This window comes from Pseudomonas sp. EL_65y_Pfl2_R95, from assembly GCF_963971045.1.
Taxonomy (GTDB): Bacteria; Pseudomonadota; Gammaproteobacteria; order Pseudomonadales; family Pseudomonadaceae; genus Aquipseudomonas.
This window is the reverse complement of record NZ_CAXAOV010000002.1, coordinates 451576-508428: the sequence shown is the minus strand read 5'-3', so window position 1 is coordinate 508428 and position 56853 is coordinate 451576. Positions and strand designations below refer to the sequence as shown.

The 56853-nt window shown below is 55.6% G+C and carries 53 protein-coding genes (2 of these 53 cut by a window edge); 32 read left to right on the top strand and 21 right to left on the bottom strand.

Features of this window, described 5'->3' with window-relative positions; translation table 11 throughout:
• The 6 genes from AACY09_RS10205 to AACY09_RS10180 all read right to left on the bottom strand — a co-directional run.
• Nucleotides 1-415, bottom strand: the 5' portion of a protein-coding gene (locus AACY09_RS10205; RefSeq protein WP_339487659.1) for a DUF6279 family lipoprotein. The gene continues 458 nt to the left of window position 1, outside the view; only the first 415 of its 873 coding nucleotides appear in the window; its start codon is at nucleotides 413-415; the stop codon falls past the left edge of the window.
• 151 nt (nucleotides 416-566) lie between these two features.
• Nucleotides 567-1598: an AbrB family transcriptional regulator gene (locus tag AACY09_RS10200; RefSeq protein WP_339487656.1), complete on the bottom strand. Its 1032-nt coding sequence runs from the start codon at nucleotides 1596-1598 to the stop codon at nucleotides 567-569.
• On the bottom strand, nucleotides 1591-3096 hold the full coding sequence (locus AACY09_RS10195; protein ID WP_339487654.1) for a tripartite tricarboxylate transporter permease: 1506 nt from the start codon (nucleotides 3094-3096) through the stop codon (nucleotides 1591-1593). The genes AACY09_RS10200 and AACY09_RS10195 overlap by 8 nt, the downstream gene beginning before the upstream one ends.
• A 1-nt stretch (nucleotide 3097) precedes the next feature.
• On the bottom strand, nucleotides 3098-3541 hold the full coding sequence (locus AACY09_RS10190) for a tripartite tricarboxylate transporter TctB family protein (protein WP_339487652.1): 444 nt from the start codon (nucleotides 3539-3541) through the stop codon (nucleotides 3098-3100).
• Between the two features lie 83 nt (nucleotides 3542-3624).
• Entirely contained in the window at nucleotides 3625-4608 is a 984-nt protein-coding gene (locus AACY09_RS10185) for a Bug family tripartite tricarboxylate transporter substrate binding protein (protein WP_339487651.1), read from the bottom strand.
• 29 nt (nucleotides 4609-4637) lie between these two features.
• Nucleotides 4638-5903, bottom strand: a complete 1266-nt coding sequence (locus AACY09_RS10180; RefSeq protein WP_339487649.1) for an OprD family porin — start codon at nucleotides 5901-5903, stop codon at nucleotides 4638-4640.
• 228 nt (nucleotides 5904-6131) lie between these two features.
• Between AACY09_RS10180 and AACY09_RS10175 the strand changes: the two genes are divergently transcribed.
• Together AACY09_RS10175 and AACY09_RS10170 are read left to right on the top strand one after the other, a co-directional pair.
• Entirely contained in the window at nucleotides 6132-6803 is a 672-nt protein-coding gene (locus AACY09_RS10175; RefSeq protein WP_339487648.1) for a response regulator, read from the top strand.
• Entirely contained in the window at nucleotides 6796-8187 is a 1392-nt protein-coding gene (locus AACY09_RS10170; RefSeq protein ID WP_339487647.1) for a sensor histidine kinase, read from the top strand. The genes AACY09_RS10175 and AACY09_RS10170 overlap by 8 nt, the downstream gene beginning before the upstream one ends.
• 60 nt (nucleotides 8188-8247) lie before the next feature.
• On the opposite strand, the gene AACY09_RS10165 is transcribed toward AACY09_RS10170, so the two are convergent.
• Both AACY09_RS10165 and ygfZ read right to left on the bottom strand, forming a co-directional pair.
• Nucleotides 8248-9084 (bottom strand): HDOD domain-containing protein, encoded by an 837-nt coding sequence (locus tag AACY09_RS10165; RefSeq protein WP_339487646.1) that lies wholly within the window; start codon nucleotides 9082-9084, stop codon nucleotides 8248-8250.
• 99 nt (nucleotides 9085-9183) lie between these two features.
• Nucleotides 9184-10125: a CAF17-like 4Fe-4S cluster assembly/insertion protein YgfZ gene (gene ygfZ / locus AACY09_RS10160; RefSeq protein ID WP_339487645.1), complete on the bottom strand. Its 942-nt coding sequence runs from the start codon at nucleotides 10123-10125 to the stop codon at nucleotides 9184-9186.
• Between the two features lie 170 nt (nucleotides 10126-10295).
• Here ygfZ and AACY09_RS10155 point away from each other — a divergent pair, with 170 nt between their 5' ends.
• Both AACY09_RS10155 and AACY09_RS10150 read left to right on the top strand, forming a co-directional pair.
• Nucleotides 10296-10550: an FAD assembly factor SdhE gene (locus tag AACY09_RS10155; protein WP_339487643.1), complete on the top strand. Its 255-nt coding sequence runs from the start codon at nucleotides 10296-10298 to the stop codon at nucleotides 10548-10550.
• Nucleotides 10534-11037, top strand: coding sequence for a hypothetical protein (locus tag AACY09_RS10150; RefSeq protein ID WP_339487641.1), 504 nt, complete (start codon nucleotides 10534-10536; stop codon nucleotides 11035-11037). The genes AACY09_RS10155 and AACY09_RS10150 overlap by 17 nt, the downstream gene beginning before the upstream one ends.
• Here AACY09_RS10150 and nadB read toward each other — a convergent pair.
• Nucleotides 11006-12622, bottom strand: coding sequence for an L-aspartate oxidase (gene nadB / locus AACY09_RS10145; protein WP_339487638.1), 1617 nt, complete (start codon nucleotides 12620-12622; stop codon nucleotides 11006-11008). The two genes, AACY09_RS10150 and nadB, sit on opposite strands and share 32 nt — an antisense overlap.
• A 378-nt stretch (nucleotides 12623-13000) precedes the next feature.
• On the opposite strand from nadB, the gene rpoE reads away from it, so the two are divergent.
• The 13 genes from rpoE (at nucleotide 13001) to AACY09_RS10080 (ending at nucleotide 24388) form a co-directional block, all read left to right on the top strand.
• A complete protein-coding gene (gene rpoE / locus AACY09_RS10140) occupies nucleotides 13001-13582 on the top strand; it encodes an RNA polymerase sigma factor RpoE (RefSeq protein ID WP_339487636.1) in 582 nt (193 codons plus the stop codon).
• A gap of 31 nt (nucleotides 13583-13613) precedes the next feature.
• Nucleotides 13614-14210: a sigma-E factor negative regulatory protein gene (locus tag AACY09_RS10135; protein ID WP_339487634.1), complete on the top strand. Its 597-nt coding sequence runs from the start codon at nucleotides 13614-13616 to the stop codon at nucleotides 14208-14210.
• Between the two features lie 8 nt (nucleotides 14211-14218).
• A complete protein-coding gene (locus AACY09_RS10130; RefSeq protein ID WP_339487631.1) occupies nucleotides 14219-15172 on the top strand; it encodes a MucB/RseB C-terminal domain-containing protein in 954 nt (317 codons plus the stop codon).
• Nucleotides 15169-15624 carry a SoxR reducing system RseC family protein gene (locus AACY09_RS10125; RefSeq protein ID WP_339487630.1) on the top strand — a complete coding sequence of 152 codons (456 nt, stop codon included), beginning with the start codon at nucleotides 15169-15171 and terminating at the stop codon, nucleotides 15622-15624. The genes AACY09_RS10130 and AACY09_RS10125 overlap by 4 nt, the downstream gene beginning before the upstream one ends.
• A gap of 36 nt (nucleotides 15625-15660) precedes the next feature.
• Nucleotides 15661-17088, top strand: coding sequence for a DegQ family serine endoprotease (locus AACY09_RS10120; protein ID WP_339487629.1), 1428 nt, complete (start codon nucleotides 15661-15663; stop codon nucleotides 17086-17088).
• Nucleotides 17089-17294: 206 nt separating this feature from the next.
• Nucleotides 17295-19094, top strand: a complete 1800-nt coding sequence (gene lepA / locus AACY09_RS10115) for a translation elongation factor 4 (RefSeq protein ID WP_339487628.1) — start codon at nucleotides 17295-17297, stop codon at nucleotides 19092-19094.
• A 5-nt stretch (nucleotides 19095-19099) separates the two neighbouring features.
• Entirely contained in the window at nucleotides 19100-19957 is an 858-nt protein-coding gene (gene lepB, locus AACY09_RS10110) for a signal peptidase I (RefSeq protein WP_339487627.1), read from the top strand.
• Nucleotides 19958-20063: 106 nt separating this feature from the next.
• A complete protein-coding gene (locus AACY09_RS10105; RefSeq protein WP_339487626.1) occupies nucleotides 20064-20441 on the top strand; it encodes a DUF4845 domain-containing protein in 378 nt (125 codons plus the stop codon).
• Nucleotides 20438-21127: a ribonuclease III gene (gene rnc, locus AACY09_RS10100; RefSeq protein WP_089358563.1), complete on the top strand. Its 690-nt coding sequence runs from the start codon at nucleotides 20438-20440 to the stop codon at nucleotides 21125-21127. The genes AACY09_RS10105 and rnc overlap by 4 nt, the downstream gene beginning before the upstream one ends.
• Nucleotides 21120-22022 (top strand): GTPase Era, encoded by a 903-nt coding sequence (era, locus tag AACY09_RS10095; RefSeq protein WP_339487623.1) that lies wholly within the window; start codon nucleotides 21120-21122, stop codon nucleotides 22020-22022. Before rnc ends, era begins: the two co-directional genes overlap by 8 nt.
• A 205-nt stretch (nucleotides 22023-22227) precedes the next feature.
• Nucleotides 22228-22926 (top strand): DNA repair protein RecO, encoded by a 699-nt coding sequence (gene recO / locus AACY09_RS10090; protein ID WP_339487621.1) that lies wholly within the window; start codon nucleotides 22228-22230, stop codon nucleotides 22924-22926.
• Nucleotides 22919-23665, top strand: coding sequence for a pyridoxine 5'-phosphate synthase (pdxJ, locus tag AACY09_RS10085; protein ID WP_339487620.1), 747 nt, complete (start codon nucleotides 22919-22921; stop codon nucleotides 23663-23665). The genes recO and pdxJ overlap by 8 nt, the downstream gene beginning before the upstream one ends.
• Nucleotides 23666-23707: 42 nt before the next feature.
• Nucleotides 23708-24388, top strand: coding sequence for a tetratricopeptide repeat protein (locus tag AACY09_RS10080; protein WP_339487619.1), 681 nt, complete (start codon nucleotides 23708-23710; stop codon nucleotides 24386-24388).
• A 100-nt stretch (nucleotides 24389-24488) separates the two neighbouring features.
• On the opposite strand, the gene cmoB is transcribed toward AACY09_RS10080, so the two are convergent.
• From cmoB to lon, 5 genes are all read right to left on the bottom strand, one after another.
• Nucleotides 24489-25457 (bottom strand): tRNA 5-methoxyuridine(34)/uridine 5-oxyacetic acid(34) synthase CmoB, encoded by a 969-nt coding sequence (gene cmoB, locus AACY09_RS10075; RefSeq protein WP_339487618.1) that lies wholly within the window; start codon nucleotides 25455-25457, stop codon nucleotides 24489-24491.
• On the bottom strand, nucleotides 25454-26197 hold the full coding sequence (cmoA, locus tag AACY09_RS10070; protein ID WP_339487616.1) for a carboxy-S-adenosyl-L-methionine synthase CmoA: 744 nt from the start codon (nucleotides 26195-26197) through the stop codon (nucleotides 25454-25456). The genes cmoB and cmoA overlap by 4 nt, the downstream gene beginning before the upstream one ends.
• Nucleotides 26198-26319: 122 nt before the next feature.
• On the bottom strand, nucleotides 26320-26955 hold the full coding sequence (locus tag AACY09_RS10065) for a lysoplasmalogenase (protein ID WP_339487614.1): 636 nt from the start codon (nucleotides 26953-26955) through the stop codon (nucleotides 26320-26322).
• Between the two features lie 119 nt (nucleotides 26956-27074).
• Nucleotides 27075-27467, bottom strand: a complete 393-nt coding sequence (locus tag AACY09_RS10060; RefSeq protein ID WP_339487613.1) for a protease inhibitor I42 family protein — start codon at nucleotides 27465-27467, stop codon at nucleotides 27075-27077.
• Nucleotides 27468-27600: 133 nt separating this feature from the next.
• Nucleotides 27601-29985, bottom strand: a complete 2385-nt coding sequence (lon, locus tag AACY09_RS10055) for an endopeptidase La (RefSeq protein WP_339487612.1) — start codon at nucleotides 29983-29985, stop codon at nucleotides 27601-27603.
• A gap of 169 nt (nucleotides 29986-30154) precedes the next feature.
• Here lon and AACY09_RS10050 point away from each other — a divergent pair, with 169 nt between their 5' ends.
• The 5 genes from AACY09_RS10050 (at nucleotide 30155) to AACY09_RS10030 (ending at nucleotide 37295) form a co-directional block, all read left to right on the top strand.
• The gene (locus AACY09_RS10050) at nucleotides 30155-30907 is read left to right on the top strand and encodes an AraC family transcriptional regulator (RefSeq protein WP_339487887.1); all 753 of its coding nucleotides are present in this window, start codon (nucleotides 30155-30157) and stop codon (nucleotides 30905-30907) included.
• 208 nt (nucleotides 30908-31115) lie between these two features.
• Nucleotides 31116-31583: a GNAT family N-acetyltransferase gene (locus AACY09_RS10045; RefSeq protein WP_339487610.1), complete on the top strand. Its 468-nt coding sequence runs from the start codon at nucleotides 31116-31118 to the stop codon at nucleotides 31581-31583.
• 385 nt (nucleotides 31584-31968) lie between these two features.
• The gene (gene putA / locus AACY09_RS10040) at nucleotides 31969-35148 is read left to right on the top strand and encodes a bifunctional proline dehydrogenase/L-glutamate gamma-semialdehyde dehydrogenase PutA (RefSeq protein ID WP_339487609.1); all 3180 of its coding nucleotides are present in this window, start codon (nucleotides 31969-31971) and stop codon (nucleotides 35146-35148) included.
• A gap of 276 nt (nucleotides 35149-35424) precedes the next feature.
• Complete coding sequence (gene putP, locus AACY09_RS10035) at nucleotides 35425-36909, top strand: sodium/proline symporter PutP (protein ID WP_339487606.1); 1485 nt, start codon at nucleotides 35425-35427, stop codon at nucleotides 36907-36909.
• A 164-nt stretch (nucleotides 36910-37073) separates the two neighbouring features.
• Nucleotides 37074-37295 (top strand): VF530 family protein, encoded by a 222-nt coding sequence (locus AACY09_RS10030; protein WP_339487605.1) that lies wholly within the window; start codon nucleotides 37074-37076, stop codon nucleotides 37293-37295.
• Between the two features lie 84 nt (nucleotides 37296-37379).
• Here the strand turns inward: AACY09_RS10030 and AACY09_RS10025 are convergent, their stop codons facing one another.
• A complete protein-coding gene (locus tag AACY09_RS10025) occupies nucleotides 37380-37805 on the bottom strand; it encodes a hypothetical protein (protein WP_445323807.1) in 426 nt (141 codons plus the stop codon).
• 368 nt (nucleotides 37806-38173) lie between these two features.
• Between AACY09_RS10025 and AACY09_RS10020 the strand changes: the two genes are divergently transcribed.
• Complete coding sequence (locus AACY09_RS10020; protein ID WP_339487603.1) at nucleotides 38174-38890, top strand: class I SAM-dependent methyltransferase; 717 nt, start codon at nucleotides 38174-38176, stop codon at nucleotides 38888-38890.
• Here AACY09_RS10020 and metR read toward each other — a convergent pair.
• Nucleotides 38852-39769: a transcriptional regulator MetR gene (gene metR, locus AACY09_RS10015; RefSeq protein WP_339487602.1), complete on the bottom strand. Its 918-nt coding sequence runs from the start codon at nucleotides 39767-39769 to the stop codon at nucleotides 38852-38854. The genes AACY09_RS10020 and metR overlap by 39 nt on opposite strands.
• 171 nt (nucleotides 39770-39940) lie before the next feature.
• Between metR and metE the strand changes: the two genes are divergently transcribed.
• Complete coding sequence (gene metE, locus AACY09_RS10010; protein WP_339487600.1) at nucleotides 39941-42229, top strand: 5-methyltetrahydropteroyltriglutamate--homocysteine S-methyltransferase; 2289 nt, start codon at nucleotides 39941-39943, stop codon at nucleotides 42227-42229.
• 196 nt (nucleotides 42230-42425) lie between these two features.
• Nucleotides 42426-43415 (top strand): alpha/beta fold hydrolase, encoded by a 990-nt coding sequence (locus AACY09_RS10005; protein ID WP_339487598.1) that lies wholly within the window; start codon nucleotides 42426-42428, stop codon nucleotides 43413-43415.
• 107 nt (nucleotides 43416-43522) lie between these two features.
• On the opposite strand, the gene glpD is transcribed toward AACY09_RS10005, so the two are convergent.
• Nucleotides 43523-45091, bottom strand: coding sequence for a glycerol-3-phosphate dehydrogenase (gene glpD, locus AACY09_RS10000; protein WP_339487596.1), 1569 nt, complete (start codon nucleotides 45089-45091; stop codon nucleotides 43523-43525).
• Between the two features lie 158 nt (nucleotides 45092-45249).
• Nucleotides 45250-46008 carry a DeoR/GlpR family DNA-binding transcription regulator gene (locus tag AACY09_RS09995; RefSeq protein WP_339487594.1) on the bottom strand — a complete coding sequence of 253 codons (759 nt, stop codon included), beginning with the start codon at nucleotides 46006-46008 and terminating at the stop codon, nucleotides 45250-45252.
• A 93-nt stretch (nucleotides 46009-46101) separates the two neighbouring features.
• Between AACY09_RS09995 and ybaK the strand changes: the two genes are divergently transcribed.
• The 4 genes from ybaK to AACY09_RS09975 all read left to right on the top strand — a co-directional run bounded on the left by ybaK (nucleotide 46102) and on the right by AACY09_RS09975 (nucleotide 49837).
• Nucleotides 46102-46572, top strand: coding sequence for a Cys-tRNA(Pro) deacylase (gene ybaK, locus AACY09_RS09990; RefSeq protein ID WP_339487593.1), 471 nt, complete (start codon nucleotides 46102-46104; stop codon nucleotides 46570-46572).
• Between the two features lie 96 nt (nucleotides 46573-46668).
• Complete coding sequence (gene glpK, locus AACY09_RS09985) at nucleotides 46669-48156, top strand: glycerol kinase GlpK (protein WP_339487592.1); 1488 nt, start codon at nucleotides 46669-46671, stop codon at nucleotides 48154-48156.
• Between the two features lie 88 nt (nucleotides 48157-48244).
• Nucleotides 48245-48997 (top strand): substrate-binding periplasmic protein, encoded by a 753-nt coding sequence (locus AACY09_RS09980; protein WP_339487885.1) that lies wholly within the window; start codon nucleotides 48245-48247, stop codon nucleotides 48995-48997.
• Nucleotides 48998-49045: 48 nt separating this feature from the next.
• Entirely contained in the window at nucleotides 49046-49837 is a 792-nt protein-coding gene (locus AACY09_RS09975) for a PhzF family phenazine biosynthesis protein (RefSeq protein ID WP_339487591.1), read from the top strand.
• A gap of 39 nt (nucleotides 49838-49876) precedes the next feature.
• Here the strand turns inward: AACY09_RS09975 and AACY09_RS09970 are convergent, their stop codons facing one another.
• On the bottom strand, nucleotides 49877-50986 hold the full coding sequence (locus AACY09_RS09970; protein ID WP_339487590.1) for an ABC transporter ATP-binding protein: 1110 nt from the start codon (nucleotides 50984-50986) through the stop codon (nucleotides 49877-49879).
• Nucleotides 50983-51903 (bottom strand): ornithine carbamoyltransferase, encoded by a 921-nt coding sequence (gene argF / locus AACY09_RS09965; protein WP_339487589.1) that lies wholly within the window; start codon nucleotides 51901-51903, stop codon nucleotides 50983-50985. The genes AACY09_RS09970 and argF overlap by 4 nt, the downstream gene beginning before the upstream one ends.
• 342 nt (nucleotides 51904-52245) lie before the next feature.
• Between argF and AACY09_RS09960 the strand changes: the two genes are divergently transcribed.
• From AACY09_RS09960 to AACY09_RS09950, 3 genes are all read left to right on the top strand, one after another.
• The gene (locus AACY09_RS09960; RefSeq protein WP_339487587.1) at nucleotides 52246-54354 is read left to right on the top strand and encodes a molybdopterin oxidoreductase family protein; all 2109 of its coding nucleotides are present in this window, start codon (nucleotides 52246-52248) and stop codon (nucleotides 54352-54354) included.
• A 144-nt stretch (nucleotides 54355-54498) separates the two neighbouring features.
• Nucleotides 54499-54825: a Grx4 family monothiol glutaredoxin gene (gene grxD, locus AACY09_RS09955; RefSeq protein ID WP_087515975.1), complete on the top strand. Its 327-nt coding sequence runs from the start codon at nucleotides 54499-54501 to the stop codon at nucleotides 54823-54825.
• Nucleotides 54826-55013: 188 nt separating this feature from the next.
• Nucleotides 55014-56435 carry an MATE family efflux transporter gene (locus AACY09_RS09950; RefSeq protein WP_339487585.1) on the top strand — a complete coding sequence of 474 codons (1422 nt, stop codon included), beginning with the start codon at nucleotides 55014-55016 and terminating at the stop codon, nucleotides 56433-56435.
• A gap of 75 nt (nucleotides 56436-56510) precedes the next feature.
• Here AACY09_RS09950 and bfr read toward each other — a convergent pair whose 3' ends face one another.
• A protein-coding gene (bfr, locus tag AACY09_RS09945; protein ID WP_339487584.1) for a bacterioferritin crosses the window boundary here: on the bottom strand, nucleotides 56511-56853 show its 3' portion. Its footprint extends 128 nt past the window's final position; only the last 343 of its 471 coding nucleotides appear in the window; its start codon lies off the right edge, out of view; its stop codon occupies nucleotides 56511-56513.

The following is a 56853-nucleotide window of genomic DNA, read 5'->3' as shown; positions in this document are numbered from 1 at the left end:
CTTCCAGCGACTCATACAAATCTGCCACTTGCCGGTCCGACAGGCTACTCAGCAACTCGGTGGCTGTTGGTGTGATTTTTCTGGCGATGCGTTTGAAGGCACTGTCGACCTGATTGAGTTGCAGGCTGATGGCTTCGCTGCTTGGCGCCGGTTGTTCAAGTAATTGCTGGGTCTGCTCCAGCCAACTGATGGTATTGGGCAGCTCTGCGCTGCAGTGCCAGTTCAAGAGCGTTTGCAACTGAGGCTTGAGCAGGTCTTTTTGCTCGGAGGTCAGATTGAGCGCGTCATCAATCTTCCACATCAACCACCAGTCAATGTGCTTGTATGAGAAGCCGACCATGCTGCAGGCACTCAGCGTGAGGCAGAGCAGGCTTATACCCATCAGACCTTTGAGTTTCTTGCTCGACCCGATCATTAAACGTGCCTCAGTCCCTAACTGTTGCAGAATCTATATACGCCTAGCTTATGACAGCTTGCGCAGGACAACTGCGTTTTGAAATATCCACTAAAAAAGAACCCGCACAGGTGGCGGGTTAAACGTGGTTCTTATGGGCGCATGTGTTGGCTTACGTCTTCTGCCACACCTTAAATAAAGGTTCGGCCAGGAACATCACCATAAACAAGCGCAGCACTTGCAGCGCGGTCACCAACGCCACCGACAGTTGTAAGGCCTCAGCGGTGAGGCAGAGTTCAGTAATGCCGCCCGGCATCATGCCCAGCATCAACGAAGTTGAGTCTTGTTCGGCAATCAGGCCTAAGCCTTTGGCGAGTAGAACGGCGGTCAGCATAGCCAAAAGGGTGAACAACAAGATGCGCAGTAGAAAACCCGGTGCGCTGCGGAAAAATGCACGGTCGAAGTGACAACCCAGTGCGCAGCCAATCAGCCATTGGCCAACCTGACCCATGCCCGGCGGCAACCCGATGTGCAGGTCAAAGGTGCAAGCGGCAATTGCGCAGGCTGTGAGTGGGCCGAGCATCCAGGGGTTGGGCTGCTTGAGCGCGCCCCAGATAAGCGCCAATACCGCACCGGCAGGCATCAGTATGGCCAGCCACATCCAGTCAACCGGTGCCGGAGCAGGACGCTCCATGGGTGGCAGGCTCCAAGTGAATAATGCCGGTACGATCAATACCACAAGCAACAAACGCATGCTGTGGGCGGCCGCAACACGGGCCGTTTGAGCATTGTGACGTTGGGCGAAATTGACCATCTCGCTGGCGCCACCCGGCATGCTTGAGAAAAACGCCGTGGCGCGATCAACACCCGACCTGCGCAACAGCGCAATGCCGATCACACTCAGGAGCAGGGTGCAGAATGCACCGGCAAGAATCACCCCGAAGTGGCTTTGCAGTTGAACCATGACTTCACTGGTGAAGTGCAGGCCGATAGCGCTGGAGACAATCCATTGGCCAGCTTTGCGACCGGAAGGAACCTCGCTCACCAGCCAGCCACTGCAGCGGGCAATAATGACCGCGAGCAGTGAGCCGATAATCCAGGGCAAAGGCCAGCCAACAAGGCTGGCCAGGTAACCACCGACCGCACCGATCAGCGGCGTTGCCCACCACTCGGGCAGGCGAGCCAGGAAGGGCAGGTTAGGCATGTGCAATGCGTGCTTTGCGCGCGCGCCACCAACGGAAACCCGGCAGGGACAGCATCACTACCACCAGCGCCCAGAGAATAAGCGTGATCGGGCTGGACCAGAGAATATTCAGGTCACCAGCAGAGATCGACAGGGCGCGGCGCAGATTGTCTTCCATGAGCTCACCCAAAACGAAGCCGAGAATCACCGCCGAAAGCGGGAAGTCGAGCTTGCGTAATATGTAGCCGAATACCCCTAGCAGAATCATCAGCACCAGGTCGAATGTGGTGCTGTGCACGGCATACACACCGACCATACTGATTACCGTGATAGCCGGAACCAGTACCCAGTTCGGCACGCTCAGCATGCGTGAGAACAAGCCAACCAGCGGGATGTTCATTACCAGCAGAATCACGTTGCCGATAAACAGCGAAGCGATCAGGCCCCAGACGACATCAGGCTGCTGTTCGAAGAGCAGTGGGCCAGGCGTGATGTTGTAAAGCGTCAGTGCGCCGATCATCACCGCCGTGGTGCCGGAACCCGGAACACCCAGCGTCAGCATTGGAATCAGTGAGCCGCAGGCCGAGGCATTGTTGGCCGCTTCAGGTGCTGCAAGACCGCGCAAGTCACCTTCGCCGAATTTGCCGTTGTCGCCTGCCATGCGCTTTTCAGTCATGTAGGTCATGGCGCTGGCAATGGTTGCACCGGCGCCTGGCAAGGTGCCAATCACAAAGCCTGCAACCGCGCTGCGCACCATGGTCCAGAAGGTGAAGCAGAACTCTTTGAAGTTGAACAACAGACGGCCACTGGCCTTAACCGCTTTTTGCCCGTTGTGGGTTTTTTCCAGCATCAACAAGACTTCGCTGACGCTGAAGAAACCGATCACCACGATGACGAACTGTATACCGTCCGAGAGGCTGACGCTGCCGAAGGTAAAGCGGTAGACCCCGGTGGTTGAGTCAACCCCGACAGTGGCCAATGCCAAGCCAATCAGCGCAGCCATCAGGGTTTTTACCGGTTTGTCGCCGACCATACCGCCGAGGCAGGCGATTGCGAAAATCATCAGCACAAAGTACTCGGCAGGGCCAAATGCCACGGCCCACTTGGCCAGCAATGGTGCAAATAACACCACACCGCAGGTGGCGATAATGCTGCCGATAAACGAGCTGACAGCTGACAACGAGAGGGCAATGCCAGCTTTACCCTGGCGTGCCAATGGATAGCCGTCGAGGGTGGTCATTACCGCAGCTGCATCGCCCGGTACGTTGAGCAAAATGGCCGAAATACGACCGCCGTATTCGCAGCCCAGATACACCGCCGCCAACAGAATCAGCGCGGTCTCCGGGGGTAAGCCCAAGGCGAATGCCAACGGTAGCAGCAGGGCCACGCCGTTGATTGGGCCCAGGCCCGGCAGCAAGCCGACGATGGTGCCGACGAATGCGCCGAACAACGCGACCAGCAGGTTGGCAGGGCGGGTAGCGACATCAAAGCCTTGCATTAAATAAGTTAGCGTTTCCATCTCAACCCTCCACGTAGGCTTCTAGCACGCCAAGCGGCAGAGGCACATCCAGCAAATAATCAAATAACACGAAAAGCAAAATACCCATCAGCACAGCGCTGATCAGGCAGGGTACTGGGCGACCGGTGAACAGCAAACCAAGCAGGAATACCGCGACAGTGGTGCTTAAAACAAAACCCAGGGGTTCAAACGTCAGGGCATAAGCCAGCAGTACGAGCACACACATGGCCGACCGTTTCATGGTCGGAATGTGCAGCTGTTGTTCCATCAGACCCGGTTTGATGACCAGCCACAACGAGCCAGCCCCCATCAGCGCCAGTAACAGCAGCGGATAAGCGCGTGGACCCACTGGGTCGTAGGCGAAGGGTGCTTGGAAACCCCAAGCGACGAAGGCGAGCGAGATGCATAGCAGCAACCAGATCGCAGAGAACAAGCGGACATACATGGCGGAAGTCTCGTAAAAAATGAGGCGCGGTGGGCGTCTAGTGAGTGGATGCAAGCGCTAGCTTGCACCCACGTCAGTTAGGCTCAGGGTTGCTGAACCAGACCGAATTCGCCGGCGAGCTTCTTGTAGTCTTCAACTTGCTTGAAGACGAACGCTTTCAACTCATCACCGGTCAGCGACAGGGGCAGCAGATCACGTTGTTCACGCAGCTTGGCGAAGTCTTCGCTGGCGAGCATGGTGTCGAACTGCTGTTTCCACCAGTTGTACTGTTCATCACTTACTTCCGGGCCCACGTAGAAGCCGCGGATAACTGGCCAGCTAATGTCGTAGCCTTGCTCTTTGGCGGTTGGGATATCCGCCAGTTTGCCCGGCAGGCGCTCATCAGACAGAACCGCCAGAATGCGGATTTTCTTCGCTTCGATCTGTGGCGTGACTTCACCCAAGCCGCTGCTGGTGACCTGAACATGACCGCCGAGCATCGCGGTAACGGTTTCGCCGCCGCCTTCAAAGGCGACATAACGCAGGTTTTTCGGGTCGATACCTGCTGCACGGGCGATCAATGCGGTTTGCATCCAGTCTTGGCCGCCGATGGTCGCGCCAGCGCCAAACACCACGCTTGATGGGTCTTTTTTCAGGGCCTGAATCAAATCATCAAGGTTTTGGTAAGGCGAATCTGCACGCACGGTAATCGCACCGTAGTCAGTGCCAACCGCCGCCAGCCAGCGTACGGCGCTCTCGTCATAACGGCCAAACTTGCCTTGGGCCAAGTTGAGCAACGAGCCACTGGAGAACGCAACAATGGTGCCCGGATCATCGGCACGCTGGGCAACAACAGCGTTATAGGCCACCGCGCCAACGCCGCCCGGCATGTAGGTGACGCGCATCGGTTTTTTCAGCAGGCCGCCATCTTTCAGGCCGCTTTGTGCCAGCTTGCAGGTCAGGTCGAAACCGCCACCTGGTTTGGCTGGAGCGATACATTCAGGACGCTTTGGCTCAGCAGCGAGCAGTTGGCCGGCAAATGCCAGGCAGGCTGTTGCGAGAGCGATTCGGGTAAAGGCAGTTTTCATTGACTGTTCCTCTTGGGTTTTTATTGTGCTTACCAGACGGCTAGTGAATAGCCGATCACGATGCGGTTTTCATCAGCGTTGCGGGCAAAGTCCGAGCGGAAAGATGCATTACGCAGGCGTACGTAAAGGTCTTTCATTGGGCCGCTCTGGACCACGTATTTGAATTCGATGTCGCGTTCCCATTCGTCGCCGGTCTCGTCACTGCCAGCGATCTGCGCATCACTACCGCTGATGTAGCGCGTCAGGAAGCTCAAGCCAGGCACGCCAAATGCGGCGAAGTTATAGTCGTAGCGAGCTTGCCAAGAGCGCTCATCGGCGTTGGCGAAGTCATTGATTTGTACAAAGTTGACCAGAAAGGGGTCGGTGCCATCGACATAAGCAAAGCCGGTATCGCCACTCATATCTTGATAAGCCAAGCTTAGCTTATGACCGTTCAGGCCATAGCTGAGCATGCCGTGAAGTGCGCGGTTATCGACTTTACCGGCATTGGCTGCGCCATGATCATCGCTGAGCGCGAGCCGCAGGTCCGCGGTAAAGGTGCCCGGGCCAACCGGCTGCGAGGCATTTAGGCCAAAGAAGTGTTGGCGGTAAATGTCGTCCAGTTCGGCGAAATGGTAGCGGCCGGTGATACGGTCAGTGAACTTGTAGTCGGCACCTGCCAGGGTTAAATGATCAGCAGTCGCGGCGCTGGCAAAGCGGCCGTTCTTGTTGTTGATCGCCAGGTCTTGGTTGTTGCTGGAGTCACGGTCCTTGGTTTCATCGATACGCCCGCCGGTGAAGGTCAGGTTGCTGATGTCTTTGGATGTGACCAGACCGCCTTCAAAGGTTTGCGGCAGAATACGGCTGTCGTTGGTCTTGAGTGTTGGCAGTTCGGGCATCAAGGTGCCGACTTTCAACTCGGTCTCGGAAACCTTAACTTTGCCGGTCAGGCCCAAGTGTGAATACTCATCTGCAGCGCGGCCATCGTCATGGGTCGGCAGCAGGCCGGTGCCGGTTCGGTCCGGGCTGGAATCCAGTTTCAGACCGAGCAAACCCAGTGCATCCACGCCGAAACCGACGGTGCCTTCGGTGTAACCTGATTGAATATCGAAGATGAAACCCTGGGCCCATTCTTCACGTTTGTTCTGGCCAGTGCCTTCACGGAAATCGCGATTCAGGTAAATATTGTTGGCAGTAAGGGTGCCGGAGCTGTCTTTGAAAAACTCGGCATGGGCAACTGGGGCGAGAAAGGCAGTGCTGACAGCTACGCTTAGCAGATTAACGGGCGTAAGTGTCTTGTTTGATGCTGATGGCATCCTGTGGTCTCCATTGTTGTTGTTTTTGTAACGGTTGCACGCCACTGTGCTAACCGTTTGGGTAAGTGGATCGAGCCACTTAAGACCGATGCTATTGGCTCAAGCTTTCAGCAACCTTTCATTGCTGAAAAGTTTTTGTCATAAAGCGCTGTGTCGAAAGCCTGCTTCACAGATGCCTCAGCAGGGGTACACTCCCGCGCTGCTTTTAACTGCCCGTCGGAGGTGATGGTGCGAATTCTGTTGGTAGAAGACCATCCGCAACTTGCGGCAAGTGTGGCGCAAGCGCTCAAGAGTGCTGGCTGGACTGTTGATGTGTTGCACGACGGGGTGGCGGCGGATCTTGCCTTGAGCAGCGAGCAATATGCACTGGCCATTCTCGATATCGGCTTGCCGCGCATGGACGGCTTCGAAGTGCTGGCGCGTTTGCGCGGCCGTAGTAATACCTTGCCGGTGTTGATGCTCACCGCACGCGGGGAGGTTAAGGATCGGGTCCATGGGCTGAACCTGGGCGCTGATGACTACCTGGCCAAACCATTCGAACTGAGCGAGTTGGAAGCGCGGGTCAAAGCCCTGCTGCGGCGCACTGTTCTGGGGGGGGAGCAAGTCCAGCGCTGCGGCGATCTTGTCTATGACTTGGCGACCCGACGTTTTCACCTGCAGGATCAATTGCTCACCTTGACCTCCCGCGAGCAAGCGGTGCTTGAGGCGATGATCGCTCGCCCGGGGCGGGTTATGAGCAAGGAGCAATTGGCCGCGCAAGTGTTCGGTCTGGACGAAGACGCCAGTGCCGATGCGATTGAAATATACATTCACCGTTTGCGCAAAAAGCTCGAAGGCAATGCGGTAAAAATCGTCACCTTCAGAGGTTTGGGTTATCTGCTGGAGGCTGTCAGTGGCTGAAGTGGGTAGCTTGCGTGGGCGCCTGCTGTGGCGTTTGGCGATTTTGCTGGCGGTGATTTTGCTGGTTAGCAGCGTCAGTGCTTATTTGAGTGCCCGGCGCGCTGCCGACACGGCGTACGACCGCACCTTGCTGGCTTCGGCGCGGGCGATCGCCGATGGCCTGTATGCCGAAGATGGCCGGCTTAGAGCCAATGTGCCCTATGTCGCGCTCGACACTTTCGCCTATGACAGCGCCGGGCGTATTTACTATCAAGTTATTGGTTTGAAGGGCGCCTTGGTCTCCGGTTATGACGACTTGCCGAAGGCGCCGCCCGGCACCAAGCGCACAGATGATTATCCCGCATTGGCGCACTTTTATGATGGTCAGTACCGGGGACAGGGCGTGCGTGTCGTCAGCCTTTGGCAGCCGGTGAGTGAACCGCAGTTAAACGGTTTGGCCGAGATTCGGGTGGCAGAAACTCAAGGCGCCCGTGAACGTCTTGCTCGTGAGTTGTTGTACGGCACACTGTGGCGCATGGGGTTATTGTCGGTCAGTGCCCTGGTTTTGGTGTGGCTGGCAGTCAGTGCTACCTTGCGCCCGCTCAATCGCTTGCGCCGCACTGTGTCCTCACGCACCCGGGAAGATCTGCGGCCGTTGCCGGATGACGACATGCCGCGCGAGTTGCGGCCTTTGGTGGGTGCGCTGAATCAATTTAATGAGCGCCTGCACCAACTCTTTGAGCGCCAGTCACAGTTTATCGCCGATGCAGCCCATGAATTGCGCACCCCACTTGCGGCTATCAAGGCCAGGGTCGAGTTGGGCTTGCGTTCGCAACAACCTGAGGTGTGGAAAAGTACCCTGGAAGATGCGGCGCAAAATACCGATCGCCTGACGCACTTGGCTAACCAGTTGCTGTCGCTGGCAAGGATCGAGAGCGGAGCACGGGCTATCGCCGAAGGTGGTGCACAGCAACTTGACCTTAGCCAGCTAGCGCGGGAATTGGGTTTGGCGTTGGCGCCATTGGCCCATGCTCGTGGGGTTTCGCTGGCATTGGAGGCGGATAAACCAATTTGGCTGCATGGTGAGCCAACGCTGCTCAATGAGCTGCTCTCCAATCTGGTGGATAACGCCATTGCCCATACCCCGGCGGGCGGCAATGTGGTCATTCGGGTGGCCGAACCTTGCGTTCTTGAGGTGGAGGACGATGGCCCTGGCATTCCCCAGGCGGATCACGAAAAGGTCTTCGAGCGGTTTTATCGGCGCAATGCGCAGGGCTCGGGCGCAGGCTTGGGACTGGCGATTGTTGGCGAGATATGCCGGGCGCATCAGGCGCATATCAGCCTTCATCAATCGCCGAGCAATGGCTTGCGTGTGCGAGTGTCGTTTATTGCGGCGGCAGTCTAATCCTGCGCAGGCCTCCTTGGGCATGCCAAGGAGGCCTGACAGGCTTCTATTGGCTGCTGATCATTGCAGCATTTTCATGGCGGCTTCCATGTCTGCTGCCAGATCCTGGTCTTCCTGAACGTCAACGTTAGGGTCAAGACCCAGCTTTGAGAACGCTGGAATCTGGCTCCAATCAAGCTGGGTGTAAGGGTGATCGGTGCCCAGATAGCTCTGCAAGGTGGCCACTTGCACGATGTCGACATAATCGACTTTGGCACTGTCGCGCGTAAAGTCCAAGTGCTGGCTTGGCACCATGCTGATCAGCTCCGGAAAGTCCCAGGCGCGCAGAATTCGGTCACCGATAATCGGATGAATATTGTCGATTACATGGCTCAGGCTGATGGAGTCGGCCATAAGCTCACTGTTTTCTTCCGCATACGTCAGAATCGGCAATACGCCGATCTGATGCACCAGCCCCGCAAGGGTGGCTTGATCAGGCATCAGGCGCGTGTAGTGACGACAGAGAACATGGCAGATGCCTGCGATTTCTGTACTTTTCGTCCAGACTTCACGCATCTTGCGATCGACAACATCCGTGGTTGCCTGAAACATTTGCTCCATGGCTAGGCCAATTGCCAGGTTGCAGGTGTAGTTAATACCCAAGCGGCTGACCGCCATCTGCAAGTCGGTAATTTCGCGGCTTGAGCGCAACAGTGGACTGTTGACCACTTTGATAATGCGAGCGGTGAGCGCTGCGTCGTTGCCGATTACCTTGCTGATTTGCGGTACGCCGATGTCCGGGTCTTCGGCTGCATCACGCACTTTCAGTGCCACTTCTGGCAATGTCGGTAATACCAGTCGGTCGTTATCAATGGCCTCAATCAGTTCCTGTTGGACCTTCTCGGCAAGTTTGCTCATCGTTGTTCTCGTATAGGTTGGGCAACTTGAAGTGTACGCAGCGGCATGATTTTTCGCGTGTAGTACTTCGCTTTTATGAGGTTTGCCGCATACAGGCTATTACCGTTGGATATCGCGGTCCGAATCCAGGGTGTAAGGCAAATCGAGCAGTTTCAATGTCGGGCCATCTGCGGTGCCCAATCTTAGATCGGCACTTTCAGCGGCGTCATTCTGCAATACCGCCAGTAATTCAATGCCGGCTTCACTGTGAGCCGCTGTCACGACTTCCCCCACTGATGAGCTGTGTACGTTGGAAAACAGCTCAGTCCCAGGCGCAGGTAATTCTTGGCCGTCGATCGCCAGGCGGTACAAACGGCGCTTGAGCTTGCCGAGGTACTGCATGCGCGCGACGATTTCCTGGCCGGTGTAACAGCCCTTTTTAAAGCTGACGCCGCCCAAGGCTTGCAGGTTGAGCATCTGCGGGATAAACACCTCGCGGGTACTGCCCTGAACATGACCGATACCCTGACGAATCAGTGCCAGTTGCCATTGATTAAGGTCTGCCTGCGCGGCGTGATCGCTCAAATGGTTCTGCAGGGCCTGTGCCTGCTCGGCGGGTGCCCAGAGTTCTGCGCAGTTTTCAGCCACGCGCACGGCAATCAACTGATCGTTGCGGGCAACGCTGTCTTGGCTCTGGTCGAGATCAAGCCCCAGGCCAAGCAATGCGTTGTCGCAGTTGCTGAGACCAAAGCGTACCCATTGGCTGGTTTCATCGGTCAGTTTTGACTTGGAAAACACCGCGTATTTTTGCAGGTCAGCGAGTTGCGGTTCGACCAATTCACGGGCCATCGCAAGTAAGTAGCCGTCGGCGACGCTAATTACCCGGAAGCTGGAGACCATTCGGCCTTTGGGCGTGCAGCGTGCGCCCAGGCTGGAATGACTGTCGCTTAAGTAGTTGAGGTTGCAGGTCAATTGGCCTTGCAAGAATTTATTAGCGTCCGCGCCGCGTACGGTGAGAATGCCTTCGTGACTGAGCATGCAAAAAAACGCGGTATCAACCATGGCAATCAAGTATCGCTGGAAAAGAGTTAGGTGCTCATCATAGAGGGCTACAAAGTGCTTGTCAGCGCCAGCGTGCGATTGCTTTTGCGACAGTCAGGGTCAACAGCACGCGCTTTCGCCGGTATACTGGCGAGCTATATCAATGCCAGGCTTGCTCAAGGATCTGTCCAATGGTCGACTCGACTGAACTCAATCGTCTTTTCTGGCATAGCCGCCGCGGCATGCTTGAGTTGGATGTGTTGCTGGTGCCCTTTGTCAAAGAAGTTTATTCAGACCTTGATCCTGAAGATAGAGCGCGCTACGTCAAACTGCTCGAATGCGAAGATCAAGACATGTTTGGCTGGTTTATGCAGCGCTCGGAGCCAGAAGATGCGGATCTCAAGCGCATGGTTCGGATGATTTTGGACCGTGTCCAGCCAAAGTAGTTATTTTGAGTTTCGCTGGCAGTCTTCAATGTGGCTGCGGTTTTTCTATCTGGGCATCCAGCTACTCGCCCTGATAACAGTATGGGTAATTGATTTGCCCGTGTGGGCGAGCACCAGTGCGACCTTGCTTTGCGGGGCGCACGGGGCTTGGGTGTTTGCGCGGCATGTGTCGTTGCTCGCACCCGAGGCGCTGACTGCCTTGCGCCGTGTGGGCGATGACTGGCAGTTGTGGAGCGCTGCACAGGGCTGGCGCTCCGTTGAGTTGTTGCCAGACAGTTTGGCCCTGCCTTGGGTCATTGTGTTGCGCTTTCGCTGGCTGGCGCCGGGGGCGGCGTCCAGGTTGGCGCAAGTGCTAATGCCCTATACCGCTCGCACTCCAATGGCACATACCCTCTGTATCCCACGGGATGCCATGACCGGTGCTGAGCACCGGCGTTTGCGCGTGCGGCTTAAGTTCAGCCCGCGTAGGTGGCCGGCTGCAGAATAGTGTCTTCAGCCAGTGCGAGCATATTGGGGTAGTCCAGCGTGTAATGCAGGCCGCGTGATTCCTTGCGCTGCATGGCAGAGCGAATAATCAACTCTGCAACTTGGGCAAGGTTCCTCAGTTCGATCAAGTCACGGCTGACTTTGTAGTTGCTGTAGAACTCGTCAATCTCATCCAGCAACAGGCGCACGCGGTGTTCAGCGCGTTGCAGGCGTTTGTTGGTGCGCACAATGCCGACGTAGTCCCACATAAACCGGCGTAACTCATCCCAGTTGTGCGCAATGATGACGTCTTCGTCGGAGTCGGTAACTTGGCTCGCATCCCAGTCAGGCAAGTCGGCCGGGGTGGCAATCTCATCCAGCTGGCGGGCGATGTCATCTGCTGCTGCCCTGGCATAAACGAAGCATTCGAGCAGCGAGTTGCTGGCCATACGGTTGGCGCCATGTAGGCCGGTAAAGCTGGTTTCGCCGATGGCATAAAGGCCTGGAACATCGGTGTGTCCCGATTGATCAACCACTACACCACCGCACGTGTAGTGCGCTGCTGGCACCACGGGGATGGGTTGTTTAGTGATGTCGATGCCGAAGTCCAGGCAGCGTTCATAAACGGTCGGGAAGTGGGATTTGATAAAGTCGGCTGGTTTGTGGCTGATATCGAGATAAACGCAGTCAACCCCCAGGCGTTTCATTTCATGGTCGATCGCGCGGGCCACGATATCGCGCGGTGCAAGCTCGGCACGCTTATCAAAGCGCTGCATAAAGCGTGAACCGTTAGGGAGTTTCAGGTGCGCACCTTCGCCGCGCAGGGCTTCGGTGATCAGAAAGCTTTTTGCTTGTGGGTGATACAGGCAGGTCGGGTGGAACTGGTTGAACTCCAGATTGCCGACCCGGCAGCCCGCGCGCCAGGCCATTGCAATGCCGTCGCCGCAAGCGCCGTCAGGGTTGCTGGTATAGAGGTAGACCTTGGCTGCGCCGCCGGTGGCGAGAATCACAAAGCGTGCGCTGTAGGTGTCGACTTGGCCCGTGTCGCGGTTAAGCACGTAGGCGCCGATACAGCGTTCACCGTCCAGGCCCAGCTTGCGCTCGGTGATTAAATCAACCGCCACGCGCTGCTCAAGCAGTTCAATGTTATCCCGGTGCTGGGCTTGCTCCAGCAGGGTTTTGAATATTGCGGCGCCCGTTGCATCGGCTGCGTGAATAATGCGTCGGTGGCTATGACCGCCCTCACGGGTCAGGTGAAACTCGAATCCGCCGTCTTCGCGGGCAGTTTCATCGTCACGGGTGAAGGGCACGCCTTGATCAATCAGCCATTGGATGGCCTCACGGCTGTGCTCAACGGTGAAGCGCACGGCGTCTTCACGGCACAAGCCACCGCCAGCATTGAGGGTATCTTCAACATGTGACTCGACGGTGTCGAGGTCGTCAAGCACTGCCGCAACACCACCTTGCGCCCAAAAAGTCGAGCCATTGGCAAGCGCGCCTTTGCTGAGTACCGCGATCTTGAGGTGCGCCGGCAAGGTTAAGGCGAGGGTAAGACCAGCAGCGCCGCTGCCAATAACCAGAACGTCATGTTGAAAGTGGTGGCTCATTAAGCTGATTCCGCGTGAATGCCCCTCTAGTATATAGAGGGGGGGCGCGTCACAATAGCCGGCTTGATACGGTGTGAACACTAAGGGAACTTTTTTTAAGTATTTGGGTTCTATTAGCCGTCACCCGGAGAGGGACATTGTTTGTTTATCGTAGCGGTTTGGTTATAGATCGCGGCTTTTGGCGGTAATCTAAACGTTCTAAGATTATTTGCGCAGGTCACAGGCGTTGCCTTGGCCTGCGCAGTTTCATGCAGAACTGAAAAAAATCTGCAAGAAGCTTGGTTGGAGGGGAGAACTTTTGCGCAACGCCCGAGTCTATTTTTGCAAGCCGAGTCATTGGCTGGCGCTGCACTCCTCACAATTCACTAAGGAGTGTTCATGCTAAGCCAGGAAGAGGATCAGCAGCTTGTTGAGCGTGTACAACGCGGCGACAAGCGCGCATTTGATCTATTGGTGTTGAAGTATCAGCACAAGATTTTAGGTCTGATCGTGCGGTTCGTGCACGACAGCCACGAGGCGCAGGATGTTGCTCAAGAGGCTTTTGTAAAAGCGTATCGAGCATTAGGAAACTTTCGCGGTGACAGTGCGTTCTATACGTGGCTGTACCGCATTGCCATTAACACGGCAAAGAATTATCTGGTGTCACGCGGTCGTCGTCCGCCAGATAGTGATGTAAGCGCTGAAGATGCCGAATTTTATGATGGGGATCACGCCCTCAAAGATATCGAATCGCCAGAGCGGGCATTACTGAGAGATGAAATTGAAGCCACCGTGCATCGTTGCATCGAACAATTACCAGAAGATTTACGCACGGCCCTAACATTGCGTGAATTTGATGGTCTCAGTTATGAAGACATTGCGAGTGTGATGCAGTGTCCAGTCGGTACAGTGCGTTCGCGGATTTTCCGGGCGCGAGAAGCAATTGATAAGTCACTGCAGCCTTTGTTGCAAGACACCTAAGACCGCGGCGACAGCCAAGAGAGGAACCGTTATGAGTCGTGAAGCCCTGCAGGAATCGCTGTCCGCGGTGATGGATAACGAAGCGGACGAAATGGAACTGCGACGTGTGCTCAGCGCCAGCAATGACGCTGAACTTCGCGGCAAATGGTCGCGCTACCAAATAGCTCGCGCAGTGATGCATAAAGAGCTGCTTGAGCCGCGCTTGGATATCGCCAGTGCTGTGTCTGCCGCTATTGCTGATGAAGCAGTGCCGCAAATGCCGAGCAATGTAACCCGTGGGCCATGGCGCGCTGTGGGCCGTCTGGCTGTTGCCGCCTCGGTGACCGTTGCGGTGTTGGCTGGCGTGCGACTCTACAATCAGGACGATCTGACCGGCGCTGAACTTGCCCAGCAAGCGGCTAACCAGCCTGCGCTTAACCACGTTCAGGTTCAGGGTCCTGCAATGTTGGCCGGATTTACCACTGATGATCAGGGAACATCCATGATACCGTCGAGTAAAGCTGAGCCAACATGGCATGAGCAGCGCTTGCCGTCCTATGTACGTCAGCATGCCCAGCAGCTTGGAACCAACGTGACTGAAGGCGCTCTGCCATATGCACGCGCTGCCAGTCTGGACGAAAGCCGTTAAGGAAACGCATGCGCTTTATACCCCTGACCGCCTTATTGTTAGGCGGTTGCTTGGCGTTACCTGCTGCTGCATCTGATGCGCAAGATTGGTTACGGCGTTTATCAGATGCGAGTCAGCACCAAAGCTACCATGGCACGTTCGTATACGAGCGCAATGGTAGCTTTTCTACTCATAGCATTTGGCACCAGGTTGGCAAGGATAGCGTTGTCCGCGATCGCTTGCTGCAACTGGACGGCCCCTCCCATGAGACTTTCCTCGTTAATGGTCGCACTGAATGTGTGGTTGGCGCTTTGGCCGATCAAGTCAGTGATGCGCAAGCGTGGCCATCGCGCGAGCTAAATGTGGATGAGTTAGCCAAGTTTTACGACATGCGTGTCATCGGCGAATCCCGCGTCGCCGGGCACAATGCAGTCGTTTTAGGCCTTATGCCCCGTGATCAGCACCGCTATGGCGTTGAGTTGCACCTTGACCGCGAGACCGGAGTCCCGCTCAAGTCGTTGCTGCTCAATGACAAGGGCCAGATGCTCGAGCGCTTCCAGTTCACTCAATTTGATGCAGCGAACGGCGCAGATGCTGAAGTATTGCAGCCCAGTGGTGATTGCAAGCCAGTTAAACGCGTTGAGTCAACGCCGCTGGATGCCAAAGCGTGGCGGTCAGACTGGCTGCCCCCTGGTTTTGTCTTGACCTCAACCAGTCAGCGGGTCAGCCCGCTGTCGAAAGAGCCAGTGGCCAGTTTGCTCTATGACGATGGCCTGGCACGCTTCTCTGTCTTTCTGGAGCCGCTGGATGGCGCAGTCGCCAATGACGCGCGCAGTCAGCTAGGGCCAACCGTTGCTGTTTCGCGACGTTTGGTCACCGACGCTGGTGACGTTATGGTCACTGTCGTCGGAGAGATTCCGCTTGGCACCGCTGAGCGGGTGGCGTTATCAGTTCGTCCGGGTGAGGCTAAACCTCAACCATGATCGAAGAGCAGGGGCGGGTGGTTGCGGTAGAGTCCGGCGCAGTTTGGGTCGAGACACTTCGCAAAAGCACCTGCTCCACCTGCTCGGCAAATGCTGGTTGCGGCCAGGGTTTGCTCGATAAATTAGGCGTCGATAGCCGTCGTGGCTACGTCAGAGCGCTATCAAATCTGCAGTTAAGTGTTGGCGACCACGTAGTGATTGGGGTGCGCGAGGATTTGCTTGTGCGCGGGTCATTACTGGTCTATCTGATGCCCTTGATTGGGCTGTTTGCGGCAGCTGTTCTAGCCGATCAGCTGTCTTTGAGTGAGCCGCTTGTCATTCTGTCTGGTTTCGCGGGGTTGGCTGCATCCTGGCTCGGGGTGCGCTGGCGGAGTTCCCGTGTGGCAGAAGATCCACAACTTCAGCCGGTAGTAATGCGTGCTGTATTAGCAAATGCTACGACTGTTTATTAAGTCATACCTCTATTCCGGATGGGGAGCTGTACGTTAATGCCTAGCCTGAAAATATGCTGTTCTGCTGTGCTCTCATTGTTGCTGATGGGGCAGGTGCTTTCTGCTCATGCCGAGCTGCCTGACTTCACCGAGTTGGTTGAGAAAGCATCGCCTGCGGTTGTTAATATTAGTACACGGCAAAAAATTCCAGATGCGGTCGCCAGTTCTGGCGGAATGACGGCGCCAGACCTTGAAGGCCTGCCGCCAATGTTTCGTGAGTTCTTCGAGCGCAGTCTTCCACAGCAGCCGCGACCGCCAAGTCATGGTCGCCAGCGTGAAGCGCAGTCGTTGGGTTCTGGTTTTATCATTTCCTCTGACGGCTACATCATGACCAACAATCATGTGGTCGCCGATGCCGACGAAATTATTGTCCGCCTGTCTGATCGCAGTGAGCTTGAAGCCAAGGTGATTGGGGCAGACCCACGCAGCGACGTGGCTTTGCTCAAGGTCGATGCCAAAGACCTGCCAACAGTCACTTTGGGTAAGTCTGAAGACCTCAAGGTCGGTGAGTGGGTCCTGGCGATTGGCTCGCCTTTTGGTTTCGATCACTCAGTGACGGCCGGTATCGTCAGTGCCAAGGGTCGTAGCCTGCCAAATGAAAGCTATGTGCCGTTTATTCAGACTGATGTCGCGATCAATCCGGGGAACTCCGGTGGGCCGCTGTTTAACCTGAAAGGCGAGGTTGTGGGCATCAACTCGCAGATATTCACTCGTTCTGGTGGCTTTATGGGGCTGTCGTTTGCAATCCCGATGAGCGTGGCCATGGATGTGGCTGACCAGCTCAAGACTGACGGTAAAGTAAGTCGTGGCTGGCTGGGTGTGGTTATTCAGGAGGTCAATAAAGATCTTGCTGAGTCGTTCGGTTTGGATAAGCCTGCCGGCGCTTTGGTTGCCCAGGTGCTTGAAGATGGCCCGGGTGCAAAAAGCGGCTTGAAGGTCGGTGATGTGATCCTGAGTCTTAATGGCAAGCCGATCATCATGTCTGCGGATCTGCCGCATCTGGTGGGTGGTTTGAAGCCGGGCTCCAAGGCGGAAATGGACGTGGTTCGCGATGGTGCTCACAAGAAGCTTGAGCTGACCATTGGCTCGCTGCCTGAAGATGGCGGTGCGCTAGCGGACACTGCGACGCCAGGTGCAGAGCAGAGCAGCAACCGCTTGGGTATTAAAGTGGCTGAGCTCACCGCTGATCAGAAGAAAGCACTGGACCTGAAGGGCGGCGTGGTGATCAGTGAAGTCATGGATGGCCCTGCCGCGTTGATCGGTCTGCGTCAGGGGGATGTGATTACCCACCTGAACAACCAGTCGATTGATTCTGCTGCCACCTTTGCCACTGTTGCCAAAGCACTGCCGAAGGATCGCTCGGTGTCGATGCGCGTACTGCGCAAGGGCCGTGCTAGCTTTATTACCTTCAAGTTGTCCGAATAGCTGTAAAGAGCAGAAAAGGGCGATTTTATCGCCCTTTTTTGTGCCTTGCGGCGGCTGAATTCAGCCCAATCGATTGGAATGCAAGGCATTGTCGGCCTTATGTCTGTCAGGTCAGGGGCCGTGGGTGACGAATTGACGGTAAATCGGGTACACTTCGCGGCTATTTTCGGCGGGCAGTCGCCTGCGATCTTTTTGAGTGTTGTCTTGTGAGTGACCTGAGCCACATACGTAATTTCAGTATTATTGCCCACATTGACCACGGCAAGTCGACCCTTGCTGACCGCTTTATTCAAATGTGCGGTGGTCTGTCTGAGCGCGAAATGGAGGCCCAGGTGCTGGACTCCATGGACTTGGAGCGCGAGCGCGGCATTACTATCAAGGCGCATAGCGTGACCTTGTATTACAAGGCGCGTGACGGCAAAACCTATCAGCTGAACTTTATTGATACCCCCGGCCACGTTGACTTCACCTACGAAGTCAGCCGTTCGCTGGCGGCGTGCGAAGGCGCGTTGCTGGTGGTTGATGCGGGCCAAGGTGTTGAAGCGCAGTCCGTAGCTAACTGCTACACCGCTATCGAGCAAGGCCTTGAGGTCATGCCGGTACTGAACAAGATGGACTTGCCACAGGCCGAGCCTGAGCGCGTTAAGGAAGAAATCGAACACATTATCGGCATTGATGCCACTGATGCCGTGGCCTGTAGTGCCAAGAGCGGCATGGGCGTTGATGAAGTGCTGGAGCGTCTGGTTAAAACCATTCCAGCGCCGACCGGTGAGATTGAGGCGCCGTTGCAAGCCTTGATCATTGACTCATGGTTCGATAACTACCTGGGCGTTGTCTCTTTGGTGCGCGTGCGTCACGGACGCATCAAGAAGGGTGACAAAGTACTGGTTAAGTCGACCGGCAAAACCCATCAGGTGGATAGCGTGGGTGTGTTCAACCCCAAGCACACCGCCACCGTCGACCTTAAAGCCGGGGAAGTAGGCTTTATCATCGCCGGCATCAAGGACATTCACGGTGCGCCAGTGGGCGATACCTTGACGCTGTCGAATACCCCTGATGTTGACATGCTGCCTGGTTTCAAGCGCGTAAAACCACAGGTTTACGCCGGTTTGTTCCCGGTGAGCTCCGATGACTTCGAAGACTTCCGCGAAGCCCTGCAAAAGCTCACGCTCAATGATGCGGCCTTGCAATACGAGCCGGAAAGCTCCGATGCCTTGGGTTTTGGTTTCCGCATTGGCTTCCTTGGCATGCTGCACATGGAAATCATTCAGGAGCGCCTTGAGCGTGAGTACGACCTGGACCTGATCACCACAGCGCCGACCGTAGTCTTTGAAGTTGTGCTCAAGACCGGTGAAACCATCTACGTCGACAACCCATCGAAGCTGCCGGATGTTTCTGCTGTTGAGGACATGCGTGAGCCAATCGTGCGGGCCAATATTCTGGTGCCCCAAGAGCATTTGGGTAATGTCATCACCCTGTGTATCGAAAAGCGCGGCGTACAGATCGACATGCAGTACTTGAGCAGTCAGGTGCAGGTTTCATACGATTTGCCAATGAATGAAGTGGTACTCGACTTCTTCGACCGCCTTAAGTCGGTAAGTCGTGGTTATGCGTCGCTGGATTACAGTTTCGTTCGTTTCCAGTCAGCTAATCTGGTCAAGCTGGATGTGCTGATCAACGGCGAAAAGGTTGATGCATTGGCGTTGATCGTTCACCGCGACAAGGCCCATTACAAAGGCCGTTCGCTGACCGAGAAGATGAAAGAGCTGATTCCACGTCAGATGTTCGATGTGGCGATTCAGGCTGCAATTGGTGGGCAAATCATCGCGCGCACAAGCGTTAAAGCGTTGCGTAAAAACGTACTGGCCAAATGCTACGGGGGCGACGTAAGCCGTAAACGTAAGCTGCTTGAAAAGCAGAAGGCCGGTAAGAAAAGAATGAAGCAGGTCGGCAACGTGGAAATTCCACAGGAAGCCTTCCTTGCTGTTCTCAAGGTGGATAGCTAAGACATATGTCGATCAATTTCCCGCTGTTACTGGTCATCGCGGTCGCTGTTTGTGGCGCTTTGGCATTATTTGACTTGGTGTTTTTAGCGCCGCGTCGACGTACTGCAATCGCCACCTACCAAGGTCAGATTGAGGGTGAAGCCGACGAGCAGGTGATTGAGCGACTGAATAAAGAACCGCTGCTGGTTGAATACGGCAAGTCGTTCTTCCCTGTATTGGCGATTGTCCTGATTCTGCGGTCCTTTCTGGTTGAGCCCTTCCAGATCCCGTCGGGCTCTATGCGTCCGACCCTGGAAGTGGGTGATTTTATCCTGGTCAACAAATTCGCCTACGGCATTCGTTTACCGGTGATCGACACCAAGGTTATTCAGGTCGAGGACCCGCAGCGCGGCGATGTCATGGTCTTTCGCTACCCGAGCGATCCGAACATCAACTACATCAAGCGTGTAGTCGGTTTGCCCGGTGACCAGATTCGTTACAGTAAAGACAAACACCTGTTCGTAAATGGTAAGCAGGTCGCTCAACAGTTAATCGGTGAAGAGCCCGGCAGCCTAGGCAGCGTGATGCTCTATAACGAGAAACTCGGCGAAGCTGAACACTTGATTCGTAAAGAAATGAAGCGTTATCACGCTGTACCCGGCGGTGAGTGGACAGTGCCTGACGGGCATTACTTCATGATGGGCGATAACCGCGACAACTCGAACGACAGTCGTTACTGGAATGACCCGAACATTCCAAAGCCGCTGCTGGGCATGGTCCCGGACCAGAATATTGTGGGTAAGGCCTTTGCGGTATGGATGAGCTGGCCTGATCCGAAAATGAGTAATCTGCCAAACTTCTCACGTGTTGGCTTGATTCACTGATTTAAACGATAAAAATGCGGCGCTGTTCAAATCAGCGCCGCCGTCTATATATAGTCTGGTGACTCGCCGTTTTGGCGTTTTAAAATTCTAATAAATGGGGTCAATCATGACATTTGCGCGCTCGCAAAAGGGAATGTCTATTATAAGTTGGTTGCTGGTGCTGGGGCTTGTCGCTTTTTTTGCCAGCGCTGCGTTCAAAGTAATACCGCACTACCTTGACTATATGTCGATGGAAAAGATCATCACCTCGGTTGAAACCGATAAAGCCGAGGACATTCGTACCGTTCGTGATTTTTACAGCCATGTCAGCAAAGGCATGCAGGTCAATAGTATTCGTGACTTGAAGCTTGAGGATGCCCTCAAGGTGACAGTTGAGAACAATGAGTTTCGCGCTCACCTCAAGTATGAGAAGCGTGAGCCACTGATCGAGAACCTCGATCTGGTGGTCCATTTTGATAAAGAATTCCGTGTGCGTATGCCGTGAATGATTCGTTAGCCCGTTTAGAGCGTAAGCTCGGTTACACCTTTAAAGACCAGGACCACATGGTCCTGGCTCTGACGCACCGTAGTTTTGCTGGACGCAACAATGAGCGTCTGGAGTTTCTCGGTGACGCTATTCTTAATTTTGTTGCCGGGGAGGCGCTCTTTGAGCGTTTTCCGCAGGCTCGCGAAGGCCAGTTGTCACGTTTGCGTGCCCGTCTGGTCAAGGGCGAGACCTTGGCAATTCTGGCGCGAGGCTTTGACTTGGGTGAATACCTGCGTCTCGGCTCTGGCGAATTGAAAAGCGGCGGTTTTCGCCGCGAATCAATTCTTGCCGATGCGCTGGAAGCTTTGATCGGCGCTATTTACCTGGATTCAGGCATGGAGGCTGCGCGTGAGCGGGTGCTGGCATGGCTGACCAATGAGCTGGAAAGCTTGACGCTGGTTGATACCAACAAAGACCCGAAAACGCGACTGCAGGAATTCCTGCAATCACGCGCCTGTGAGTTGCCACGCTACGACGTGGTTGATATTCAAGGCGAGCCGCACTGTCGGACATTCATCGTTGAATGTCAGGTGACTTTATTGAATGACAAAACCTTGGGGCAGGGCGCTAGTCGGCGCATTGCTGAGCAGGTTGCCGCAGCGGCAGCTCTGATCGCCTTGGGTGTGGAGAATGGCCATGACTGATTCACCTGTTTCACGCTGTGGCTATGTCGCCATCGTTGGCCGGCCAAACGTGGGCAAGTCAACGCTGTTGAACCATATCCTTGGGCAAAAGCTGGCAATTACCTCGCGTAAGCCGCAAACCACGCGCCATAACATGCTCGGGATCAAAACCGAAGGCGGCGCTCAGGCTATCTATGTAGATACCCCTGGCCTGCACAAAAACAATGAAAAAGCTCTCAACCGGTACATGAACAAGAGTGCTTCGTCGGCGTTGAAAGACGTTGATGTGGTGATTTTTGTGGTTGATCGCACCCGTTGGACCGATGAAGATCAAATGGTCCTTGAGCGTATTCAGTACGTTGAAGGCCCGGTGATTCTGGCCATCAACAAGACTGACCGTCTTGAAGACAAATCAGACCTGATGCCGCATCTGGAGTGGCTGGCCACTCAGTTGCCGAAGGCTGAGATTGTGCCGATTTCTGCGCACCACGGGCATAACCTTGAAACCCTTGAGAAACTGGTCAGCGGTCACTTGCCCGAAGGCGAGCATTTCTTCCCTGAAGACCAGATCACCGATCGCTCAAGTCGCTTTTTCGCCGCTGAACTGGTGCGTGAAAAGATCATGCGCCAGTTGGGTGCAGAGTTGCCGTACCAGATCACCGTTGAAATTGAAGAATTCAAGCAGGAAGGACGCATTCTGCACATTCATGCGCTGATTCTGGTTGAGCGTGATGGCCAGAAGAAAATCATCATTGGCGACAAGGGTGATCGGATCAAGCGGGTTGGCCAAGAAGCGCGTAAAGACATGGAAGTGCTGTTCGATTCCAAGGTCATGCTCAATCTTTGGGTCAAGGTTAAAGGTGGTTGGTCGGACGATGAGCGGGCATTACGTTCGCTCGGTTACGACGACATCTAGCAATCGCTGAAAAATTACTGCGCTAGAGATTACGGCGTTGAAAAACTGCTCAAAATGCTCATTTAGGACAACTAAACTGCGCTTCTCGCACTTTTTCGCTTTGTACTCCCGGCGCTGGCTACCTTTTTCAGCGGATTCCTAAGCGTGCATTATCGCCTTGCGTGGCACCCGGCCACGCAAGGGTCATCATGAGTTAATACTCGCCATGCTTGTGCTCAACCAGCCTGCTTATGTCTTGCACAGTCGCGCTTATCGCGAAAGCAGCGCTTTGGTTGATTTTCTCACCCCGCAAGGTCGTCTACGTGCCGTATTAAGAGGCGCGCGCGGCAAAGCCGGAACCCTCGCCCGACCTTTTGTTGCCTTAGACGCTGAGTTTCGCGGCCGCGGTGAGCTGAAAAATGTTTCACGCCTTGAAGCCACCGGCATTCCCAACTTAATGGCCGGTGAGGCCCTGTTCAGCGGCCTGTATTTGAATGAGTTGCTGATTCGCCTGTTACCGGCCGAAGATGCCCAGCCTGCGGTATTTGATCACTACGCAATGACCTTGCTTGCGCTCGGCCAAGGCCGTGCGATCGAGCCCTTATTGCGATCGTTTGAGTGGCGTTTACTGGATCAGCTAGGCTATGGTTTCGCCCTTGATCAAGATTTGCATGGCCAGCCGGTGATCAGTGACGGTATCTATCGCTTGCAGACCGAAGACGGCTTGGTGCCGATTGGCCAATGGCAGCCGGGCGCATTTCAAGGCGCTGAGTTGTTAGCTATGGCCGAAGCCAATTGGCACACTCCTGGCGCGCTTGCTGCAGCCAAGCGCCTTATGCGTCAAGCGCTGGCCCCACATTTAGGCGGCAAACCCTTGGTTAGCCGTGAATTGTTTATGACCCTCAAGGAGCCCCCTCGTGACTGATGCCAACCGTGTTTTGCTGGGTGTGAATATTGACCACGTCGCCACGCTGCGCCAAGCACGCGGCACGCGTTACCCCGATCCGGTCAAAGCCGCACTGGATGCAGAAGAAGCTGGCGCCGACGGTATTACCGTTCACTTGCGCGAAGACCGCCGACATATCCAGGAGCGCGACGTGCGCGTGCTTAAAGAGGTCATGCAAACGCGCATGAACTTCGAGATGGGCGTGACCGAGGAGATGCTCGCATTCGCTGAAAGCATTCGTCCTGAGCATGTCTGCCTTGTCCCGGAAACCCGTCAGGAACTCACCACTGAAGGCGGCCTTGATGTTGCCGGGCAACAAGACCGTATCCGTGCGGCGGTCGAACGCTTGAGCAAGATTGGTTGTGAGGTCTCGCTGTTTATCGACCCTGATCCGGCGCAGATTGATGCATCAAAACGTGTCGGTGCGCCTGCGATTGAGCTGCACACCGGGCGTTATGCCGACGCCCATACACCGCAAGAGCAGGCTGTGGAATTGGCCCGTATTGCCGATGGCGTCGCCCGTGGCATCAGCCAAGGTTTGATCGTCAACGCAGGCCACGGTTTGCATTACCACAACGTTGAACCGGTGGCGGCGATTGCCGGTATCAATGAACTAAACATCGGTCATGCGCTGGTCGCCCACGCCTTGTTTGTAGGCTTCAAACAGGCGGTTGTGGAAATGAAAGAATTGATCGTAGCAGCGGCTAACCGCGGCTGACTCGCCGCAGCGATTTTCGACCATGAACCAGGGACTTTTCACATGAAAGCGATGAATCGAATGCTTCACCCCACCACAGCCCTTGCGCTCGTGGCGTTTTTCAGCTTCGTGAGCGTACCGGCGCAAGCCGGATTGGATGAGGGTGTTGCGGCCTATGAAGCCGGGGACTTGCCGCTGGCATTTAAAGAATTTCACGTCCTCGCGGAGACAGGCAACGCTGATGGCCAGTTCAATGTGGCCCTGATGTACGAGCAGGGCATCGGGGTCACCAAGGACGAAACACAAGCGATTTCTTGGTATGAAAAATCTGCGCAGCAAGGCAACTCCAACGCGCAATACAACCTTGGTGTGCTGTATGAAAACGGTCGCGGCACTGCCGTGGACTTTGCCCAGGCTAATCAGTGGTATCGCAAGGCTGCAGCGCAAGGCGATGCGCTCGCCGTCGGTAATCTGGGCATGCTCTACATGCGCGGCGATGGCGTGAAAGTGGATAAAAATCTCGGCCTGGCTTTGCTGCTTCAGTCGGCGACCATGGACAGCTCGCCTGCAAATAACGCCAAAAGTAATATTGCCGCGACCAGAGGTTTGACCGCCAATATGGTCACAACAGCCCAGACGCTTTCGAATGAGCTAGGCCAGGCCGAAAATCTGCTGATAGCGCTGGATCAATATTTGAAAACCACAACGACTGCCGCTGGCGGCGAATCTGAAAAGGCATTATAGAAAAGGGGCAGGCCTCGTTAGGAGTACCGCCGGACAGACCACGATTAAACCCTAACAGCTTAAATACTGGTCTGTCCCCGATTAGCCCTCCCGATTAGCCCTAAGGTTTGCGGGCGGTAATAACGGCGCGCATCGGCGCTGGCAAGCCTTCGATGGTGCGGCTGTGATCCGCCGGGTCGAGAAATTCTGGTAGCGACTGATAGCGCATCCACTCGGTGGCGCGTTGTTCGTCGACCGAGGTGGTGCTGACATCAACACACTGGATGTCGACAAAGCCTGCGCGACGTAGCCACAATTCCAGTGCCGGTACCGAAGGCAAGAACCAAACGTTACGCATCTGCGCGTAGCGGTCTTCTGGTAGCAGTACTTGCTGCACATCGCCTTCAACAACCAGGGTTTCGAGTACCAGTTCGCCACCCTTGACCAAGCAGTCTTTCAGGTCGAGCAGGTGGTCAATCGGTGAGCGACGGTGGTAAAGCACACCCATCGAGAAGACCGTGTCGAAGCCCTGTAGCTTGGGCGGCAATTCCTCTACGCCCAGCGGCAGGTGCCAGACAGGTTGCTCTGGCAGGTAGTTTTTCATGGCCAGAAACTGATTGAAAAACAACCAATTCGGGTCAATCCCGACCACGCTGCTGGCGCCAGCGCCGAGCATGCGCCACATGTAATAACCGTTGCCGCAGCCGACATCCAGAACCCGCTTGTCTTTCAGGTCCAGATAGGGCGCTACGCGCTGCCACTTCCAGTCGGAGCGCCACTCGGTATCAATATGGACGCCGAACAGATGGAAGGGGCCTTTGCGCCATGGAATCAAACCTTGCAGGGCGGTTTTTAGCTGCTTACGGGTTTGTTCATCGCAAGGGCCGTTGAAGCTGAACGCTTGCAGCAGGTTCAGCTCCTGGATCTGTAATGCCGGCAAGGCCTGAACCGCGGCGTACCAGCGTTCAAGGTCGCCATGCCCAATTTCAAGTTTGCTGTCTATTTGCCGCGGCAGGTCGGCGGCCCATTCTTGCAGCGGGGTACCTGCAAACTGTGATTGCAGGGCATCTAAATCGAAACGCTTGATCATGGTAGGGCAATCATTGAGGCGAAGTTAAGGCACTGGAACCAAGGCGTTACCTTGCTGAATCCGGCGGCAAGCAAACGCTCGCGATGGGCTTCAAGGCTGTCGGGGATCATCACGTTTTCGATTGCGCTGCGCTTCTGCGCAATTTCCAGCTCGCTATAACCGTTGGCGCGCTTGAAGGCGATGTGCAGGTCGGTAAGCAGTTGCTGCTGCTCGGCGTCCTCAAAGCACAATTTTTCTGAAAGGATCAACGCGCCACCGGGTATCAATGCGTCGCGGATGCGTGCAAGCAGTGGCAAACGCTGCTCGGGCTTGATGAACTGCAAGGTGAAGTTCAGGGCAACCAGAGAGGTGGGCTGGAACGCCAACTTGAGGATGTCCGCTTCAATCACTTCAACCGGCAGCAACTCTTGAAACATAGAGTCTTGGGCGTGCAGGTATTCTCGGCAGCGTTCCACCATGGCGCTGGAGTTGTCGATGGCAATCACGCGGCAGTCTTCAATCTGTACATGGCGGCGCAGTGCTTGGGTCACGGCGCCTAAGGAGCTGCCCAGGTCATAGAGCACGCTGTGGGGCTTGGCAAATTGGCTGGCAAGTACGCCAATGTTTTCCACAATGGTTGGGTAGCCGGGCACCGAACGCTTGATCATGTCAGGGAATACCCTGACCACATCCTCGTTAAAGGCAAAGTCTGGCACTTGCGCCAGTGGTTGGGAAAAGATGCGGTCGGGGTCTTTGCTCACGGTGGTTCCGAAACAGGTATGGAAATCCGCGTATTTTAGCCAAGTTGGGCGTTTAACCAAACCATGTTTGTCTCAATGGTAGGTAAAACAATTTAGTTCGACCCCCGGGTTATCGCTAGGCTTCAGCGAAACCTGCGCTGAGCAGATGCCGCAATCGCCCATTGGCCGAGCCAATAGGTGACGATGATTGCATAAGGCGCGGCCGAGAAGGGTGTGACGAAGCGCTCGATACCGATCAAGCTATCGGACAGCACAAAGAGGATTGCGCCAATCGCCGCCAGCCATGCGCCATTGGGGTTGATTCCCGGCAGGTTAACCCGCGCAAGGGCGCGCCAGAGCATGGCGCCAATAGCAGTCGCGTAGCACATCACGGGAATCAACAGCGGACCGAGCCCCGCGCTGGCGAGAATACTGAACATGCCGCCGCCAACGATCACTGCGATAATCAATGCTGCCCATGCTGGGCGTTTGCAGTCGCTTAAATAAGCCCGCAGATAGGCCAAATGTGCGAGCAGGAAAGCGCCGAGACCAAACACAAATAAGTCGCCCGGCCAGTCGAGCAGGATATCCCCAGCCAAGGAGCACAACAAACCGATGCGAATCCAGCGGCTATAGGTTCCAGCAGGCGCTTGTCGCAACCACAGCAGCAGCGCAATAACCGGTATGCCCTTGCTCAACAGGCTTAGCAGTGCGAGATCGGCAAAACGGGCATAGATAAACAGTGCAGCGCCACACAGGGCCAAAATCAACCAGCGCATAGACAGTTGCCTTATCGACTTATTATTGGAGGTTAGAGCCTCGCAACTATGTCGGTTTGGCCGCAGGTTGCCAACGCTGAAGATGACGCTTTAGGTAGCTTTTCGCGCCGATATTCGGGCTATTTAACCTTAATCACGCATTCGAACCTTTCAGCAGGCTCGACCTCGGTTTCCCATGGACGCTGATAGGTCATCAACAACTGGCCTTCACCGGGTTGCTTAACGGTGTAGCGCCAGGTTGATTTACCAGCACTGCCTACCAACCCTGCATCTTCAGGGTTGCTGTACACCTCTGGGCCCAGGCTGGTAAGGACTGCGGGAGCAGCGTCGCGTACCACCCAGCGAAAGCCGGTGGTGGGGTTGCTGGGCAGGCTGATAATCAATTGTTGGCCGGGCGTTAGCGCCAGCGGGCAATCGCCTTGCTGTTGCACGTTAACGGTATTGGACTGAGTGGCGCAGCCGGCTAACAGAGCGAGGCCGAGTGGCGGCAGTAGGCGGTAAACTGCGGTCATGTTGAGCTCCGATCATGAAAAAGGCTTTCCAGCATAGCCGCAGTCGACGGCCAAGGGTAAGCCTAAATGCGGTGAAACATCGGGCAATGGCTCAAGCCTGATCAGGCGCTTGAGCCATTGGATTTAGGCAGGGCTACTCAAACAGCACCTTAGCCACATCGCTGTAGCGTTGAGCAAAGTGCACAGTGATGCCTTCTTTCAGGTAGTCCGGCAGCTCTTGATAAGAACCCCGGTTGGCCTCCGGCAGAATCAGCTCATGGATTTTTTGCCGACGCGCTGCAATGACTTTCTCGCGAACGCCACCAATTGGCAGTACCTGCCCGGTAAGCGTGAGTTCGCCGGTCATGGCGACACCTTTTTTCGGCACTTGGTTACGCGCCAGTGAAAGCAGCGCGCTGGCCATGGTCACCCCGGCGCTTGGTCCATCCTTGGGTGTGGCACCTTCGGGCACGTGCAAGTGGATAAATGCCTGATCAAAGAAGCTGCTGTCACCGCCAAACTTTTTAAGGTTCGAGCTGATATAGCTGTAGGCGATTTCGGCAGACTCTTTCATCACCTCGCCCAACTGCCCCGTGAGTTTGAAACCGCGATTCAAGGTATGAATCCGGGTGGCCTCAATCGGCAATGTGGCGCCGCCCATGCTGGTCCAGGCAAGCCCGGTGATCACACCTTTGCCGGACAGCACGCGCTCATTGCGGAAGACCGCCATACCCAGGTAGCGCTCAAGATCCTTGTGGCCGATTTTGATCGGGGTTTCGGGGTCGTCCAACAGTTTCACCACGGCCTTGCGCACCAGTTTACCGAGCTGTTTTTCAAGTTGGCGTACGCCGGCTTCGCGAGCATAGCCGTCAATGACCCCGCGCAATGCTGCATCGGTGATCGACAGGCGCTTTTTCGGCACGCCAGCTTTTTCCAGCTGTTTTGGCCACAGGTGATTTTTGGCAATCGCCAGTTTTTCTTCGGTGATGTAACCGGAGAGGCGAATAATCTCCATGCGGTCGAGCAGCGGCCCAGGAATCGAATCCAGGGTATTGGCGGTGCAGATGAACAAGACCTTCGACAGGTCTATTCGTAAGTCTAAATAGTGATCGAGAAACTCGACGTTCTGCTCGGGATCAAGGGTTTCAAGCAGTGCAGAGGCTGGGTCGCCCTGGAAGCTGGTGCCCATCTTGTCGATTTCGTCGAGCATGATCACCGGGTTCATCACTTCCACTTCTTTCAGCGCTTGCACCAACTTGCCGGGCAGGGCGCCAATATAGGTACGGCGATGGCCCTTGATCTCGGCTTCATCGCGCATGCCACCAACGCTGAAGCGATAAAAAGGTCGGCCCAGAGATTCTGCAATGGATTTACCGATACTGGTCTTACCCACCCCTGGCGGGCCAACGAGTAGCACGATTGAGCCGGCGATTTCACCTTTAAAGGCGCCTACAGCAAGGAACTCGGTGATCCGCGACTTGATGTCATCCATGCCCGAATGATGCTTGTCGAGTACGGTGCGTGAATGTTTGAGGTCCAGCTTATCTTGACCAAACACGCCCCAGGGCAGGGAGGTCGCCCAATCCAGATAATTGCGGGTCACGGCGTATTCGGGGGAGCCAGTTTCCAGTATGGCTAACTTATTCAGCTCCTCATCAATGCGCTTGCGCGCTTGATCGGACAGGGTTTTACCTTCCAGACGTTGCTCAAACTGCTCGATATCGGCGCTGCGGTCATCTTTGCTCAAGCCCAGCTCTTGCTGAATGATTTTCAGCTGTTCCTTGAGAAAGAATTCGCGCTGATGCTCGGATATCTTGCGATTCACTTCAGCGGATAACTCGCCCTGCAGGCGCGCGACCTCAACTTCTTTGCGCAGCAGCGGCAGCACTTTTTCCATGCGTTTAAGCATCGGCACGGTGTCGAGCACTTCTTGCAGTTCTTTGCCAGGCACTGTGGTCAAGGCCGCAGCGAAGTCGGTTAGCGGTGACGGGTCGTTCGGGCTGAAGCGATTGAGGTAGTTCTTCAACTCTTCGCTATACAGCGGGTTGAGCGGCAACAATTCTTTGATCGCATTGATCAGTGCCATGCCATAGGCTTTGATCTCATCGCGCGATTCGAGCAGGGTTTTCGGGTACTCAACCTCGGCCAGATAGGGCGGTTTGCGTCGCAGCCAAGTGCGGATACGCACGCGGGTCAAGCCTTGCGCAACAAATTGCAGCTTGCCGCCTTCTTCCGAGGCATTGAGCACGCGCACCAGCGTGCCGTGTTCAGGCATGTCATCAACGTTTAGCCCGCTACCATCGGTGGGCGGATTGTCGACGAAGAACAACGCCATGCTTTTGTGTGGTGTATCACTCACCCGCTTGAGGGTCGTACTCCAGGGTTCAGGGTTGACGATGATCGGCAACACTTGGGCAGGGAACAGCGGGCGGTTGTGAATTGGAATCACATAGAGCTGTTCAGGCAGTTGCTGACTCGGCAGCGCCAGACTTTGATCCATATTTTCTGCTTCTACGACGATATCGTTATCTTCGTTCATGCGGCACCTGCAATTGGGCTATGACATAAACATGGGGGGTAACTTGGCTATTTCAATCGCCATTGGCCTGCGGCGCAATGCCACCCCCGTTGTCCATTTGTCGTCGACACTGCTGTTTTGACTGTTTAAGAGGTAAAATGTGCCATCACTCTGCGGACGCCGTCTTGCGATGCTCAATGCCCGTCTAATTCGCCTCGATGATAAAGCCCACGAACATACCCACGATCACCATCAGTTGGTGATGTCGCTGTCCGGGCGTGCGGAATTTGAAGTCAATGGCAGCGGTGGCGAGGTCTGCCGGATGCGTGCCTGCTTGGTGCCTGGCGATGCGGATCACCAATTTGCGGGGATGGGCGACAACCGCATGTTGATCATCGATCTCGACGAGCATGACACCAGCAGCGAAGATCTGGAGTTATTGACCCACTTGTTCGAAACACCGCGCTATCCGCAATTGGATGTGGACTTCCAGCACTTGCTCAGCTATGCCGGTGCCGAGCTTGAACGCTACGGCAGTGATCTGATTCTTGCGCGATCACTGGGCGGTGTACTGTTACGCGCTTTGCACCTGCGCCTGATTGGCGAGACAAGCAGTCGGTTTAACGGCTCACTCAACCTAGAACGCCTGGACCAGTACATCGCTGAGCATTTGTCGCGACGCATCAGTGTTGCCGAGTTAGCCCAGACTGTGTGCCTGAGCCCCAGCCACTTCCATGCTCAGTTCAAAGACAGCGTCGGGCTGACCCCGCACCAGTACCTGCTTAAAACTCGCCTCGACCGCGCAGCGCGGCTGCTTCGTGAGAGCAATTTGCCGTTGATCCGGATCGCCGAAGAGTGTGGCTTCTCTTCACAAAGCGCCCTGACGACAGCCATGCGTCGCTATATGGGGCTTACCCCTAAGCGCGTGCGCAGCCCTAGATAAGCTGGCGCTGCAACTGCGTCGGCGACAGTATGCAAGAACGCCACATGGGCACAAACCTGACGCCAAGTGATTTCAATCCGTTGCTAGAACGTTGGCAGGGCACAATGATGACCTGGGCGTAACGGTTCCCGTGCAAAATTCTTTGCTCGCGCGACTCGCACCGGTGTGTGCCCTGATGATTGATCAGTGATTAAAGGAGTGTTTAAAGGTGAACCCGCAACAGGCCTCGGTTATTTGGCAAACCAAACATCATCGCGAGCTTAGCGTCACGGATCTTTACGCTGCATTAAAGCTGCGCAGTGCGGTTTTTGTGGTCGAGCAAAACTGCATCTACACTGATATCGATGGCCTCGACATGCAGGGTGACACCACGCATGTGTTGGCATGGCAAGGCGATACGCTGGTGGCGTATCTGCGCTTGCTCGACCCTGAATTTAATGATGCAAATGTGGTGATTGGCCGTGTGGTAACCGACGCTTCAGCGCGGGGCACCGGTCTCGGCCACGAGCTGCTGGCACATGCCTTGGACGCCTGTGCCAAGCGCTGGCCAGAGGTGCCTGTGTATTTGTCTGCGCAAGTCCATTTACAAGGTTATTACGGGCGCTATGGTTTTGTTGCCTGCAGTGACGTTTATCTGGAAGACGGCATCGAGCACATAGGCATGCGCCGCGATTAATAAGGCTGCGCTCCATAAAGGCTGCGCTCCATAATAGGGCGCACTGGGCGTCGCGCTTAATGGCATAAGTCGGCGCCCGCAGTTTTTGACGGCAGAGACAGGATTTGGCTAGATGAGTGGCTCTTATACCTTCTAGCCCGGGCGTTGTGGCTGTTTTTATATGTTTTTCCGGTTAATTGCCGCCCGCAAATAAGTTCCCCTCCTCATAGCTTTCTGCAAAAACTCCAGAGGTTTTAGTAAGAAGCTGTAATCACTCTGCCACTAAATTCAGTCATCCAGTTGCGTCGAGTTGGGTTGCCTTGAGTTTTGTCGTCCGGGCGACCTGCCTGCACTTAAAATATGCACAGACGCTTACAACAACAGTCTCCAGAAGAGGATGGGCGTGATGTTTAAAGCCAGTCACGTCTTGCAGGACGAGTTCCTAACCCGGATCTCTGCCGCCAAGGCCGCCGATTTTTCCCCTGTCATCAGCGCTAACTACAGCGTTGACGAGGCAGCCTATCTCACTGAGCTTTTAGAGCTCGCTGACCCCGGTGAAGCCGGCATTGAGGCTATCCGCCAGAATGCCCGCACCTTGATTGAACATGTGCGTAGCCGGGACAATGCCGTCGATACCCTCGACGCACTTCTTCGTCAGTACAGCCTCGACACCCAGGAAGGGCTGATGCTCATGTGCCTGGCCGAGGCTCTGCTGCGGGTGCCTGATGCGGTCACCGCTGATGCACTCATCCGCGACAAGCTCAGTGCTGCCGAGTGGGAACGCCACTTGGGCAAGAGTGACAGTGTGCTGGTCAACTTTGCCGCTTGGGGCCTGGTCATGACCGGGAAAGTGGTTGACCCGGATACGGCCGATGGTCGCCCGAAAAATGTATTGGGCAAGTTGATCAAGCGTTCCGGTGAGCCGGTAATCCGTGCGGCCATGAACCAAGCCATGAAACTCATGGGCAAGCAATTCGTCCTCGGCCGCACCATCAGCGAAGCGCTGAAAAATGGTCGCCCTGAACGCGAAAAGGGTTACAGCTATTCCTTCGATATGTTGGGCGAAGCCGCGCTGACGGCTGAAGACGCCGACAAGTACATGGCTGATTACCGCAAGGCCATTGATACCGTCGGGGCTGAGCCGCAGGTCGGTAAAGGCCCACGCCCCTCGGTGTCGATCAAACTGTCGGCGCTGCACCCACGCTATGAAGTGGCGCAACGCGAACGCGTTCTGACTGAACTGTTCGCTAACGTGCGCGAGCTGTGCGTGCGTGCGCGCAAGCTGGATGTAGGCATCTCGATTGATGCCGAAGAAGCCGACCGCCTTGAGCTGTCGCTCGAACTCTATGAAAAACTGCTGCGCGACCCGGCCATTGCCGGATGGGGTGAAGTCGGTCTGGTTATTCAGGCCTACTCCAAGCGTTGCTTGCCTGTGCTGGTCTGGCTGACGCTGCTGGGCAAGGAACTTGGCGAGAAAATGCCGCTGCGTTTGGTTAAAGGTGCCTACTGGGACAGCGAAATCAAGCAGTGCCACGTACAAGGCCTGGATGGTTTCCCGGTATTCACCCGCAAAGAGGGCACCGACAGCTCGTACCTGGCCTGTGCCCGCTTCCTGCTGTCTGAGTTCACCCGTGGGGTGATCTACCCGCAGTTTGCCAGCCACAACGCGCACACGGTCAGCTGCATTCTGACCATGGCCGCAGCTCTGCCACAGCCGCGTGATTTCGAGTTCCAGCGCCTGCACGGCATGGGCGACGCGCTGTATGACACCGTTTTGGAGAAGCACGCCACCAATGTGCGTATCTATGCACCGGTTGGCGCGCACAAGGATTTGCTGCCGTATCTGGTGCGTCGCTTGTTGGAAAACGGCGCTAACTCCTCGTTCGTGCACCAGTTGGTTGACCCAAGTACACCGATTGAGTCACTTCTTGATCACCCAGTGACGCAGTTGCGCAAGTTCAAGTCGCTCAGTAATGAGAAAATCCCACTTCCGCCTGCACTCTTTGGTGCTGCTCGGAAAAATTCCCAAGGCATCAATATGAACATCGAACATTCCTGGGCCGAACTGAACAGCGCCTACCAGCCTCATCTCGACCGTCAGTGGCACGCCGCCCCGGTCATTAACGGTGAGAAACTCGCCGGTACGGCACACGCGGTGCCTTGCCCGTTTGAGTTGGACAAGGTTGTGGGCAAGGCTGAATTCGCAACCGCCGCCCAAGCCGCTCAAGCACTCGATGGGTTGAGCGCCGCCTGGCCGCGCTGGAATGCCACTGCAATCGATACCCGCGCGAGTATTTTCGAGCGTCTGGCTGACCTGCTGGAAACGCACCGCGCCGAGCTAATGGCAATGTGTACGCTGGAAGCGGGCAAGAGCCTGCAAGATGGCATCGACGAAGTGCGTGAAGCCGTTGATTTCTGCCGCTACTACGCGCAACAAGCGCGCCTGCGTCTGGGCCGTGAAGAGCTGCAAGGCCCGACCGGCGAGCGCAACGAACTGTTCCATGAAGGTCGCGGTATTTTCGTTTGTGTCAGCCCGTGGAACTTCCCGCTGGCGATTTACCTGGGCCAGATTGCCGCGGCTCTGGTTGCCGGTAACTGCGTGCTGGCCAAACCTGCCGAGCAGACCAGCTTGATTGCTGCACGTGCGCTGGAGCTGATGTTTGAAGCCGGTTTGCCGAAAGATGTGATCGCATTCTTGCCGGGTGATGGCGCGACGCTGGGCGGCGTATTCTGCCGCGATGCACGGGTATCGGGTGTGTGCTTCACCGGCTCGACCGATACCGCGCGCATTATCAATCGCCAGTTGGCTGAAAAAGCCGGCCCAATCGCTGCATTGATCGCTGAAACCGGCGGCCAGAACGCGATGATCGTTGATTCGACCGCGCTGCCTGAGCAAGTGGTTAAAGATGCTGTGCTGTCGGCCTTCACCAGTGCCGGTCAACGCTGCTCAGCGCTTCGTGTGCTCTATGTGCAGGCTGACATTGCGGATCGCGTGCTTGACCTGCTTAAAGGCGCCATGGCCGAGCTGAAAGTGGGCCCAACGCATCTGCGTGAAAATGACATTGGCCCGGTGATCGACGCTGAGGCCAAGGCTGGTCTCGATGCACACATCGCCAAGCTCAAGAGCGAAGGTAAGCTGATCGCTGAAGCGCAATTGCCCGCTGACCTTGATGGCCATTTCGTAGCGCCTGTGGCGTTTGAAATCGGTGGTATCAATGAGCTGGAAAAAGAAAACTTCGGCCCGATCCTGCACGTCGTACGCTTTCAGGCCAGCGAGCTTGAAGCAGTGGTTGGCGCCATCAATGGAACGGGCTACGGCTTGACCCTCGGGGTACACAGCCGCAATGAGGAAACGGCCGCGCGCATCGAAGCATTGGCTCGCGTGGGTAACCTTTACATCAACCGTAACCAGATTGGTGCAGTGGTGGGCGTGCAGCCGTTCGGTGGTTGCGGTTTGTCCGGTACCGGTCCAAAAGCCGGCGGGCCGAGCTACCTATTGCGCTTTGTGAATGAGCGCACGACTTCGGTTAACACCACCGCAGTCGGAGGCAATGCGTCGTTGCTATCATTGGGCGACGAGATTTAAACAGTTTTTACGGGCGGGTGCCTTCGGGCCCCGCCCGTTGTTTTATTCAAGGCTGAGAGCCTGAGGTTTCAGGTTGAGTGACTTGCAGGCTAATGACTCAATCTTAAAGAGGGACCGGTTGTTCTGATAGTGCGCTGAGCTGGGTTTTCCGGCCGCAGGGTATAGACACCGTATCCGCTTTGTTAGGTGCGGGCGCTTTACGCGAACGCTGTTTGCCACACAGGGCATGGGCCAATCCCGTGCTGCCATAACAACAAACGAGAGGGGAACACCCCAATGACTGCGAACACACCCATGCTTGTCACCTTCGTGGTGTACATTGCTTTGATGATCGGGATTGGCTTATTCGCCTATCTGCGCACCAAAAACCTGTCCGATTACATCCTCGGCGGTCGTAGCCTCGGGAGCTACGTAACAGGCTTGTCTGCAGGTGCTTCGGATATGAGTGGCTGGTTGCTGCTGGGTTTGCCGGGCGCTGTTTACTTGTCAGGGTTGTCTGAAGCCTGGATTGCCATTGGTTTGGTGATTGGTGCTTATCTGAACTGGCTGTTTGTGGCGGGTCGCCTGCGGGTGCAGACCGAGCACAACGGCAACGCACTGACCCTGCCTGATTACTTCAGTAACCGTTTTGAGGACAACAGCCGCGTGCTGCGGGTCTTCTCTGCGTTGATAATCCTGGTGTTCTTCACCATCTATTGCGCCTCTGGCGTGGTCGCTGGCGCGCGTTTGTTCGAAAGCACCTTCGGCTTGCCTTACGAGACGGCGCTGTGGGCCGGTGCTGCTGCAACTATCGCTTACACCTTTATCGGTGGTTTCCTGGCTGTCAGCTGGACTGACACCGTACAAGCCACACTGATGATCTTCGCGTTGATCCTGACGCCAGTGATTGTGATGATCGCCACCGGTGGTGTTGATCCAACCTTCGCCGCAATCGAAATGCAGGATGCGACCAACTTTGACATGTTCAAAGGCGCAACCTTTATCGGTGTGATTTCGCTGATGGCATGGGGCTTGGGCTATTTTGGCCAGCCACACATCCTCGCGCGTTTCATGGCGGCTGACTCGGTTAAAACCATTCCAGCTGCACGTCGTATCTCGATGACTTGGATGATCCTGTGCCTGATCGGTACTGTGTCGGTAGGCTTCTTCGGCATCGCTTATTTCGCAGCGCACCCTGAAGTTGCCGGTCCTGTGACTGAAAACCCTGAGCGGGTGTTCATTGAATTGGCCAAGTTGCTGTTCAACCCATGGATCGCGGGCGTATTGCTGTCGGCTATCCTGGCAGCGGTTATGAGTACCTTGAGCTGCCAACTGCTGGTCTGTTCAAGCGCGTTGACAGAAGACTTCTACAAAGCCTTCCTGCGTAAAGATGCCTCGCAGACCGAGCTGGTCTGGGTTGGTCGTGGCATGGTGCTGTTGATTGCAGTCGTTGCAATCATACTTGCTGGTGACCCAAACAACCGCGTACTGGGCTTGGTGTCTTATGCGTGGGCAGGTTTCGGCGCTGCATTTGGTCCTGTTGTATTGCTCTCGGTCATGTGGTCGCGTATGACCCGTAACGGCGCTCTCGCTGGCATGTTGATCGGCGCTATCACCGTGATCGTGTGGAAGAACTTTATCGGCCTGGGCCTGTACGAAATCATCCCTGGCTTTATCTTGGCGACGCTGGCGATTGTGGTCTTCAGCCTGCTGGATAAAGAGCCGTCTGTAACCATGCAGAAGCGTTTCGCTGATGCAGAAAAAGAGTACAACGCCGCTTAATCATCGGCTTTGTGCACGACTAAGCCGGCCCATGCAACCTGTGCATGGGCCGGCTTTTTTCTGTCGAAAGGACGCACAGTCTTCTGCAGATGCTTTATTGCTTCCGTTAGCGCCTGAGCTTGGCTATGGTGCGCTTCTCAACTCATTCGCAGCAAAGGCCCGGCATGACTCGAACACCCAAAAATCCGCTGCATGGGGTGACCCTTGAGGCGATTCTCAATCAGTTGGTCGCGACGTATGGTTGGGATGGGCTGGCGCAGCGTATTGATATTCGCTGCTTCAAGAGCGATCCGAGTATCAAATCGAGTCTGACGTTCTTGCGCAAGACGCCTTGGGCGCGCGAGAAGGTGGAAGCACTGTATATCAAAGCGCAACGCACGGTTTGATAGCGCTCGCGCCGTTTTCGGAACGGGCAACGCAGGCTAGATGAGCCGCCGCGCTGGCACCGGCTCATTACGGGGTGAGCAGAATCAGCTCATAGGCTCGTCGTCGCGGACCACGATATATTCACGGCCATTGTCATCTTCGCTGTAGTCGAGCACATAAAACATCACGACTTCACCCGGGTTCGGCATTGTCGCGATGTAGTCGTTCCCTTCAACTGTAAAGAACTGCGCTGAATCAGGCTTGGCCTCGCACTCAACAAATGCGGTCATAAACAGCTCAGGGTTGGTGTCAGCGAAGAATTCTTCACGTTCCTGCTCTTCCCAGTCAGCGGGCGCTTCGAACACACCGGTGAAGAGAATTTTGGCATCGCCAAGGTCGATTTCTTCAGCATCAGGGTCCTGCTCATCTGGGCGATAAACCATGCAGTTCAGCGCATCTTCATCAGCCAAGGTGGCGTTGCGCGCGGCAAGGCGCTTTTGCGGATCGAGTGGTGGCACGTCTAGCTCCATGTATGTTGCCGCATGCTGATTGTGTCAGCAGCGGTTGCTGACAGCAAACCATCGCCAGCATGTGTTAAAGGAAAAAGACCATCGGTCAGCTTTCGATACCCATGCCTGTGTATGGTTCATCTGTAGGTGCAGATATTACCACCGCACAACCCATTGCCGACGCTCTGCCATGGGCTAATAAGCACTATATTTGATGGTAGTCGCTGTGTGGCGAACCTGCAGGTTTTGGCTCAATGCAGGCTCATGCGTATTTCGTTTTTTGTTGGCCGCCATTGGCGCATACCAAGGGTAAAAGACGTGTCGCGCCCTGGAACCCGAGCGATAGGGTTTCTGCGTTTTTATCAGCAAGCCGAGAACCAGAGGTCAATATGTCAGGTGATAAGCCCTCCCAAATGATGCGCAGTTGGCAAGCCAATGCGCAGGCTTGGACCCATGTTGTGCGTGAACAGCGATTACCGAGCCGGCGGCTGGTGACGGATGCTGCTTTGCTTGAGGCAATTGAGCAGTGCTCGCCAACACGGGTGCTTGATGTCGGCTGCGGCGAGGGTTGGTTGTGTCGGGCATTGGCGAAAAAGCACGTTGAGGTCATCGGTGTTGATGCCTCGCAACCTTTGATAATGCAGGCCCGTGCCGCCGATCCGTATCCGCAACGTTATCACCATTGTGCTTATGATCAGCTTGCACAGGCGGGCCATGCTTTGGGGCAGTTTGATTTGTTGGTGTGCAATTTTGCGTTGTTGGATGAGGTGCTGCTGCCAAGCCTGAAAGCATTGAGTACAAGGGTCACTGAGACGGGCCATCTACTGATCCAAACGCTACATCCTTGGCAGGCGTGTAACGGTCAGCCCTATCAAGACGGTTGGCGGGTTGAGCAGTTCAGCGATTTTGCCGGTGAGTTTGTCGAGCCTATGCCATGGTTTTTTCGCACGTTGGGGTCTTGGCTTGAACTGCTGGCGGAGGCGGGCTGGCAGTTGCAACTATTGCGCGAACCGTTGCACCCACAACAGCAGCAACCCGCATCGCTGCTGTTAGTCCTGCGTCAGTGCTCAGCGGGCGACGCTGACACCTTCGAGATTGGCAAATGAGGTGTCTTTGGCGGTCAGCAAAAAGTCACGCATAAAAGGGGCGTCGAGCATGTCGGTGCGAATCCCGGCATAGAGGGTTGCCAGCAAGCCTTTCTCACCCAGTCGCTTGGCAGTGACATAGCCGCGCGAGCTGTACTCATGCAGCGCCCAGTTGGGCAAACCGCAGACGCCACGCCCGCTGGCGACCAGTTGCATCATCATCACCGTCAGTTCTGAAGTCCGTACCTGTGCCGGCTCGATATCTGCCGGCTCCAGAAACCGGGTGAAAATATCCAGCCGGTCCCGCTCGACGGGGTAGGTGATCAAGGTTTCTTTCTCTAAATCCTCAGCGATGATAAATGCCTTGTTGGCCAGTGCATGCTGATTCGCTACGGCGAGCATGGCCTCGTAGGTAAACAGCGGTATGTAAGTAATTCCCGGCAACTCGATGGGGTCCGAAGTGACGACCAAATCGAGGTCGCCGCGGGCTAGGGCGGGCAAGGGCGCAAAGGAAAAACCTGAAGCCAGATCCAGTTCGACTTCTGGCCAGGCGTCGCGGAACTGATCAATGGTCGGCATCAACCACTGGAAACAACTGTGGCATTCAATCGCCATGTGCAGCCGGCCAGCGGTACCACCCGCTAGACGCGAGAGATCGCGCTCGGCGCCGCGCAGCAAAGGCAGCACCGAATCGGATAGCTGTAGCAAGCGCAGGCCGGCGCTGGTGAAACGCACAGGTTTGGTCTTGCGTACAAATAACTGCATACCCAGGCGCTCTTCGAGCTCTTTGAATTGGTGTGAAAGTGCCGATTGGGTCAGGTGCAGGCGTTCTGCAGCGTCAACCAAACTGTCGCATTCGCGCAGGGCGTGCAGGGTTTTCAGGTGGCGGAGGTCAAGCATTGCGGTCTCACGGTAGTGGGCGCAATCGAGATAGCGCGCCTGGCCCAAGGGTCGTCGGTAGTGGCTATGTGAACATGAGTAAAACTATAGATCAATACGAATATGTTGAGTTTGTTTCATGATTCGGTCTTGTTGAGAATGCACACCATCATCTGTATGGAGCATTTAATCATGGCTGTATCGCATTCCCTCGGTTTTCCTCGTATTGGTCGCGACCGTGAATTGAAGAAAGCATTGGAAGCCCATTGGCGGGGCGAGCTGGATGAGGCGGGCTTGCGTGACGTTGGTCGTGAGTTGCGCGCCACTCATTGGCAGCTGCAAAAAGACGCTGGTATTGATTTGCTGCCCGTGGGCGATTTCGCATGGTACGACCAAGTCCTCACCCATTCACTTACCTTTGGTGTGATTCCGCAGCGGTTCCGTCCCCAGCAAGGTCAGCCGACACTGGATACCTTGTTCAACATGGCACGTGGCGTGAGCCAGAGCTGTTGCGGCGGTGCCCATGCACAGGAAATGACTAAGTGGTTCGATACCAACTATCACTATTTAGTCCCTGAGTTCAGTGTCGACCAGCGCTTCCAATTGAACTGGGAGCAGCTGTTTGAAGAGGTCGCTGAGGCCCATGCCCTGGGACACAAAGTGAAGCCGGTAATTATCGGTCCGCTGACTTACTTGTGGCTGGGCAAAGCCAAGGGCGATGAGTTCGACAAGCTTGATCTGCTTGAGCGTTTACTGCCGGTCTACGGTGAAATTCTTGGTCGTCTGGCCGCGCAGGATGTCGAGTGGGTGCAAATTGATGAGCCAATCCTCGGCCTTGACCTGCCGCAAGACTGGAAGAACGCTTTCGAGCGTGCCTATCACTTGCTCCAGCACGCGCCATTAAAAAAACTGGTTGCCACCTATTTTAGCGGGCTTGAAGACAACCTCGGGTTGGCCGTCACCTTGCCGGTCGATGGTTTGCATGTCGATTGGGTGCGCGCGCCTGAACAATTGCCGCAGCTGATTGATCGGCTACCCAATTACAAGGTGCTGTCGTTAGGTGTGGTCAATGGCCGTAACGTTTGGGGTTGTGATCTCAATACGGCGCTGCAGGCCCTGAAACAGGCGCATCGTCGCTTTGGTAACAACCTTTGGGTGGCCGGTTCTTGCTCGCTGTTGCACAGCCCGGTCGATCTCGAACGTGAAGACGGGTTGGATGCTGAGCTTAAAAGCTGGTTGTCGTTCGCGGTACAGAAGTGCGCGGAGATTGCCCTGCTGAGCAAGGCACTTAATGACCCGCAAGCCGAAGACGTTAACGCTGCCTTGGCCCACAGCGCCCAAGTGCAGCTCAGCCGTGAGCAGTCCACCCGCATTCACAAACCGGACGTGCAGGCACGTTTGCGTGGGGTGACGAGTGCCGACAGTCAGCGCGAATCAAGCTTTCTGAAACGTATTGACCTGCAGCGGCAACGCTTGCAGTTGCCAGCATTTCCGACCACCACTATTGGTTCGTTTCCGCAGACTGCTTCTATCCGCTTGGCGCGGCAGTCATTCAAGCAGGGCAAATTGACGGGTGCAGAATACGCCGAGGCAATGTACAGCGAAATCCGTCATGCAGTTGAAGTGCAAGAAGCCCTTGGCCTCGATGTGCTGGTGCACGGAGAAGCTGAACGTAACGATATGGTCGAGTATTTTGCCGAGCAACTTGATGGCTACGCATTCACCCGTTTCGGCTGGGTGCAAAGTTATGGTTCACGCTGCGTTAAACCCGCCGTGATCTTTGGTGACTTGAGCCGCCCCAAGGCGATGACGGTTGAGTGGATTCGCTATGCGCAAAGCCTCACCAGCAAAGTGATGAAGGGTATGCTGACCGGCCCGGTAACGATGCTGATGTGGTCGTTCCCGCGTGAGGATGTCAGTCGTGAAGTGCAGGCGCGCCAGTTAGCGCTGGCCATTCGCGATGAAGTGGTGGACCTGGAGGCGGCGGGAATCAAGATTATCCAGATTGATGAGGCCGCTTTCCGCGAGGGTTTGCCCCTGCGTAAAGCCGCGTGGCAAGGCTATCTTGACTGGGCAACCGAAGCGTTTCGCTTATGCGCCTCTGGGGTGCAGGATCGAACGCAGATCCACACTCACATGTGCTACAGCGAATTTAATGATGTGATTGAGTCAATCGCAGCCATGGATGCCGATGTCATTACCATCGAAACTTCGCGTTCCGACATGGAGTTGCTGGATGCATTCGAAGCGTTCGATTATCCCAATGACATCGGCCCGGGCGTTTACGATATTCACTCGCCACGGGTGCCGGACACTGCGGAAATCATCAAGCTGATGAGTAAAGCCGTGCAGCGTATTCCGGCAGAACGCTTGTGGGTGAATCCCGATTGTGGCTTGAAAACCCGTGGTTGGGCGGAGACCGAAGCTGCGTTGGTGAATATGGTCGCGGCCGCGCGTCAGTTGCGCTCACAGCTGGCGTAAACCGCGCCGTTGAAAGCAACGCGCCGGTGTGAGGTGCGCGTTGCTTTCAGGTATCAACTGTTTTGTTATCCAGCTTTGCGGTGGTTTTGGTGACCACTGAGCAGGGTTCATCAAATTGTCATCGTTCTGTGGCAGCGCGAAAGCATAAATATCATCAAACTCGCACCTTAATGGGGTTCTGCGTTTTGGTGTTTTTATGCGTGCGTTATTTTTCATCGCCGCGCTGTTTTTCAGTGTGTCGTCATTTTCTGCGGTTCGTTGCGATTTAACTGCAGCTACACAATTTGCTGACGTGGGCGAGGTCAGTCTTGCCTATCAGAGTGTCGGCCGTGACAGTGATCCGGCGTTACTGCTGGTCATGGGCCTTGGTGGTCAGTTGATTCACTGGCCAGATGAAGTGGTGCAATCGCTGTGCGAGCAGGGTTTTCGGGTCATCCGTTTTGACAACCGTGATGTGGGGTTAAGCACTTGGCATCAGCCTGAACCACCGGTTAACTTGACTTACCAAGCATTGCGCTATCGCTTCGGCATTAGTGTGTCGGCGCCTTATAGCTTGACGGATATGGCCGAGGATTCGCTGGGCCTGATGGATGTCTTGGGCATTCAGCGCTTCCATGTATTGGGCGCCAGTATGGGTGGCATGATCGCCCAGCATCTGGCCGATATTGCACCGCAGCGGGTGCAAAGCCTGACGTTGATCATGACCAGCTCCGGTGCCGAGGGGTTGCCCGCACCGAGCCCTAAGTTATTGGCCCTGCTGGGGCGGCGTGAGGCGCCGAACCGCGCGGTGGCGTTGGAGCAACAAGCGGATCTGTTGGCTGCGTTGGGCAGCCCTGAGGTCAAGGATGATCGCCAGGAACTGCTACATGAGGCGCAGGTTGCATATGATCGCGCGTTTAATCCGCAAGGGGTTGAGCGACAAATTGCTGCCATCCTGGCCGAGCCAAGCCGGGTTGAGCTGCTCAATCGCTTGCGGGTGCCGACGCTGGTGGTGCATGGCACCGCAGACCCGCTGTTGCCGGTGATGCATGGGATTCATGTGGCAGCACATATTCGCGGCAGCCAATTAACCTTGATACCCGGCCTGGCCCATCGCTTTCAGGAGGCGTTCAAACAACCCTTGCTGTCAGCAGTGTTGCCCTATTTGATGGCGCATCGCACAGAGACCCATATCGCCCAGTTGTAGGGGCGTAGGGTGCGTCAACGCGAAGCTTGGCCACCGTGGTTCATACCAATGCGCTGTGTGTTCAGAATTGCAACGGTGGCTGCCACACGCGTCATACCCCCGACAGCTCAAAGCGATGGGCTGGCCGTCAATGCTGGACGCTGGGTCGAATGTTTCGCCATTAGCGTGCTGCGTTGGTGCAGGTAGTCACTCAGGCGTGCTTGTTCTGCTTGGCTCATAAACAGGCCCAGCTTGGATCGCCGCCATAGAATATCTGCCGGCGCCGTGGCCCATTCCTCATTACACAGGTAGTCAACTTCACGGGCATACAACAACGCCCCAAAATGTTCCCCCAAGTCTTGCTGGTTCTGAACCCCACACAACAGCAACCAACTGCGGTTGCCGTAGGTTGTCGCCCAGCGCCGCGCAAGAGCAATTGGCAGCCAACTGAAACTGGCGCAGAGTGCTTCAACCAAGGCGCTCTGGCTGACGAATTCTTCAGCGCCCGGTAGTAAACTTGTTGTGGTCCAGCTCGGGCCCATCTTCGGAAACTGGTAGGCGAGCAATTTCAATGCGGACTCAGCGAGCTTTCGGTAGGTGGTCAACTTGCCGCCGAAAACCGAAAGTAACGGGGCTTCACCTGGATGCCCTGAAATTGACAGGGTGTAGTCGCGGGTAACGACTGAAGGGTCGGCAGACTCATCATCACACAGCGGCCTCACGCCAGAAAAACTGTGCAAGATGGCTTCGCGCGTAAGCGGCTGACGAAAGTGTGCGTTGAACACCTTAAGCAGATAGTCGGTTTCTTCCTCGGTGATCGCCACCTTGCCTGGGTCGCCTTGGTACTCGCGATCAGTGGTGCCAATCATGGTGAATTGGTCGAGGTACGGAATTGCAAATACCACGCGCTGGTCTTCATTTTGCAGGATGTACGCCTGCTCACCCTCAAACACACGCGGCACTATGATGTGGCTGCCTTGAATCAGACGCACGCCATAGGGTGACTCTTGCCTGAGATCGTCGCGAATAAATTTTGCCACCCAAGGCCCAGCCGCATTGACCAATGCACGAGCACGAATCGAGAACAGGCTGCCATCGCTGCGCTCAAGGTGAATGTGCCACAAACCTTTGCTGCGACGAGCGCTGGTGCAACGAGTCTGGGTGTGGATGTGCGCACCGTGTTCGCGCGCGGCCATAGCGTTGAGAACCACCAGCCGGGCATCATCCACCCAGCAGTCTGAATACTCAAAGCCACGTTTTATTTCGCTCTTCAGTGGGCTGCCTGCGTCAAAGTGCAGGCCATGGGAGGCGGGCAGCTTTTCCCGTTTGCCGAGATGATCATAGAGAAACATACCGGCACGAATCATCCATGCCGGGCGCAGGTGAGGGCGGTGTGGCAGGATAAAACGCATCGGTTTGATGATATGCGGCGCTTTCCCCAGCAGTACTTCTCGCTCAGCCAGTGCTTCGCGCACCAGGCGGAACTCATAGTGTTCGAGGTAGCGCAGGCCACCGTGGATCAGCTTGCTGCTGGCTGATGAGGTGTGCTCGGCCAGGTCATCGCGCTCACAGAGAAACACCGATAAACCGCGACCGGCAGCATCGGCGGCAATGCCGACGCCGTTGATACCGCCGCCGACAATGGCAAGGTCGTAAATCTCGGCAATGGGCGCGGTTTGGGTGCTGTGATTAGGCATGCTGACACTCGCTTAGGTCGAAATTGAACTTTTCATGTTCACTTTCGAACATAGCATAGTTGAGTAACCTTGGCTTCGCCAGTGGGTGACGGTCGCGGGCGATGGGTCGCTATGGCGTGGCGGGTCGGGATCAAGCCACAAATAGGGAGCAAGCAGGGTCAGACAAGGTGAAGTTGAATCTTCGCGGCCTGCAAAAGCCGGCTGATGACCGGGCTCGGAGCCGCATCGGTAAACACCTGGTCAACGAGCTTGATAGAGCCCAGGCGAACCACTGCGTTACGCCCGAATTTATTTGAGTCAGCGGCCAACAATACCTGCCGGGCATTGCTGATGATGGCTTGGGAGACCCGGACTTCTTGATAATCGAAGTCGAGCAAGCTGCCGTCCTCGTCAATTCCACTGATGCCGACCAAGGCAAAGTCGACCTTGAACTGCTCAATAAAATCGACAGCCGATTGGCCGACAATACCGCCATCCGGGCGCACCGTCCCGCCCGCAACCAGCACTTCGAAATCAGCCTTACTGCTTAGCAGTGCGGCCACATGCAGGTTGTTGGTGATGACTTTCAGCCCATTGTGATTGAGCAGGGCGCGGGCAATTGCCTCGGTGGTTGTGCCGATATTGATAAACAAAGACGCATGGTCAGGAATCTGCGCGGCAATGGCTTCAGCGATGCGCTGTTTCTCTTCACGCATTTGCCCGGCGCGCATGGTGTAAGCGGTATTTTGTGTGCTGGAGCTTTCACAGGCGGCGCCGCCGTGAGTACGCCGCAACATGCCTTGCTCGGCAAGCTGGTTAATGTCACGGCGGATAGTCTGGGGCGTCACGGAAAATGCCTGAGCCAATTCGTCGATGCTGACGTAACCACGCTCGCGGGCGAGGGTAAGAATGTCTTGCTGACGCGGGGGCAGGGTCATGGAGGGTTCCTTTTATGCGCCATTATAGGCTGCTCAGGAAGAAATTTTCGGCTATGGTAATCAGACTTTATCAGAGTATTTTCACAAACGAACATGACCCCTGCAATCGACCTATTGAAAAAAGCTAAAGCACAGTTCCAGCTGCACAGCTATAGCCACGACCCAAAAGCGGCTTCCTATGGCCTGGAGGCTGCAGAAAAGCTAAATCTTGAACCGGCTCGGGTGTTTAAGACACTGCTGGCGGCGAGCGAGAAAGGCGAGCTTTTGGTTGCAGTGGTGCCTGTAGTCGGTAGTCTGGACTTGAAGGCATTGGCCAGTGCCGCCGGCGTCAAAAAAGCTGACATGGCAGACCCAACAGCAGCGCAGCGGGCTACCGGTTATTTGCTCGGAGGCATCAGCCCGTTGGGGCAAAAGAAACGTTTGCGTACCTTTATCGATGTCTCCGCTCAGCAGTTTTCCAGCATTTTCGTCAGCGCGGGTAGACGCGGTCTTGAGGTTGAGCTCGCAAGCACAGTACTTGCGCAGCACACTCAGGCACAGTTTGCAGAAATTGGCCGCACATAAGCTCAGTTAGCTGCACGCCTTGAGCATGGGGCGGGCAGATTCATCTCGGTCGATACCTCGTTGAGGTAAAGGCGCGACAATAATAAGGATTTCAACATGTCACGGTTTCTGCTGGCGATTGATCAGGGCACGACGAGCAGTCGCGCAATAGTATTCAGTGCTCAGGGCATACCTGTGGCGCGAGCGCAGCAGGAGTTTAAACAGTATTTTCCGCAAGACGGTTGGGTTGAGCACGACGCTGAGGAATTGTGGCAGACCACCCTCAAGGTTTGTCGCGAGGTCTTGCAGCACAGCAACATGAGCATTGAAGATGTTGCTGCAATCGGCATCACCAACCAGCGCGAAACCACTCTGGTCTGGGATGCTGAAAGCGGCGAGCCGATCCATCCTGCAATTGTCTGGCAGGATCGACGCACGGCGGACTATTGCGCAGGCCTCAAGGAAGCAGGGCATGAGGCCAATGTCGCGGCGAAAACCGGATTGCTTATCGATCCATACTTTTCCGCCACCAAGCTGCGCTGGATTCTGCAAAATGTCGAAGGGGCCCGGGAGCGAGCAGAGCGGGGTGAATTGCGCTTTGGAACGGTCGACAGTTTCTTGCTCTGGCGTTTAACCGGCGGGCAATCGCACAAGACAGATGCGACCAATGCATCGCGTACCTTGATGTTCAATATCCACACTCAACAGTGGGATGCAGAGCTGCTGGAGTTGTTTGATATTCCAGCGAACATGTTGCCTGAAGTCATGGACTCCGCGGCTGACTTTGGCACCTGTCTACCCGAGCTGTTCGGCGCTGCAATTCCGGTATTGGGTGTGGCAGGTGATCAGCAGGCAGCACTCGTCGGTCAGGCCTGTTTTAAGCCGGGTATGGTTAAAAGTACCTACGGCACCGGCTGCTTCATGATTCAAAACACCGGTGACACCCCCGTCACCTCGCAGAACCGCTTATTGACCACTGTCGGCTACCGCCTAAATGGCAAGGTTACCTACGCGGTTGAAGGCAGTATTTTTGTCGCTGGCGCGGCAGTGCAGTGGCTACGCGACGGTGTAAAACTGATCAACCATGCGCGTGACAGCGAGGCCATGGCTGAGCAAACCGGGGATGCCTGCGGCGTCTATCTGGTGCCTGCTTTCACCGGCCTGGGGGCGCCTTATTGGGACCCTAAAGCGCGCGGTGCAATCTTTGGTCTGACCCGCGACACCGGAATCAAGGAAATTGTCACCGCCGGTCTGCAGGCGGTGTGCTATCAAACTTTGGACTTGCTTCAGGCCATGCGTCAGGACGGCGCTGCCGCCCCCAGTGCGCTGCGGGTGGATGGCGGCATGGTCGAGAATAATTGGCTCATGCAGTTTCTCGCGGACATTCTCGGGGTCACCGTTGAGCGACCGAAGGTCACCGAAACCACTGCCCTCGGAGTGGCCTATCTGGCTGGCTTGCAGGCAGGAATATATCCAGATCTTGATGCGATTGCAGAGCACTGGGAGCGTGAACAACGCTTTGCTCCGATCATGGCAGATGATCACCGCGATACACTATATAAGGGCTGGTTAGACGCAGTTAAGCGCGTGCGCAGCGAGAGATAGATAAACGACTATTGGCTTTTTGCGAGGCAGGTATTTGATTCGCACATTACGGTTATGCCTGGCTATCACAGCGATCGTCAAGGTTCAGATGCTTTATGCCGCGCCTGAAACATTGATAATCGCCGGGGACATTTGGTGCCCTGTGAACTGTGCGCCGGATGCACAGCAGCCAGGCATATTCGTTGAGCTGGCGCAGCGTATCTTTGCCGAGCATGGGATCAAAGTTGACTACCGAGTTACCAACTGGGCGCGCGCCATTCACGATACTCGCCAAGGTCGAATCAACGCTGTGATTGGCGCCGGCGTGCGAGACGCACCGGATTTTATCTTTACCAAGGCTGCTCCCGGAATCTCACGCATTTGTTTCTACACCAAGCCGGCCAAAAGTTGGCGCTATGAGGGGCTTGGTTCTTTAGATCGTGTCACCGTCGGGGCCATCAATGGCTACAGCTATGGCGCTGAGTTGAACACTTATTTTGAGCATTATAGAAGCGATCAAACCCGTGTGCAGATGGCTTCAGGTGATAACGCGCTGGCCGTCAATATTGATAAATTGGGCAAGGACCGAGTCGACACCGTGATCGAAAATAGCTGGGTCATGCAAGCTTATCTTGCCGCGCACGGAAAAACCGATGCGCTGCAGCAAGTAGGTTGCCGCAAGGTTGATGTGCCGATTTACCTGGCATTTTCACCCGCGCTCAAGACCAGCCAGGTTTATGCTGAAATTTTCCAGCAAGGCTTGGAGCGCTACAAGGCCAGCGGAGAGTTGGATGCAATCTATAGCCGTTATGCCGTCAGCTCTCCTAAAAACCGGGGCGATAATCACGCCCCTCAACAGTGAAGACAGGTTGCTGAATACTGTCTCTAACCGTTTTTAAGGTGCATCATTATGCAGCTCGACTACCATCAGGTTGATGCGTTTTCCGATCGTCCATTTGCCGGTAATCCTGCGATTGTTTATCGCCTTGATCAGTGGCTCGATGACGCACTGATGCAGAAAATTGCTGGCGAACACAATCTGGCTGAAACCGCGTTTGTGGTCAAGCAGCCGGAGTATTGGCACATTCGCTGGTTTACCCCCGCCACCGAAGTCCCCTTGTGTGGCCACGCGACCCTGGCCACGGCGTATGTGTTGTTCAATATCTACGCTGAGCCGGGCGATGTGATTGAATTCCACAGTTTGTCTGGGCCGCTGCGGGTAAGCCGCGTGGGCCGGCGCTTGGAACTGGATTTCCCTGCACAAAGCATCGAGCCGGATGAACCGTTATTGCCCGCGGTAGCAGCTGCGTTAGGGGTGACAATCGAGGCGTTGTTTGTCGGCCCTGAGTTGCTTGCCGTGGTTGCGGATGAGGCAACTGTGCGCCGCTGCGAGCCGGACCTGACAGCACTCGCCAAGTTACCGGGTATGGGTGTGATCATCACTGCGCCAGGGCTGCAGCACGATTTCGTCTCACGCTACTTCGCCCCTTCAATCGGTATTGATGAGGACCCGGTTACAGGCGCCATCCACTGCAGCCTGATTCCCTATTGGGCGCAGCGTTTGGCCAAGGACGAAATGCGTGCATTCCAGGCCTCGGCCCGGGGTGGTGCGTTGCACTGCCGATTGGACGGCAAACGCGTCAGGATTGCTGGCGATGCAGTTTTAGTGGCCAAGGCGACGTTGCTGCTCGGCGACGTATAGGCCCCGACCACTTGTGTTAAGTGGCGGGGGATCCTGGGTTTATCTACCCGAACTATGGCGGCGCACGCCACTGTTTGCCTGTTCAGCATGGGTGGCGATACTGCCCGGCACTGCGAATGCAACCAAGTGATCCGCAGCAATGCGAATACCCACGCTTTCACCCGGCTGAAGGTCCGCGTGGCTCGGAAACAGCGACTCCAACTGACTGCCGGTTGGCAGTTGCAGGCGATACAAGGTCGCTGCGCCGAGGAAGGTCTTGCCGACGACTAAGGCCTTCAGCGGGCTTTCAGGCGCGTAGACAATATCGTCGGGTCTGAGCAGTACATCCACCGCGCTGCCGACCGGCCAGACGTAAGCGCGATCGCCGCTGATCACTCCCAGTTCGGTTTGCACCTGTTCAGGACTGAGTAATTGGCCCCGAATAAAATAGCCCTGGCCCACAAAGCTGGCGACGAAGGGACTTTTGGGTTCGTGGTAGAGGTTGTACGGGGTGTCCCACTGCTCAAGTTTCCCTTCATTGAAAACACCAACATGATCGCTGACGGCGAAGGCTTCTTCTTGATCGTGCGTCACCAGGATGGCGCTGGTGCCTCGACTCTTGAGGATCTCGCGAACCTCGAGGCTCAAACGTCGACGCAGTTCCCCGTCGAGGTTGGAGAAGGGCTCATCAAGGAGTAAAAGCTGGGGCTCTGGGGCGAGCGCACGGGCCAGTGACACCCGTTGTTGTTGCCCGCCGGATAATTCGTGGGGATAGCGTTTGCCCAGGTTGTCGAGTTTAACCAAGGCCAGCAGTTCAGCGGTGATGCGCTCGCAATCAGGTTCCTTGCGGATGCCAAAGGCGACGTTCTGCGCCACGCTCAGGTGCGGGAACAGCGCATAGTCCTGAAACACCATGCCGATTCGACGCTTTTCCGGTGCCAAGGTAAAGCCGGCACTGGAAATCACTTCGCCGGCCAGGGTTATCTCACCGCTGTGCACCGGCTCGAACCCGGCAATTGCACGCAAGGTTGTGGTCTTGCCGCAACCGGAAGGCCCGAGCAGGCAGCCGATGTCACCGGCATTAAGGTGCAGATTCAGGCCTTGGACAACCTTGTGGTGTTGATAGCCACAGCTTAGGTCTTGCAGGTTAAGTAGCATTGAATGACTCATGTGTGGCTATACGACGCTTCAACTAGGAACTCAAGCAGGGCTTTTTGCGCATGCAAGCGGTTTTCGGCTTGGTCCCATGCCGCAGAGCGCGGGTCATCAAGCAAGTCGTCGCTGATCTCTTCACCCCGGTGTGCCGGTAGGCAGTGCAGGAACAACACGCTGTCGTCTGCGCTGTCGAGCAGGGCGCGGTCAACCTGGAAGGGCTTGAACAGTTTCATGCGTTCTTGTGCCTCATCTTCCTGGCCCATCGAGGCCCAGACGTCGGTCGTGACCAAATGCGCACCCGCAACTGCTTGGCGTGGATCACGGAAGATCTGTACGCGCTCGCCGGCTTGCTCCATCAGCTTGGCACTTGGCTCGTAGCCTTCGGGGCAAGCCACACGCAGCTGGAAATCGAACTGGATGGCCGCTTCTATATAGGAGTTGCACATATTGTTGCCGTCACCGATCCAGACCGCAGTTTTCCCGGCGATATTGCCACGGTGTTCGAGGTAGGTCTGCATATCGGCCAATAACTGGCAGGGGTGCAGGTCATCGGACAAACCATTGATGACCGGCACCCGTGAGTTGGCGGCAAATTCGGTCAGTGTTTCGTGGGCGAACGTGCGGATCATCACCGCATCGAGCATGCGCGACATGACTTTTGCGGCGTCAGCAATGGGTTCGCCACGACCCAGTTGGGTGTCCCGGGGGGACAGGAAGATAGCCTGACCGCCGAATTGAATCATGCCCGCTTCAAAAGACAGGCGCGTACGGGTTGAGGCTTTCTCGAAAATCATCCCCAGTACACGGTTTTTAAGCGGCTCGAAGAGCACGCCTCGATTGCGCAAATCCTTCAGCTCCATGGCACGGCGGATCAGACCCACCAGCTCAGCGGGGGTGCAGTCCATCAGCGAGAGAAAGTGTCTTGCGCTCATCTTAAATACCTTTTTACAACAGGGCGCAGGTTGCACAGCCGACTATAAATAGTAGAAATAGCTGAACCTGCGGCAGGAGGCCGCACAGTGCGACGAAACAGGGAAAGGCGAAATCTTATAAGGAAATGACGATTAGGCGCAAATTCTCTGCTGTTTCAGGGTTTGCCCGCCTGCGCTAAGTTCGGCAACTGGTTAATTGCTTGGATGCCAGCCAAGGCTGAATCGGCTGGCCTGATGCCTGTCAATTCACGGGGCGAACGCTGCTGGTGCAAGCTCACGTCGCGGGCCATAGTCGTGGTTTGCGCTCTCGGCGAGTGCAGCCTGATAAGAGTGAGGCCGGCCATGAGCAAGACCCTTCATCACCGCGCGTGCCACCTGTGTGAAGCCATCTGCGGTCTGTCGATCGAAACTGAACGAGCGCCAGACGGCAGCCAACAGATTGTGTCGATCAAAGGCGATGCGCAGGACAGCTTCAGTCGTGGTCACATCTGTCCTAAAGCGGTTGCCCTGCAAGACATTCAAAATGACCCGGACCGTTTGCGTCAGCCCATGCGCCGGGTCGGCAGTGAGTGGCAGGCGATTGAATGGGACGAAGCATTTGCCCTGGTTGCTGAGCGCTTAAGTGATATTCAAGGGCGTTACGGCAACAATGCGGTGGCGATTTATCAGGGCAACCCGAGTGTGCATAACTACGGGCTGATGACCCACAGCAACTATTTTCTGGGCCAACTGAAGACACGCAATCGCTTTTCTGCGACCTCGGTAGACCAGTTACCGCATCACCTTACGAGCCATCAAATGTATGGCCACGGTTTACTGATACCGATTCCTGACATTGACCACACCGACTTTATGTTGATTCTCGGAGGCAATCCGCTGGCCTCTAACGGCAGCATTATGACTGTGCCGGATGTCGAGAAACGGCTAAAGGCGATCAAGGCGCGAGGCGGTAAGCTGGTGGTGGTTGATCCACGTCGCACCGAAACTGCCGCCATTGCCGATCAGCACCTGTTTATCCGCCCCGGCCAGGATGCGGCGTTGCTATTTGGCGTACTTAATACCCTGTTTGCCGAAAACCTCACTCGTGAAAGCCATCTCCCTGTGCAGGGGTTGGAGGCGGTGCGGGAATCGATCAAGGATTTTACGGCCGATGCAATGAGTGAACGCTGTGCAGTGCCGGCCGAGGTTATTCGGCAGTTGGCCCGTGATTTCGCCGCAGCGGACAAAGCAGTGTGCTACGGCCGCATGGGCGTTTCGACCCAGGCCTTCGGCACCTTATGTCAGTGGTTGGTGCAGCTTATAAACCTGGTGACCGGCAACCTTGATCGCGTGGGCGGCGTGCTCTGCACTGAGCCGGCAATTGATTTGGTCGCAAACACCTCGGGCGGGCACTTCAATGCGTGGCAAAGCCGGGTTTCCGGCCTGCCTGAATACGGCGGCGAGTTGCCAGTGGCGGCCTTGGCAGAGGAAATGCTGACGGAAGGTGAAGGCCAGGTCAGGGCATTGATTAGCGTTGCAGGCAATCCGGTGCTGTCGACGCCCAACGGGCGCAAGTTGGAGCAGGCACTCGATGGTTTGGAGTTTATGCTCAGCATCGACTTGTATATCAACGAGACCACACGCTATGCCGACTTGATCCTGCCGCCGACAGCGCCTCTGGAACATGATCACTACGACACCACCTTCAATACCTTCGCCGTGCGCAATGTCACCCGGTTCAATCCACCAGTGCTGGATAAACCAGCCCATGCGTTAGACGACTGGGAGATATTCGTTGGTTTGGCCCAAGCCTTCTCAGCGAAGATGGGCACCGAGCTCAAACCAACTATGGCACCTGCCAAGATGATCGACGCAGGCCTGCGCCACGGCGCCTATGGCGATAATTCAACCCACAAGCTCAGTCTCGCGGCGCTCGAAGAACACCCACATGGCCTGGATCTGGGCCCGCTCAAGGCCAATCTGGCGGGTCGACTCAAAACTTCCGATAAAGCGGTGCAAGCCGCCCCCGCGATCTTTATGGCCGACCTGCAGCGCTTTGCGCAACAGCCGCTGCCTGCGCCGGGTGAGTTGTTGCTGATTGGTCGCCGGCATGTGCGCAGTAATAATTCATGGATGCACAATTATCACCGCTTGGTTAAAGGCAAGCCGCGTCATCAATTGTTTATGCACTCGACGGATCTGGCCAGCCGAGGGTTGACCGACGGTCAGCGGGTGCGGGTGCGTTCGCGGGTGGGGCTGATCGAGGTTGAGGTCGCGTCCAGCGATGACATGATGCCCGGGGTGGTCAGCCTGCCTCACGGCTGGGGGCATGCGCGACCTGGGGTCCAGATGGCGATTGCCAGCAGTCAACCGGGTGCCAGCGCCAATGACCTGACCGATGAATTGCAACTCGATACGCTGTCAGGCAACGCTGCATTAAATGGTGTACCGGTCGAAGTCGTAGCTGCTTGAGCTGCTGACAGAGGCCCAGGCTCAGCTATTTCGAGGCAGCTGTTGTCTGTGACGGGTAAGGCCGAGCATTGCGCTCGGCTTTTCGCTACAATAGCGCCAACCGTGTCGACTTTTGAGTCGTAAAGCTAAGTCCTGAGGTGCCCAATGGATATCATCGAAACTATCAAAGAACAGATCGCTAACAACTCCGTTCTGTTGTACATGAAAGGCTCGCCGAACGCCCCACAGTGTGGCTTCTCGTCGAAAGCTTCGCAGGTTGTTATGGCGTGTGGCGAAAAGTTCGCTTATGTCGATATCCTGCAAAACCCGGAAATTCGTGCCAACTTGCCAAAGTACGCGAACTGGCCAACTTTCCCACAGCTGTGGGTGGGTGGTGAGTTGGTTGGCGGCAGCGATATCATTGCCGAAATGTTTGATAATGGTGAGCTGCAGACCATGATCAAAGCGGCCGTTGAGAAATCTGAAGCCTAGGTTTCGCGGGTGCTGAAAAAAATCGATGCTTAGGCATCGATTTTTTTTGCCTGCTCAAAAGTGAGTCCCCTGAACCGATCAAGTTATACAGGGGTCTTTAAGGCAGGTGAATTTGTTCGCAGCGGTCAGTGTACTGGCCCTCAACCCTCAGGTGAAATCTATCGATGCCAGCAATAAAAGGAAGCGGGATGAATTCGCAGCGTCAGCAGCAGTTTCTCAACGGTTCAATTGCTAAAGCGCTGTTGTCGCTGGCGGTGCCGATTATCCTGGGCAACCTGCTGCAGGCGGGTTACCAACTCACCGACACCTATTGGGTTGGCCGTCTCGGTGCATCGGCGGTTGCGGCGGTTGCGATTAGTACACCGGTGACCTTTTTGGTGGTGGCGCTTGGCGCTGGACTGGCAATGGCCGGGGCAACTCTGACATCACAATACATGGGCTCTGGTCGCTATGACCTGGTGAACCATGTGGCTGCGCAGACCATGCTGATGGTGATGATCAGCTCAGTGGTGTTGGGCGCCTTAGGCTTTATTTTTTCACCCTATTTACTCAATTTGCTGGGCGTTGAAACCAATGTATACGCCAGCGCATTGGGCTACATGCGTGTGTCATTTGTCGGTGTTATTTTTGTCTTTATCTTCGCGATGTTCCAGTCTTTGATGCGCGGTGTTGGGCAAACGCGGGTGCCGCTGCTGATTGTGGTGGGCACGGTGCTGCTTAACTTTGCCCTTGATCCGCTGTTTATTTTTGGTTGGGGCCCACTTCCGGGCTTTGGCGTCAGGGGGGCAGCGATGGCCACCTTGGCCACCCAGGCAATTGCTGCCAGTTTGGGTATGTGGGTGTTCCTGCGTGGCCGTCACGGCATCCAATTGACCTGGGCGGGTTTCAAGCCCGACTTGAGTTATATCCGCAAAGCCTTCTTTCTTGGCTTTCCCGGTTCAGTGGAGTTGTCCACCCGGGGCCTGGGCCTGATTATCATGTCCTTTTTGGTGGCAAGCTTCGATACCACCACCATCGCTGCTTACGGTATTGGTGCGAATATTCTGCAAGTGATCACCATTCCGGCGATGGGGGTGTCGATGGCTGTTTCGACCTTGGTTGGCCAGAATATTGGGGCAGGCAATATCAGTCGTGCCTCGAAAATCACCCAGTTGGGCGCGCTCTATGGCTTTGTCGGCTTAAGCGTTGTCGGTCTGCTGGTGTATGTGATTGCGCCCTATCTAGTGGCGTTCTTTGTGCCGGGTGAGCCTGCAGTGATTAATCAGGGCGCACACTTTATCCGGATCATGGCGTTGGCTTGGGGGTGTATCGGGATTCAACTGTGCATCGTTGCGGCGTTCCGCGCTTCTGGCAACATGCTCAGTGCGATGGTCATTGCTCTGGTGGCGCAGTGGATGCTGCAATTCCCGCTGGCCTATGTGCTGGCCAAACATACGGTTCTGGGGGCTGCTGGCCTGTGGTGGTCGTTCCCGGTGACCAACGTATTGATTGCGATTATTTCAGTCTGCTGGTTTGCCAGAGGCGGCTGGAAGAAAACCCGGATTACCGAAGAGGATCAGCAGGTGTGCAAGGTATCGGATGAAGCCTTGGTTGAAGAGGGCTACCGTTAAACCTGCCTGGGCGGTCATTTAATGTAAAAAAACGGCAGCCTTAAGGCTGCCGTTTTTGCAGTGCAGGGAGTTGAATTATTCGTCCATTTGCGACTGCAGGTAGTTTTGCAGGCCGATGGCTTCGAGCAGGCTGAGTTGGGTTTCGAGCCAGTCGATGTGTTCTTCTTCAGAGCACAGAATATCTTCAAGCAGTTCACGGCTGGCAAAATCACCAATGCTTTCGCAGTAGGCAATCGCCGCTTTCAGATCGGTATGGGCTTTGTGCTCAATCTTCAGGTCGCACTCAAGCATCTCCTTGGTGTTTTCACCAATCAGGATTTTGCCGAGGTCTTGCAGGTTAGGCAGGCCTTCGAGGAAAAGAATCCGCTTGATCAACTTATCAGCGTGTTTCATTTCGTCGATCGACTCATGGTACTCA

What these genes read in the sequence shown, in the direction of transcription:
- AACY09_RS10200 (WP_339487656.1), bottom strand. Translation starts at nt 1,598, where the DNA reads ATGCCTAACCTGCCCTTCCTGGCTCGCCTGCCCGAGTGGTGGGCAACG.
- AACY09_RS10195 (WP_339487654.1), bottom strand. Translation starts at nt 3,096, where the DNA reads ATGGAAACGCTAACTTATTTAATGCAAGGCTTTGATGTCGCTACCCGC.
- AACY09_RS10190 (WP_339487652.1), bottom strand. Translation starts at nt 3,541, where the DNA reads ATGTATGTCCGCTTGTTCTCTGCGATCTGGTTGCTGCTATGCATCTCG.
- AACY09_RS10185 (WP_339487651.1), bottom strand. Translation starts at nt 4,608, where the DNA reads ATGAAAACTGCCTTTACCCGAATCGCTCTCGCAACAGCCTGCCTGGCA.
- AACY09_RS10180 (WP_339487649.1), bottom strand. Translation starts at nt 5,903, where the DNA reads ATGCCATCAGCATCAAACAAGACACTTACGCCCGTTAATCTGCTAAGC.
- AACY09_RS10165 (WP_339487646.1), bottom strand. Translation starts at nt 9,084, where the DNA reads ATGAGCAAACTTGCCGAGAAGGTCCAACAGGAACTGATTGAGGCCATT.
- ygfZ (WP_339487645.1), bottom strand. Translation starts at nt 10,125, where the DNA reads ATGGTTGATACCGCGTTTTTTTGCATGCTCAGTCACGAAGGCATTCTC.
- AACY09_RS10155 (WP_339487643.1), top strand. Translation starts at nt 10,296, where the DNA reads ATGGTCGACTCGACTGAACTCAATCGTCTTTTCTGGCATAGCCGCCGC.
- nadB (WP_339487638.1), bottom strand. Translation starts at nt 12,622, where the DNA reads ATGAGCCACCACTTTCAACATGACGTTCTGGTTATTGGCAGCGGCGCT.
- rpoE (WP_339487636.1), top strand. Translation starts at nt 13,001, where the DNA reads ATGCTAAGCCAGGAAGAGGATCAGCAGCTTGTTGAGCGTGTACAACGC.
- AACY09_RS10135 (WP_339487634.1), top strand. Translation starts at nt 13,614, where the DNA reads ATGAGTCGTGAAGCCCTGCAGGAATCGCTGTCCGCGGTGATGGATAAC.
- AACY09_RS10130 (WP_339487631.1), top strand. Translation starts at nt 14,219, where the DNA reads ATGCGCTTTATACCCCTGACCGCCTTATTGTTAGGCGGTTGCTTGGCG.
- AACY09_RS10125 (WP_339487630.1), top strand. Translation starts at nt 15,169, where the DNA reads ATGATCGAAGAGCAGGGGCGGGTGGTTGCGGTAGAGTCCGGCGCAGTT.
- AACY09_RS10120 (WP_339487629.1), top strand. Translation starts at nt 15,661, where the DNA reads ATGCCTAGCCTGAAAATATGCTGTTCTGCTGTGCTCTCATTGTTGCTG.
- lepB (WP_339487627.1), top strand. Translation starts at nt 19,100, where the DNA reads ATGTCGATCAATTTCCCGCTGTTACTGGTCATCGCGGTCGCTGTTTGT.
- AACY09_RS10105 (WP_339487626.1), top strand. Translation starts at nt 20,064, where the DNA reads ATGACATTTGCGCGCTCGCAAAAGGGAATGTCTATTATAAGTTGGTTG.
- era (WP_339487623.1), top strand. Translation starts at nt 21,120, where the DNA reads ATGACTGATTCACCTGTTTCACGCTGTGGCTATGTCGCCATCGTTGGC.
- recO (WP_339487621.1), top strand. Translation starts at nt 22,228, where the DNA reads ATGCTTGTGCTCAACCAGCCTGCTTATGTCTTGCACAGTCGCGCTTAT.
- AACY09_RS10080 (WP_339487619.1), top strand. Translation starts at nt 23,708, where the DNA reads ATGAAAGCGATGAATCGAATGCTTCACCCCACCACAGCCCTTGCGCTC.
- cmoB (WP_339487618.1), bottom strand. Translation starts at nt 25,457, where the DNA reads ATGATCAAGCGTTTCGATTTAGATGCCCTGCAATCACAGTTTGCAGGT.
- AACY09_RS10065 (WP_339487614.1), bottom strand. Translation starts at nt 26,955, where the DNA reads ATGCGCTGGTTGATTTTGGCCCTGTGTGGCGCTGCACTGTTTATCTAT.
- AACY09_RS10060 (WP_339487613.1), bottom strand. Translation starts at nt 27,467, where the DNA reads ATGACCGCAGTTTACCGCCTACTGCCGCCACTCGGCCTCGCTCTGTTA.
- lon (WP_339487612.1), bottom strand. Translation starts at nt 29,985, where the DNA reads ATGAACGAAGATAACGATATCGTCGTAGAAGCAGAAAATATGGATCAA.
- AACY09_RS10050 (WP_339487887.1), top strand. Translation starts at nt 30,155, where the DNA reads ATGCTCAATGCCCGTCTAATTCGCCTCGATGATAAAGCCCACGAACAT.
- putA (WP_339487609.1), top strand. Translation starts at nt 31,969, where the DNA reads ATGTTTAAAGCCAGTCACGTCTTGCAGGACGAGTTCCTAACCCGGATC.
- putP (WP_339487606.1), top strand. Translation starts at nt 35,425, where the DNA reads ATGACTGCGAACACACCCATGCTTGTCACCTTCGTGGTGTACATTGCT.
- AACY09_RS10030 (WP_339487605.1), top strand. Translation starts at nt 37,074, where the DNA reads ATGACTCGAACACCCAAAAATCCGCTGCATGGGGTGACCCTTGAGGCG.
- AACY09_RS10025 (WP_445323807.1), bottom strand. Translation starts at nt 37,805, where the DNA reads ATGGAGCTAGACGTGCCACCACTCGATCCGCAAAAGCGCCTTGCCGCG.
- AACY09_RS10020 (WP_339487603.1), top strand. Translation starts at nt 38,174, where the DNA reads ATGTCAGGTGATAAGCCCTCCCAAATGATGCGCAGTTGGCAAGCCAAT.
- metR (WP_339487602.1), bottom strand. Translation starts at nt 39,769, where the DNA reads ATGCTTGACCTCCGCCACCTGAAAACCCTGCACGCCCTGCGCGAATGC.
- metE (WP_339487600.1), top strand. Translation starts at nt 39,941, where the DNA reads ATGGCTGTATCGCATTCCCTCGGTTTTCCTCGTATTGGTCGCGACCGT.
- AACY09_RS10005 (WP_339487598.1), top strand. Translation starts at nt 42,426, where the DNA reads ATGCGTGCGTTATTTTTCATCGCCGCGCTGTTTTTCAGTGTGTCGTCA.
- glpD (WP_339487596.1), bottom strand. Translation starts at nt 45,091, where the DNA reads ATGCCTAATCACAGCACCCAAACCGCGCCCATTGCCGAGATTTACGAC.
- AACY09_RS09995 (WP_339487594.1), bottom strand. Translation starts at nt 46,008, where the DNA reads ATGACCCTGCCCCCGCGTCAGCAAGACATTCTTACCCTCGCCCGCGAG.
- ybaK (WP_339487593.1), top strand. Translation starts at nt 46,102, where the DNA reads ATGACCCCTGCAATCGACCTATTGAAAAAAGCTAAAGCACAGTTCCAG.
- glpK (WP_339487592.1), top strand. Translation starts at nt 46,669, where the DNA reads ATGTCACGGTTTCTGCTGGCGATTGATCAGGGCACGACGAGCAGTCGC.
- AACY09_RS09980 (WP_339487885.1), top strand. Translation starts at nt 48,245, where the DNA reads ATGCTTTATGCCGCGCCTGAAACATTGATAATCGCCGGGGACATTTGG.
- AACY09_RS09975 (WP_339487591.1), top strand. Translation starts at nt 49,046, where the DNA reads ATGCAGCTCGACTACCATCAGGTTGATGCGTTTTCCGATCGTCCATTT.
- AACY09_RS09970 (WP_339487590.1), bottom strand. Translation starts at nt 50,986, where the DNA reads ATGAGTCATTCAATGCTACTTAACCTGCAAGACCTAAGCTGTGGCTAT.
- argF (WP_339487589.1), bottom strand. Translation starts at nt 51,903, where the DNA reads ATGAGCGCAAGACACTTTCTCTCGCTGATGGACTGCACCCCCGCTGAG.
- AACY09_RS09960 (WP_339487587.1), top strand. Translation starts at nt 52,246, where the DNA reads ATGAGCAAGACCCTTCATCACCGCGCGTGCCACCTGTGTGAAGCCATC.
- grxD (WP_087515975.1), top strand. Translation starts at nt 54,499, where the DNA reads ATGGATATCATCGAAACTATCAAAGAACAGATCGCTAACAACTCCGTT.
- AACY09_RS09950 (WP_339487585.1), top strand. Translation starts at nt 55,014, where the DNA reads ATGAATTCGCAGCGTCAGCAGCAGTTTCTCAACGGTTCAATTGCTAAA.